The organism is Flavobacterium sp. AK-301, assembly GCF_058310215.1.
Genome location: NZ_JBZEES010000007.1, coordinates 57,672 through 115,342 on the forward strand (window position 1 = coordinate 57,672; position 57,671 = coordinate 115,342).

Genomic DNA, 57,671 nt, shown 5'->3' on the forward strand with positions numbered 1-57,671 from the left:
TGATAATTTTAAATCACAACTGGAAAACGGTATAGAATACTACAAACAACTAATCCCGAAAATAACTGCTGAAACGGAACTGTACAAACAAAAGATGCAGGAAGAATTAGAAGAACTGGAAATTAAATTAGGCTTATTGAAAATACCTGTCAAAATCTAATTATTTTGTAAAATGTTATTTGTGAGATGTGAAAAGAGATGGACGACTTTTTACATCTCACTATTCATAAAAAAGACTAAATTTATCTTTTTCGACTTAATTTAATTTTTGTTGCTTATGAATAAGATACATATTATAGATCTATATTTTCAGGAAGAAAGTCATTCTATTGCTTCTTTCCTGATAGAAACTTCTGAAGGACCTGTTATAATTGATACGGGACCTGAATCAACCTGGGAATATCTGGAGAAAGGAATCCATGATTTAGGATATAAAACGGAGGATATAAAAAATATTCTGTTAACTCATATTCATTTTGATCATGCGGGTGTCGCTTGGAAATTTGCAAAACACGGAGCCAAGATTCACGTGCATCCTATTGGCTTACCTCATCTCGCTAATCCTGAAAAACTCTGGAATTCTGCTGCCCAAATCTATGGGGAAGATATGGATCGCCTCTGGGGAAGTATGGAAGCTATCCCTGAAAATTTACTGGTTCCTGTCAATGATGGTGATAAAATTAGATTCGGCTCAACGGAATTTACTACTTGGTACACACCAGGACATGCTGTTCATCATAATGCTTATCAATTAGGTCAGGTGATGTTTACGGGTGATGTAGGCGGTGTGAAAATAGGAAATGGTCCGGTGGTTCCGCCCTGTCCTCCTCCTGATATTAATATCGAATTATGGAAGGAATCTATTGCCAAGATCAGAGCTTTACAACCTGAAGCACTATACCTCACTCATTTTGCAAAATCAGAAAATCCTGCCAAACATTTAAAAGATTTGGAAATCATACTGGATGACTGGTCCAACTTTATAAAACGGTATTATGATAAAGGAACGGACATAGAAAAAACGGTTCCGGTCTTTATGAAATATACTCAAGATCAATTGAGAGAAAACGGAGTCAGTGAAGAACATATACAAACTTATGAATATGCTAATCCTAGCTGGATGTCGGTTGCCGGCTTATATCGTTACTGGAAATTAAAGGAACAGGGAAGGATTTAAAAACCGTATATAAAATCGTATAATTGTATATAACTGTATCTGTAGAGAGGCACGGCTGTGCTTCTCTACAGATACAGTTACCGGTTACGGGGTTATATACAATCTGTCTGCACCATTATTCTTTTATCAGGATTTTATATTCCCATGGTTTAAAGGTTTGTTTTGCGTCTTTTAAAAAAGTCATTTTTTCTCCTGACATATAATCAGTATAAACACCTTCAATCGGGGTTGTAAAAGTCTGTTCTTTTTTAGTCAGATTTCCAACAAAAAGAACTTGCTTTCCTTCTTTTTCTCTTATAAAAGCGAGAATATCTGCATCTGCTGATGTCATTAATCTTGTATAGGAAGCAGCATTTTTACCTCCATTCAATGCTACATTATTATTTTTAAGGGCTCCCAGTTTTTCATAAACGGAGTACATTTTTCCTTTTGCTTTAGTAATGGTGTCTTTTTCAAAGAAACGTAAACGTTTTTTGAAATCGTATTCCTGTCCATTATAAATCAAAGGCATACCCGGAGTAACGAAAGTCAAAGCAGCAAATACTTCTACAGCATCTCCCATTCTTTCGTATTCTGTCCCGTTCCATGAGTTTTCATCATGATTTGAGGTAAAATACATCGTAAAATCATCTCTCTCAAAAATAGTATCTTTCTTTATGATATAATCATCCCACGCTTTTACTGTTTTTTTACCTTGAGCGATTTCATTCATAAGGTGGTGTGATTCCCATCCATAAGCCATGTCAAAAGCATTTTTCAGTAATCCCGGTTTTTCAGCTTCTGCTAACATAAAGATTGGTTTTACTTTATTCAGTTCAGGAGTGGCTTCATCCCAAAAATCCGTAGGAACCTCAGCAGCAACATCACAACGAAAACCATCAATATTGGTTTCAGTAATCCAGTATTTCATTTCATTAATCATTTCCTGACGCATGGCTTTATTGTCATAATTCAACTCTGCAACATCAGTCCAATCATAAGGAGCAATTACTTTCCCGTCTTTGTCTTTAGTATAATAATCCGGGTGTTGTTTCATCCATTTATGATCCCATGCGGTATGGTTAGCAACCCAGTCAAGAATCACATAAATACCGTTTTCATGTGCTGTATTTATCAAGTTTTTAAAGTCTTCCAGTGTACCAAATTCGGAATTAATTCCTCTATAATCCTGAATGGAATAATAACTCCCCAGTCCTTCTTTTCTATTCTCTACTCCAATTGGATAAACAGGCATCACCCAGATTATCTTTACTCCTAAGTTCTTCAAACTCGGAATGTCTTTTGTAAAAGCATTGAAAGTTCCTTCGGGGGAATACTGACGGATATTTGCTTCATAAATCACTGCATTTTCCATCACTGCATCGCTCATGGGAGCAATCACTTCTTCTGTCATAACAGCTGTTTTTTCTTTTTTCTGATCTTTACAACCTGCTAAGGCAGCAAGGCATAAAACAAATAAAATTGTTTTTCTCATTTTTATACTTCTTTATTATTTGGATAATTGTATTTGTACTCTTACTTCTTTTTCTTCTTTATTAAAAGCTACAGGAATTTTTAAAATGGATGTTTCTTTATCCCATTCAAAAGGGATTGTTTTATCTCCTGTAATCACCTTTTCAGGTTTGGCTTCTACTTGGTGCACAAGTAATGAAAAGGATTTATCTTCCAGAGAAAAGGATTTTCCTTTTTCTAAATGGATTGTAATAGTCAGTTCTTTCTTTTTAAATGTACTCTCAAATCGTAATAATTCATATTCTCCTTTTTGATAAGTATCAGGTGTTATTCCATTATCATTATAAAGTTGCCCTCTGCTTTTTTTCACTTTAGGATCATGATAATACTGTAAAAGCAGATTTTTAACGGAATAATCTTTTGTAGTCTGAACAGGTTCAATCATCGGAATAAATGAACCTCCTCTTACATATACCGGAATATAATCCGGAACAACGGCAACAATTGCTTTTGTTCCTCCTTTATATTTTTTTCCGGTATAGAAATCATACCAGTTATTCTTTTTTGGAAAAAAAACAGTTGTTTCGGTTATTCCGGGCTGTACTATCGGGGTAACTAAAAAAGCATTCCCCCATAAATAAGTACCATCAACGGTTAATAGCTCTTTATTTGTTGGTTCTTCGAAAAACAACGGACGCATTAATGGACTTCCATATTGGTTATTTTCAAAAGCCAGTGTATAATTATAGGGCAGTAAACTATATCGTAACTGAATTGCTTTTTTAACGAGTGCTTTTGTTCTCTCTTCTTTAAAAACAGGTTCGGAAGCTACTTCTTCTTGCGCATGAGGTCGGAAAATAGGCTGAAAAACACCATATTGTAACCAACGGGTATACAATTCATTATCTTCTAAATTACCGGCAAATCCACCCAGATCGGAATGCATATATCCTAATCCCTGCATCCCCATTTGTAATGAAATTTCCATTTGTGGTTGTAATCCGCCCCAGGTTCTGTTCACGTCACCGGACCAAGGGATTAATCCATAACGCTGTGAACCGGAATATCCGGAACGCATCAATATAAAAGGTCGCTGCTTCGGAAATTCTTTCTGATATCCTTCGAAAACCAACCTTGCCCAATTATGTCCATAAATATTATGAACCTGATCGGCTGTTCCTGTTACATGTTGTAAAGCAGCAGGATGAACTTCGGGTTCTCCCAAATCGCCCCACCATCCGCCTACTCCTTTATCAACTAAACCTTTATAAATATCCCAGAACCACTTTTCTCCTTCGGGTTTGAAAATATCTACCAGACCAGTATTTCCAAAAAAGAAATCATAGGTAAACGATTTTCCTAAACTATCTGTTGCCAGCACTTTATTCTCTACGGCTTCTTCCCATCGGTTAGAAGTGGTCAGGATAAAAGGTTCTGTTACTAAAATGGTCTTTATTCCCTTTTCTTCAAAATCAGCCATCATCTTTTCAGGTGTCGGAAAAGTATCTTCATCAAACTTCAGATTCCCCATTGTTCCCTGAACTTCTTTTCCAAACCAGTACAAATCAATAATAACTGCATCTAACGGAATTCCTTCTGCTATGAATTTATCTACTGTTTCTCTTGTTTCTTTTTCGGAATGGTATCCAAATCTGCTGGAAAAATTCCCTAAAGCCCATCTTGGCGGTAAAGGTTGTGTTCCTGTAAGGGAAACATAATTAGAAACCAAATCCATCCATGAATCTCCTGCAATTACCTGATACGTTTTTCTGCCACTAATCGTTTCATAGTTTAGTGTATTATTCTTTTTACTATCCAGATCCAGATAACCGATTGGTGCATTATCAAAATGTACTGCATAAATACCGGATGACATTACAAGAGGCATGGAGTAATTCATTAACTCTGAATGGGTTTCATAACCATAATGGGCACGATTGTATAATTGTAATCGATTTCCTCTTCGGTTCATACCCAGAACACGGGAACCACCACCATACAATACCTCTTTAGAATTTAAGTTAAACTCCAGAATCTCTGCTTTATCCGTTTTGTAATATCCTGTTTTCTCAGAGATCAAAGGTTTGTTTTTATAGGTGTAACTGATCTGAAAAGGTTCTTTCTGAATAATTGCTGCAATTCCGCGAGTGGCTTCTATTCCTCTAAATACAGCTGCTCCGTATCTGATCTTTGATGCTGTTTCTCTCACGCCATAACCATAAGTCTTACTTACTAATTTGGGAGACAAAACAACAGCATGTGAAACGGAATCAAAAGTTTCTCCTTTTGGAATAAAGGAAGTCTCGATAATCTTTTCTGAATATATTCTTATCCTGTACATACCATCACTGGTATATACTTCTAAATGGTTCTGCTTTTGTTTTATTCCTTCATATTTTCTATCTACATTTTGTGCTGCTACAAACGAAATACTAAAGAGAAAGAACAAAACCGTGATTTTTAGAATTTTAATCATATTTCTTTTTTTATTACGAACCTTAACTTAATTATTAAAAACTTACTCCTGCTCTGCAAAAGTCAGAGACTTGGCGAAACAGAGTTATACCTAACAGGTTAAAAAAACGGGTTAGGAAAGAAATATTTATGGTATTATCTCTCTAATTCCAATATTAAAGCTGATTTTGCTTCAACTGTAATTTCATTGGTAATATCAATCACTGTTCCGTTCAGAACCTCTTTACCTTTTACAAAAGATTTAATATTCTCCTGAAAACGATTTGTTTTTACTTTTTTAACTTCTGTACTGTTATTGATCACTACCATTACGGACTGATCGTCATTGTATCTGAAATAAATATATACGTTGTCTTCGGGAAGATAATGCGTCATTTTACCGAAATGAACAGCCTTATTTCCTTTTCTCCACTGGAATAACTTAGAGGTGAAATCAAAATATTTCTGTTGCTCTGCTGTTCTTCCTCCTTTTGTAAAAGCATTCTTTTTATCTCCTTTCCATCCTCCGGGGAAATCCTGTCTGATTGCGGCATCTCCTTCGTCTTTATTCCCTGCCATACCGATCTCACTACCATAATACACCTGTGGTATTCCCCTAACAGTAGCGATCAGCGTCATTGCCATTTTATATTTACTGAAATCATTTTTGTAGATATGGTTGATTCGGTGTGTATCGTGATTTTCTGCAAAAACCAACAGATTGTCTACATTAGGATATAAAAAATCATTTGTAAAATTCTCATATACTTTTATCATTCCGTCAGACCAGCCTGTTTTGTCTTCATTGAATATGGACGTAATAGCGTCATGCAATGTAAAATCCATCACACTAGGCAAATAGGAATTATAACTTTTTATTGCTCCAATCTTACTGTCTTTCTGCCAGAATGAAATTTGTGCCTGATCATGCATCCATACTTCTCCTACGATATTAAAATAAGGATATTCGTTTGTGATGGCTTTAGTCCATTTTGCAATAGCTTCTTTATCATTATAGGAATAAGTATCTACTCTGAAACCATCTAATCCTGAATATTCTATCCACCATACTGCATTTTGTATAAGATAATTCAAAACCAATGGATTGGACTGATTCAGATCCGGCATTGATGGTACAAACCATCCGTCTATACAATATTTGGCATCGATTGTAGCTGCATTAGTATCATATTGTGTAGTCATTCTATAATTAGATTGAGCATATCCGGGAAACTGGTGAATCCAGTCATACGTTGGCATATCCTTAATCATCCAGTGCTCTGCTCCCCAATGATTCGTCACATAATCCATTACCAGTTTCATATCTTTTTTATGTAATTCATCTGCCAGACGTTTATAATCTTCATTGGTTCCGTAACGAGGATCGATTCTGTAAACATCAGACTGAGCATAGGTATGATAAGAATATTCTGCTTCATTATCTTCTAAAAGAGGTGTATTCCAAATTGTGGTTACTCCTAATTCTTTTAGATAATCTAAATTCTGAATAATTCCTTCAATATCTCCTCCGTGCCTCCCTCCAGGTAAGGAACGGTTTACTTTTTCAGTTACAGATTTATCGGAATCATTATCAGGATTTCCATTTGCAAAACGATCCGGCATAATCAGATACATCATATCGGATGCATCATAGCTTTTTCTGTTTGCCGAATTTTCTTTTCTCTCTTTCAAATTATATTTATGTGTGAAAACAACTTTGTTTTTCTCTTTGAATGAAAAAATAAAATCTCCTGCTTTAGCATTCTTTATGTCAATAGTTACAAAAACATAATTTGGATTTTCTGTTTTAATAACACTGGTTATTATTACTTTATCTGATAATACAAATGGTTGATAATTAGCTATGTTTTTCCCATAAAACATAATTTGTACTTCTGGATTTTTCATGTCTGTCCACCAGAAAGGAGGCTCTACTCTGTCGATTTGTGCAAATGCAGAGGTAACTATAAAAAGAACTAATAGTAGTGTTTTATTCAATAACTTCATATTATTTTGACTTTAAAAAAATATCATAATCGATATATTAAACCTACAAGGTTTTAAAAACCTTGCAGGATTTGTATTACACAGTAACCAAGTTATCTGGTGTTACAGTAACTGCTTTTCCGTTTACATAAACAATCAGTTCTTTTGCTCCGTCTATTGTAAATTGTGTTTTATCTTTTTCAATCGCTACTTTTAAAACCTGATCTCTAAAGTTGATCTTAAAAGAATATGCTGTCCACTGATTGGGAATTCTTGGCGTAAAATGTAAAGTATCTTCTTTTACTCTCATTCCTCCAAATCCTTCCACAATACTCATCCAGGTTCCTGCCATACTTGTAATATGACATCCTTCTTCTACTTCTTTATTATAATCATCCAGATCTAAACGGGAGGTTCTTAAATAAAAAGTATAAGCCTGTTCCATTCTGCCCAGAGTGGCTGCTTGAATAGAGTGTACACAGGGAGATAATGATGATTCATGAACAGTATAAGGCTCATAAAAATCGAAATGACGTTCTAATTCTTCTGCTGAGAAATGATCTTCAAAGAAATAGAATCCCTGTAAAACGTCTGCCTGTTTAATATAAGGAGAGCGTAAAATTCTGTCCCATGACCATTTCTGATTGATCGGTCTTTGTGAACGATCCAGATCTTTCACTTTTACCAGTTCCTTATCCAAGAAACCGTCTTGTTGTAAATACACCTGATTGGTTTCTGAGAAAGGAAAATACATTTTATCTGCAACTTCTTTCCAGCTTTCGGTTTCTGCTTTATCCAGTTTCACTTTTGCCATAATACGGGCATAATCTGTCGGATATTCAGTTGCAATTTTCCGGATCTGTTCGTAGGTATAGTTAATACACCATTTTGCTATATAGTTGGTATAAAAATTATTATTTACGTTATTTTCATATTCATTAGGTCCGGTTACTCCGAGAATAACATACTTGTTTTTATCGGTTGAAAAATTAGCTCTCTGATGCCAAAAACGGGCAATACCTATTAATACTTCCAGTCCTTTTTCTACTATATAACTGTAATCTCCTGTAAAGCGGTAAAAATTGAAAATTGCGAATGCAATGGCTCCATTACGATGAATTTCTTCAAAAGTAATTTCCCATTCATTATGACATTCTTCCCCATTCATCGTCACCATCGGGTACAGAGCTGCTCCATTGGTAAAACCTAATTTAACGCCATTTTCAATTGCTTTATCTAATTGGTTATAACGATAGGTCAGTAAATTTCTGGCTACCTGCTGATCTTTGGTTGCCATATAAAAAGGGATACAATACGCTTCTGTATCCCAATAGGTACTTCCTCCGTATTTTTCTCCTGTAAAACCTTTTGGTCCAATATTTAATCTCGGATCTTTACCTAAATAGGTCTGATTCAGCTGAAAGATATTAAAACGAATTCCTTGTTGTGCTTTTACATCTCCTTCTATTGTAATATCTGCTTTTTCCCAAATATCTGCCCATGCCTGTTCCTGATCTTCCAGTAAAGCAGCATAACCTTTGGCAACTGCTTTATCAATTACAACAGAAGCTGCTTCAATCAACTGATCATTCTTGTGATTCAGTGAAACGGTGTAACCACCTATTTTATGAATAGATGATTTTTCTCCCTTAGCTACTTCAACGGTATAGGTAAATTGAACTTTATCGGAGGTAGCTTCAACCTGCTCTGCAGAAAGATTCAGATTTTTATCATTTAATAAAATGCTGTTTTGCATAAAAGTAGCCACATTGAAATGTGTTTTAAAAGTACGGGCTACTACAAAGGCTTTATTATTACCCTGTTTTACTTCCAACGGTTCCCAAAATTTTTCTTCCCAGTTTGCATCTTCGTTTTTTACTCCTGCATCTATATACGGTTTGTAAACGATCTTAACAGACTGATTTAATGGTGTAATCTCATAGTTAATTACTCCTGTCTCATCCAAATTAAGGGAAAGAAAACGACGTACATTCACTCCTATCTGCACACCATTTTGCAATGTTGCTTCAAAAGAACGATGATACCATCCTTCTTTCATATTCAGTTCTCTTCTAAAATTTTTTACTTCGGTGCAGGTATTCAAATCTAAAACTTCCCCGTTAATTTCGATAGCAATACCAATCCAGTTTGGGGCATTTAATACCTTAGCGAAATATTCCGGATATCCGTTCTTCCACCATCCCACTTTTGTCTTATCAGGATAATAAATTCCTGCAATATAACTTCCCTGAAAAGTAGTCCCTGAATACTGCTCTTCAAAATTGGCTCTTTGTCCCATTGCTCCGTTACCGATACTGAAAAGACTTTCTGATGATTTTACTCTTTCTCTGTCAAACCCTTCTTCGATGATAGACCAGTTGTCTGGGATTATATAATCTTGATTCATTTCTTTAACTATTTTTAATTTGTATTAGGTATTGAAATATTGAGAAGTTTCTTGGTTCTTGACTCTTGGTTCTTTTTTCTATTTCTAACATCTCAATACTGATTTATCTCATTAGTGTTTCAAGGAAACTGTTTTCTATTTTAGTAAAATCAGAAAAAACGTATTTTGCTTCATGGAGTACTTTCTTTTCTCCAATGCCTATACTTATCATATGAGCAATATTCGCTGCTTGTATTCCTGCAACGGAATCTTCAAATACAATTGCTTGTTCGGGTGTACTTCCTAAAAGCTGAACAGCTCTCAGAAAAACTTCAGGATCCGGTTTTGCATTAGTCACATCATTACCGTCAACGATAACATCAAAAAAGTCGATTATATTTACTTTCTCTAATATCGGTCTGGCATTTTTACTTGCGGAACCTAAGGCTATTAACTGACCCTTCTCTTTTAAAAACTGTAAAACAGGAACTACTCCGGGTAAAATTTCATCGGGTCCCATAGTAATAATATGGGTAAGATAATCTTCATTTTTTTGAAGAAGATATCGGTCTTTTTCTTCCTGACTGATTTCAATATTCCCTAAACTCAGAATAAGATCTAAGGAACGAATTCTGCTTACTCCTTTTAACTGTTCATTGTCTTCATGTGCAAATTCAATTCCCAACTGATGTGCAATTTTCTGCCATGCAAGAAAATGATATTTTGCGGTGTCAACAATAACTCCATCCAGATCGAAAACAAAGGCTTTTTTTATCATTTTTATAAAAATTATTTGAAATTCTGAAAACTGATTTAAAATTACAGCACCAGAAACGGTACTGTTTCTTAGGCTTTCTCTTTAATGGTAAATACAGCCAGACCAGCTATAATAAAGGAAATACCAGCAATAACAATAATTATTATCGGATTACCTCCAAATAAAGCGATTAGCATACCTCCGAGTAAACCGGCAACGATTTGAGGCAAGGTTATGGTAGCATTAAATAGTCCCATATAAACGCCCATCTTATCTGCTGGTAATGATCCGGACAACATGGCATAGGGAACTGCTAATATTGCTGCCCATGCAAATCCTACTCCGACCATAGAGAACAGTAAAAGATTCTTATCTTCTATTAAAAATATTGAAATAAGACTAAGACCTCCTATCAGAAGAGAAAAACTATAGGTTCTCTTTCTGCCGATTGCTTTGGCTATTACAGGAATTAATAAAGAGAAAATAGCCGCTACAAAACTATAAAAGGCAAATAACACACCTGTCCAGTCACCTGCTTCATTAAACCCAACCGATTTTGGATCTAATGCATCCGGTCCCCAGATATGATCTGCGATTGCTCTGGTGGTATACACCCACATTAAGAATAATGCAAACCAGGAAAAAAACTGTACAAAGCCTAGTTGCCAGAAAACTTTAGGAGCTTCTGTTATTAGTTGTATAAGACCCGGTTTTTTCTTTTTATCTGATTTTTCCAAATCTATATTATTGTACTGTGCATGTTCTTTTGGCGAGTATTCTTTTGTTCTGAAAACAGTCCAGAGAACGGTTAATAGTAAAATAGCACCACCAATATAGAAAGACCATATTACGGAAGCAGCTACTTTTTCACCTACTGCCGGAACATTTGAAACTCCAACTTTAGCAAGAATCCAAGGTAATAAGGAACCAAAAACGGCTCCAAAATTAATCAGTGCACTTTGTAGTGAAAAACCTAAATTACGCTGATCGTCATTTACCATATCTCCGACAAGTGCTCTGAATGGCTGCATGGTAACATTAAATGAAGTATCCATCAATAACAGCATAACTGCTCCAAAAATTAGGGGAGGTAATAAAAAAGTAAAATATTCTGCATTAGGCATAAAAAACATGGCTAAAGCGGAAATAATTGCTCCAAAAAATATAAAAGGAATACGGCGACCCATTTTAGTCCAGGTCTTATCGCTTGAAAGACCTATTATAGGTTGTACAATCAAACCGGCTAAGGGCGCTGCTAACCAAAAATAACCAATACTATGAACATCTGCACCAAGTGCTTCTAATATTCGGCTTGTATTTCCATTTTGCAGTGAATATCCAATCTGAACTCCCAGGAATCCAAAACTCAGATTCCAAATTTGCCAAAAACTTAATCTCGGTTTTTCCATTATCGTAATTATATTAATATACGATAAGCAACATGCTTATCAAAGACTTACAAGTTGAAGTGAAAGTATAAGCTTTGATAATATTTGATACACAAATATAGAACTTTTTTTAAATGAAAAAATTAAAAATGACAATTCATAGATCAGTAAAGGAAAACTAAAAAACATTACACACTAAAAATCAACACATTACAAACAACTACAACGTTGGCGTAGATTCTCTTTCTACCAGATGAGTTGATATGATTTCTGTTCTGTATTCTTCTTCTTCTTCTTCCTTTGATTCTATTCTACGAATCAGCATTGTGGCAGCTTTCTGCCCCATTTCGATTCCGCTCTGACTCACAGTTGTAATACCCGGAGAGGAATACTTTGAAATAATTCCATCCGTAAAACCAATAACAGCAATATCATCCGGTACCTTCAGTCCTAATTTAGGAGCTACTTTTATAGCTGTTACAGCAAACAGTTCGTTAACAGCAAACACAGCATCTATTGTATTTTCCCGAAGTAATTTTTCTATAACCTCAGCACATTTGCTTATATCTTCAATCTTAACAATTCGGTTTTCATCTACTATTAAACCATTATCTTTTAATGCTCTCATATAACCTTCTGTTCTTAATTTCCCGACACTCACATAATCTACAGTAGTAATCAGAGCAATATTTTTATATCCTTTCCTAATTAAAGATTGTACTGCTTTATAAGCTGCCAGTTCATCATCAATTATAACTTTATCACATGCAATAGCGTTCGAAACCCTATCAAACATAACTACTGGCATTCCCTGACCTATTATTTCTGTAATATGATGAAAGTCCCCTTTTAACTGGGTTTCTTTGGACAAAGACATAATAAAACCATCAATACTGCCATTCGCTAACATTTCCATATTAATCACCTCTTTATCAAAGGATTCATCGGATAAACATACGATTACATTATATCCATTCTCATTTGCTACCTGCTCGATACCACTTATTACGGTTGCAAAAAAATGATGTACAATTTCAGGAATAATAATCCCTATTGTTTTGGTCTTTTTATTCTTTAAACTTAAGGCAATATTATTGGGTTTATAGTTATAAAGCTTCGCAAAGGCTTGTACTTTCAGCCTTGTATCTTCACTTATTTCAGAACTGTCTCTGAGTGACTTAGAAACTGTGGATATTGAAACATCTAACTCTTTTGCTATTTGTTTAAGTGTGACTTTTCTTTTCATATGTAGATGTCTGTAATTTTTTAATAGTAATTTATAAAAATAATGCTTCTCTACGTTATACCTGTACTTTAGAATCATAACTATTTCATAACGTATCCCAGAGATGAAGAAATAATGTTTTCTAAATAAAGATAAATTTTATTTTGATTAATATCAATTTTTACACGTAAAACCTACATTATCAGGAAAGTTATCAACACGCAAACGTTTGCGTTACTCTTATTCTGCATTAACATTTTTTTATGCTAAAAATTTACATAGATTTAACATCGAAGTGAAATTATAAGCCTAAAGAATTCAATTTTAATTTAAATAAATTGTATGAAAACAATCTATAAACAGTTCTTGCTTTTATTACTCTTACTTCCTCTTAGTGTACTTGCACAAAGCACTTTGAGTGGTACTGTAAGAGAACAATCCTCCGGATTACCTTTACCCGGAGTGAATGTAATATTTCAGAGTACTAACAAAGGTACCTCAACAGGAATGGATGGTGAATTCACACTGCCAAATCTTAAAAAGGGTGATATTCTTATTTTTTCCTATATTGGTTTTAAAGACTATGTTTTTACTTATAATAATCAAACTACAATAGCAGTTACTCTTGAAGAAGACTCTGCTTTACTAGATGAAATTGTAGTAATAGGATATGGTACGGTTAAGAAAAAAGATGCTACTGGATCTGTCGAACTGATAACAGCTAAAGACTTGAATAAAGGAGCGATCGTTTCTGCAGATCAGATGCTCAACGGTAAATCCTCCGGAGTAAGAATTGTCAGTAGTGGTGGAGCTCCGGACTCAAAAGTAGACATCAGAATACGTGGTGGGGCTTCATTAAGTGCTTCAAACAGTCCGCTAATTGTAATTGACGGAGTACCGATCTCTAGTGCAAGTCCAGCAGGACAGACAAATCCGCTAGCTTTGGTAAATCCAAATGACATTGAGTCTTTCTCTATCTTAAAAGACGCATCTGCTACAGCAATTTATGGTTCAAGAGCTTCTAATGGAGTCATTATTATAACGACAAAAAAAGGAAGTAACGGAGCTACAAAATTTAATTTTTCCTCTAATACACAAGTTGGAAAAATGACTAAAAAATTAGATGTATTATCTTCTTCCGAGTTTGTTAACTTCATCAATACTAAATACCCGGATCAGAAACAGTATTTAGGGGTGAACGGGATTATTTATGATACAGACTGGCAGGATGAAATTTACAGAACTTCGATAACTTCTGACAATAATTTCAGTGCTCTGACTAACTTATTCGGAAATACTCCTTTACGTGCTTCTATAGGTCATTCTAACATAGAAGGTATACTAAAAGGTTCTCAATTAAAGAAATATACTGCTTCTGTTAATGTGAGCCCAAAATTCTTTGAAGATCATCTTAAGATAAATATTAATGCAAAAGGGGTTATGACCAGAAAAGATCAACCGGATGAAAAAGCAATTGGATCTGCCTTAAGTCTAAACCCTACTCTTCCGGTATATGATCCATCAGGAAACAATAGGTTTGGTGGTTATTATCAATCACTGGATCCTAAGGCTAATTTCCCAAGAACAGCCGGGGCTACTAATGCAGTTGCTCAATTAAGACAAAGAGAAAGAAATGAAAATGTAGACCGTTTCTTAGGAAATATAGAGTTTGATTATAAATTGCATTTCTTACCGGAATTAAGAGCTATCCTTAATCTGGGTCTTGATTATTCAAAATCAAAAATCAATGAAAGTCTGGCGAGTAATGCCATAGCTGCTTATAATAATTTTGAAAGTAATCCTCTGTTTAACTCAGGAAAAACAACAGGAGAAAATCAGACCAAAGAAGATAAAACCTTAGATGCTTATTTTGCTTATGCAAAATCTTTTGATGGTATTATACAAAAGATTGATGCTCAGGGAGGTTATTCCTATCAGAATTTCAACAATAAAGGATTTAAATACCCTACCCAGATCAATGACCAAGGGGTACGAGTTCCGAGTAAAGTATTCCAATACTATAATGATCTGAATCTACAGTCTTTCTTTGGAAGAATTAATATGGATATTACTGACAAATACTTACTAACCGTTTCTTACAGAGCTGACGCTTCTTCTCTTTTCGCTCCGGGTAAAAACAGATGGGGACATTTCCCGTCTGTAGCAGCAGCATGGAAAATGACTGAAGAATCCTGGTTAAAAGATTCAAAAGTAATCTCCTCTTTAAAATTCAGAATCGGAGCAGGTATTACCGGACAACAGGACATCACTGGAAGTGCTGGATATTATCCTTATCAGGCACTTTATTTAGCCGGAGACCCTACTGTTCAGTATCAGTTTGGAGACGAATATTATATTACTTATAGAGCAGATGCTTATAACCCAAAATTAACCTGGGAAAAAACAGTAACCTATAATGCCGGATTTGATTTCGATCTGTGGAACGGATTTTTAGATGGTACATTAGATTATTATCACAGAGATACAAAAGACCTGCTGGCAATTGTTCCTCAGTCTGAAGGAAGTTTATCTAACCGATTTGTGGACAATGTAGGTAAAACCAGAAGTGATGGTGTTGAGTTAGGATTAAACCTTACTCCTATTAAAACGGATAATCTTACCATCTCATTCAGTGGAAATATTTCATTTAATGAAACCTATGTAACGAATCTGAATAATGTATCGCAGGTTTCTGTACCGGAAACAGGTATAGGAAGAGGTACAGGTATTAACATCGGTTATTTTGCCGTAGGAGAAAGATCAAGAAACTTCTGGCTATTCGATCAGTTATATGATACAAACGGAAACCCAATACAAGGTGCTTTTGTTGACAAAAACGGAGACGGTATCATTAATGACCAAGACAGAATTTATGTACCTTATGATCCAAAATGGAATTACGGATTCGGAACAACAATCAATTATAAGAATTTTGATTTTACAGCCAATTTCAGAGGTCAGTTAGGCGGAAAAATATATGATGCTAACAGATTGAATAAAGGATATTCCGATTCAGCTATCCCAACTAACGGAACCGGTTTCGTTAATAACGTTCTGGACCTGTATAATGGTGATGCGTATACCGGATTTAAAACTAATCCGAATGATTATCAGGCTTTATCTAACTATTATGTATCTGATGCTACTTTCTTAAGACTGGATAACGTTACTTTAGGCTATAAATTCAATACCTTTTTAACGGATGCCATGAGCTTAAGAATCTATGGTTCTGTAAATAATGTTTTCGTTATCACCGGATATAAAGGTTTAGATCCGGAAAACTTTACAGGTATTGAGCAATCACCATATGCCAGACCAAGAGTATATACTTTTGGAATTAATTTGGATTTTTAATTTAAAAAAAACGATATATATACCTATGAAAAATATAAAAAGCATCTGGCTTCTTTTAATCCTACCTTTCTTTGTTTCCTGTCTCAATGACCTGGATACAGAACCAAGGGTACAACAAACACTAAAAGATTTATTAGCTGAAAATCCGGAAGCAGCAAAAGGTTTACTGGCTAAACTTTACGCCGGACTAGCTCTGCATGGGCAGGGAATTCCGGGATCAGGAGATCAGCTACAGGACATCGTTGGAGACGATCCGGGAGAAACCGTTTATTTACGTAGTTTATGGAATCTTCAGGAAGTAACAACGGATATTGTTAAAAACAGATGGGGAGACGGTGGATTAGATCCGCTAACAACTGCTACAGGCTGGGTACCTACTAATAAATATTTTGGGTATATGTATAACCGAATCTTCTTCCAGGTAGCACAGATCAATAACTTCATTCTTGAAGTAAATGAAATACCTGTTAATGAAAAAGAACTGATTATTGCTGAAGCCCGATTTTTAAGAGCTTTATCCTATTATCACGCTATGGACCTTTTTGGAGGAGTACCTATTGTTACAGAGGCTGATGGTATTGGTGGCGCAAACAAAGCGAAAGCATCCCGTACAGAAGTATTTCATTTTGTAGAAACCGAGTTAAAAGAAATTGAAGATATTATTCCGGCAAACAATCAATATGGGAGAGCAAATAAAGCAACCGTACAAATGGTTCTGGCTAAAATCTATCTGAACGCAGAGGTATATACAGGACAAGGCAGATATGCTGATTGTGTAACTTATACTGAAAAAATCATTTCAGGATCTGGTTTTACGATCGACTCCAATTATCAGTCTATCTTTCAGGGAGATAATTACAAAGCCAGAGAAATTATCTTCCCTCTGATCGGAGACAGAAACAATGTACAATCTTATGGGAATGCCACCTATCTAATCAATGGTAGTTTAAGCACTGAAACAATGGATATTTCTGAATTTGGTGCTTCTGAAGCATGGACAGGTCACCGTTGTACGAAAGCTTTATATAGTTTATTTGGAGACCTTGCCACCACTCATGATTCACGTGCTATTTTCTTCACGAAAGGTCATAGCTATGAAATGACGGATTACAGAAAATGGACAGACGGATATCCAACTACTAAATTCAGAAATACTTACGCCGACGGACAGAATACCATCATGAAATTCTCTGATGTGGATTTCCCTATGTTCCGATTAAGTGATGCTTACTTAATGTATGCAGAAGCGACACTAAGAGGAGGAGGAGGATCTACAGGACTGGCTCTCGATTATATCAATAAACTAAGGGAAAGAGCTTACGGAGATACTTCCGGAAATATTACCAATTCTCAGTTAACACTTGATTTTATTCTTGATGAACGTGCAAGAGAACTATATTATGAAGGACACAGACGCCAGGATCTGATCCGATTCGGAAAGTTCACCGGTGGTACCTACAGATGGCCATGGAAAGGTGGTACACTAGACGGGACTTCTATTCCTGCAAATTACCAGTTATTCCCTATTCCGCTGGAAGCATTACAGGCTAATCCTAATCTGGTACAAAATCCCGGTTATTAATAATACTATTTAACGGTTTAAGGCTAATAACTCTAAACCGTTAAACTCTTAATTCTAATTTAAATATGAAAAATATATATAAAATTTCGGCTGTACTTCTGCTGGTATTTTTAGGATTTTCCTGTAGTGATGATGACAAAACCACAGTAAATTCAGGCACTCCGGCTATACTTGATCTTCCTGAAGAAGGAACTACCTTCCTCTTAGAAGAAGATAAAGCAAAAGAGACTATTGTCATTTTAAACTGGCAAAAAAGCGACTATGGCACCCCTACTCAGATCACTTATAGTGTGGAAGCAGCTGTGTCCGGAACCGATTTTAAAGAGCCGACCAATGCAGCCACTTCTTCTGAAAACACAATTACATTAACCGTAGCAGAATTAAACGCCGCTGCAATAACAGCCGGTTTAGGAGCTCTTCAGGAAGGAAAACTGGACATTAGAATAAAATCTGCATTAGGAACCAATAAAGAACTAGCACTATATTCTAATGTAATTACATTAAACGTTACTCCTTATCCAACTATAATTCCTAAAAGAAACCTATTCTTAGTAGGTGATGCAACTGCTGCCGGATGGAGTGAAAACAATGACAACACGCCTTTATTCAGAGATCCTGATAATGATAATATTTACTATTACAGAGGCTACTTTAAAGCAGGGGCATTCAAAATGATCGAAACAAAAGGTTCATGGCACCCACAATATGGAAGCTCAGGAAATGGTCTTGGCGTAAGTAATGCTTCCGGTGAACCAGGCGTTATAACTGTACCTTTAGCTGGCTATTATGATCTGATGGTCGATCTTCAAAAAATGACCTATACTTTTGTTTCTTATACCGGCTCTACTACTACAACATATCCTGTAATAGGAATTATCGGAGATGCCACTCCTGGAGGATGGGGTGGAGATACTGATATGACCGTTTCTGCTTTTGACGCTCATTTATGGAAAATTACCGGAGTAACATTAATGAATGGTGAATTAAAGTTCAGAGCTAATGCCAGTTGGGATACGAACTGGGGTGGTTCTACTCCAATAAGCGGCGTAGGAATTCTTGGAGGAGGCAACATCCCTGTAACAGCCTCTAAATACGATGTCTGGTTAAATGATCTGGATGGAAGATATATTTTTATTCTGATTCAGTAACTCAATTATCAGATTATTGGATTAAAAAAAAATCAAAAAAAAACCCCTCATTTTTTAATAACGAAATGAGGGAGTTTTTATTTAAATTTTATAAAACTTACTGTTTTATAAATATATCATAGTTGTCTCTAGCTTTACCATAGTAATTTCTAACATCACCAAAAGAACTCTTCATTGTGCTCTCTTCATCTTTTTTAGTAATCTTTTCAAGGGTAAAATCAATTGATTTTAAACACTCATCTACATTATTATAGAAAATTTTATAAACCTCTTTATAGTAAATATCACTCCGTTTAGAAAAATCTTTCCCGGTCATATCTTTATTTTTCTCTATAACAGGTTTCAGTTCATTTACCTTCTGCTGAACGGCTACTACATTCATATCTTGACCGAACATATTCAGAATTTCGTTTAAAGAAATTAAATCTGTTTTCATTGGAATAATCAGATTCGCTATTGTGCTCTTCTTTAAGAATATTAATTCTGCTTTGTCCCCAATTTTTATTGCTAATTCAGCAACTTTTACCCAGTTTGTATAAGCGATTATAAGTGAATTATATAGATTCTTTCTAATAATTGGATAGTATTTGTATTCCTTATCTTCGTCATAGACTCTATTAGCAAAATAATCACTAACCTCTTTACAATTTTCCATCACTTCTTGAGTACCGGTTAGCGCTTTTTGAATTAGCTGATCCATTTCTTCTTTTCCATCAAACAATTCTGCCTTTGCCAGATGAATTCTATAAATACTCGAGTCTATTTCACCAAAAAAATCGCGCATATAATAATCCCATTTAACCGCACGCATCAGCATACCGGAATTCTTTTTTACCTTATCAAAATTGTCATCTGCAATATAAAATGATTCCTTGTAATAATAAAGATATTTTACATGCATATTATTGAGCTTAATCGCTGCATTAGAGTATTCAATATTATTTACTGCCTGTTGCTCTTCTTCTGTTAAGGTTTCCTTTTGTGCTATTATATCTGATGAAACCATACTTAAAACAACAACTGTAACAAATAGCAACTTTTTCATAAAAAAATTTAAATTATTAGTTTTTCAACTAAAAGCAGAATAAAAAAGATCTCATTTCTTTATTAGAAAATGAGATCTTTTTATTGTCACATCACTTTATAAAACTTATTGTTTTATAAATGTATTATAGTTTTCTATAACTTTACCATAGTAACCTCTTGCATAACCAAAAGAACTCTTCATTGCGTCCTCTCCATGCTTTTTAGTGATCTTTTCAAGGGTAAAATCAATTGATTTTAAACACTCATTTGCATTATTATAGAAGGTTTTATAAACATCTTTATAATAAACATCACTCAATTTAGAGAAATCTTTTCCGGTCATTTCTTTATTTTTCTCTATAACCGGTTTCAGTTCATTTACCTTCTGCTGAATAGCTACTACATCCATATCTTCACTAAACATATTCAGAATTTCATCTAAAGAAATCAAGTCTGTTTTCATTGGGATAACCAGATTTGCTATTTTACTTTTCTTTAATAATACCAACTCTGCTTTATCTCCCGCTTTTGCAGCTAACTCCGAAGCTTTTGTCCAGTCAGTATAAGCTGTCATAAGTGAAGTATATAAGTTTTCTTTGATAACCGGATACTGTTTATATCCTTTATCTTCTTTATAGGATTCATTAGCAAAATAATCACTCATCACTTTACAGTCTTCCGCCACTTTCTGACTACCGGATATGGCTTTTTCAATTAGCTGACTGATTTCTTCTTTTCCATCAAATGACTGAGCGTTTTTTAACTGAGTTTTATAGTTAGCCACAGTTGTTTTATTAAGAGAGCTGATATAATCCCATTTCACAGCATACATCGGCATAGTAGATTTCTTCTGCACCTTATTAAAATTATTATCTGCTGTAGTAAACGAATCTTTATAATAAGAAAGATATTCCGTATACATATTATTCAATCCAATTACCGCATTAGAGTATTGAATTACATTTGCAGCCTGCTGCTCTTCTTTTGTTAAGGCTTTTTTTTGTGCTGTTACATCTGATGAAATCATACCTAATACAACAGTTGTAAGAAATAGTAACTTTTTCATAAAAAGATTTTAAATTATTAATTTTTTCAACTAAAAGCAGATTGGGATATTTCTCTTTTATCATTCCGTTATCGGGGTAAAAACGGAAGCATAAATATACCCCTTTAACGGCTCAAAACAAAGAATAATCAGACTTTAACTACTATTCTTATACCAATACTGTTTTCTTCCTTCACTCTATTTCAACTTCTGATAAATTCTTTCTCCTATCGACTGAAATACAGAAAACAACACAAATATTCTTCTTCCTGAACCCTGTTCAGACATTCCATATAAACACATTATTTACTTCCGTAACTAAAGTTACTGTATATATCAAACAACTATCTTAATTTTACACCTTAAAATAAAACGTTGTTTAATTATTAAAAAAGATAAGATATGTTTTTTCAACACGTATACGATAAAAGTTTAGCACAGGCAAGCTACTTTATAGGCTGCCAGGCAAAAGGAGAAGCCATTGTAATTGATGCCAAAAGAGATATTGACACCTATCTGGAGATTGCAAAACAAAATAATATGAAAATAACTCATATTACGGAGACACATATTCATGCTGATTTTCTGAGCGGATCCAGAGAATTAGCTGCTGTCACCGGAGCGCAACTTTACCTTTCTGACGAAGGGGGAAAAGACTGGCAATATGAATTTCCTCATATTGGACTAAAGCATAACGATATTATCAAAATAGGAAATCTTTCTCTGAAAGTAATACACACTCCCGGACATACACCGGAAAGTATTAGTTTCCTTTTAACAGATCATCCTGCAACAGATCGTCCTATAATGATATTTACAGGAGACTTTGTCTTTGTAGGTGATATCGGGCGTCCAGATCTACTGGAAAAAGCAGCCGGTTTAACAGGAACTAAAGAAATCGGAGCTAAAGAAATGTATCAGTCGATACAACGATTTGCAGAATTACCGGAATATATTCAGGTATGGCCCGCTCATGGAGCCGGTTCTGCCTGTGGTAAAGCTTTAGGTGCTGTTCCAAGTTCCACCGTAGGTTATGAAAAAATCCGTAACTGGGCTTTTCAATATGATGAAAATGAAGAAGGTTTCATTGAGTATCTGTTAGACGGACAACCGGAACCTCCTAAATATTTCGCAATGATGAAAAAACTTAATAAAGTAGATCGACCTTTATTAATAGAAGTTCCAAAGCATAAAAAACTTTCTAAAGAACAGTTTCTAAGTGCTTATGAAAAAGGGATCAAAGTTATTGATGCAAGAAATAAAATTGATTTTGCTAATGGATTCATACCGGGCAGTATTAATATTCAGGGAAATAATGCATTCGCTACCTGGGCAGGCTGGATACTAAACTATCAAGAGCAGTTTATCTTAGTTGCTGATGATGACCAAATCGAAGATCTGACCAGAAAATTAATGCGTATTGGTCTGGATAATATATATGGCTATATCTCGTCTGTAGATATGGGAATAGAATTAAAAACAGCAGATGTAATTGATATTGAAGAGTTCAAAACCTATCTAAATAAAGATCATGTTCAGATCGTCGATGTAAGAGGCGTTTCTGAATATGAAACCGCTAAGATAAAAGGAGCAGTTAATGTGTTCATTGGAACACTGGAAGATAATCTGGATAAGATAAATAAAAAAGATCTCGTAATTATCCATTGCCAAAGCGGAGACAGAGCCTCAATAGCCTATTCTTTACTTCAGAAAAACGGATTTGAAAATATAAAAAACTATTCCGGAGGAATGAAAGAATGGATAAGTTCAGGTAATCCAACAGAATAGAAAAGAACTATAACCAATTTATTTTAGGATAATATCCTGGTTTATAAAGGTCGGATACTATTTTATCCGGCCTTTACTTATTCTAACAATTATTTATTTTGAATTAGTGGAAAAATACATATCCCATCATCTTCTTTTCCTAATTGTTCCAGAGCCCAATTATGTAAATATTCGATAAAGGGGAGTAATTCTTTTCCTGTTTGTGTCAGTTTATATTCGACTTTTGGGGGAATTTCTTTATATGCTTTACGATGAATTAACGCATCCTCTTCAAGCTCCCGTAAAGTTTGGGTCAACATTTTAGTACTTATATCAGGTATAATTTTGCGTAATTCTCCATAACGCATAATTTCTTTATTAGACAAACGGTACAAAATACGTCCCTTATATTTTCCACCTATCCGCTGAAAAGCGTAATCTATTGTACAAATATATTTATTTTCAACTTTATGAGTCATAATGTGTTTTTTATTGTGTTGATAATCACTAATAGACACCTAATAGTCTGTAAGTTACAATAAAGTACATACTTGACAGAATAGCAATATTATAATAGTTTTGTTCTATTAACTTAATTAAAATATAAATATAATGAAGAAATTAATTATTCTATTCACTTTTGCTCTATTTTTAGTTTCAGTGAATTTGACAGCCGGAAATAAAAACGGCAAAGGCTTTCAACAATTCAAAATCGGAGATATAGAAGCCATTATACTCACAGACGGATATGTTCCTTTCAAATCGGTGCAACCTTTTATTGCACCACTTGCACCTCCTCAACAGGTATCTGAGCTGTTGGATAGAAACTTTGCATCAAATTCGGGTCTGGAATTGGGTATAAATGTAATTCTTTTGAAAAAAGACGGTCATTTGATTCTAATCGATTCCGGTCAAGGTCCTTTATTAGGAGATAATGGCGGTTGGTTACCTGAAAACCTGAAACTGATAGGAGTCAATCCCGAACAAATAACTGATATTGTAATTACACATGCACATTTGGATCATATAGGTGGACTTGTTGGTGCAAATAACCAATCTATTTATCCCAATGCAACAGTGTATATATCCAGAGTTGAATACGAATCCTGGACAAAGGAAGTACCTGATTTTTCGAAATCTTTATTAAAAGATGATCCGAGGATTAAGATAATGTCCTCTTTCATCCTTAACATTTTGAGTGTTATGAAGCCTCAATTACAAATGGTTGAAGATGGAGAGACTATTCTTGATATAATAAAAATGGAGATTGTTCCCGGACATACTAAAGGACACGTAGTATCTACTATTTCTTCTCAAGGCGAACAGCTTGTAGCAATTGCAGATTTAGTACATTATGATGCCATTTTGTTTACTCGTCCTGAATGGGGAACAGCTGCAGATTGGGATTTCGAATTAGGAGTGTCATCACGAATCAAAACTTTGAAAAAATTGTCCGATGCTAAATCAATGATATATGGTTGTCATATATCTTATCCCGGAATAGGACACATTCGCGAAATAGCAAAAGATAGTTATGAATGGATTCCTCTCGGTTTTGTTTCTCCTCAAAGAAGTAAGTAACAAAACAATAAAAAGGATTAATCCTTTTTTAAAAATATTGGCAAGTCTATAAAAACAAAAAAGCAAAACACTTATAATAAGTGTTTTGCTTTTTTTAAGTGCGGATAATAGGACTCGAACCTACACGCCTTGCGGCACCAGATCCTAAGTCTGGCATGTCTACCAATTTCACCATATCCGCTAATACAGTAACAATAATTTTTGTTATTATTGTGGTGCAAATATAATAATATCTTCCAATATACAAACAATTTTATTAAATTTTTTTTACCCTCTTTTTTTGTATTTTTGAAAACTATATAAAAAACTCAATACTACTATATGAATACTATTGCAGCATACATTCAAGAACACAAGGACAGATTTATTGGAGAACTGGTCGAATTACTAAAAATTCCTTCTGTCAGTGCGGACTCTGCTCATGCACAAGATGTAATTGATACAGCCGAAGCTGTTAAAGAAAGCCTTTTAAAAGCAGGATGTGACCATGTCGAAATATGTGAAACACCGGGTTACCCAATCGTTTACGGTGAAAAAATAATTGATCCAAATTTACCTACTGTACTGGTATATGGTCATTATGACGTACAACCGGCTGATCCGTTAGAATTATGGACAAGCGGACCATTCGAACCGGTTATTAAAAAAACAGATATTCATCCGGAAGGAGCGATTTTTGCTCGTGGAGCATGTGACGATAAAGGACAAATGTATATGCATGTAAAAGCACTGGAGTATATGACTCAGAATAATGCTTTACCATGTAATGTCAAATTCATGATTGAAGGTGAAGAAGAAGTAGGTTCTGTAAGTTTAGGATGGTTCGTAGAACGCAATCAAGAAAAACTGAAGAATGACGTTATCCTTATTTCAGACACCGGAATGATCAGTAATTCCCAGCCATCTATCACTACCGGACTAAGAGGTTTAAGTTATGTGGAAGTAGAAGTAACCGGTCCTAATCGTGATCTACATTCCGGTCTTTATGGTGGAGCTGTTGCTAATCCAATCAATATTCTGGCAAAAATGATCGCTTCATTACACGATGAGAACAATCATATTACCATTCCCGGTTTCTATGATAAAGTACAAGAACTCTCGGATGCTGAAAGGGCAGAAATGGCAAAAGCTCCTTTCTCTCTTGAAAATTATAAAAAGGCACTGGATATTGATGAAGTTTACGGTGAAAAAGGATATGTTACAAACGAACGTAACTCAATCCGTCCCACTCTGGATGTAAACGGAATCTGGGGAGGTTATACCGGCGAAGGAGCAAAAACAGTTATCGCAGGTAAGGCATTTGCTAAAATCTCCATGCGTCTGGTACCTAATCAGGACTGGAAAGAAATTACAGAACTATTCAAAAAACATTTTGAAAGTATCGCTCCTAAAGGAGTTCATGTTGTAGTAAAACCACATCATGGAGGTCAGGGATATGTAACTCCAATAGACAGTATTGGTTATCAGGCTGCCAGCAAAGCCTATACAGATACTTTTGGAAAAACACCAATTCCGGTACGTTCCGGTGGTAGTATTCCAATTGTTGCTTTATTTGAAAAAGAATTAAAAAGCAAAACAGTTATGATGGGATTCGGACTGGACACAGATGCGATCCACTCTCCAAATGAACATTTTGGCGTATTCAATTACCTTAAAGGAATCGAAACCATTCCGTTATTCTATAAATATTTTACAGAATTAAGTAAATAATATCAGAGCCTGTTTAAAATTTAAACAGCCTTTTACTCCATAAACGTTTAAACAGTATTTAAAATCTGTTTAAACGTTTTTTTCTTCCTCATTCAAAAGGTTTATCTTCCTTTTTCATTCTTTACATTTCACATTTTACTAAAAACATTTTACATACTAAATCTTATAAAAAGTTAAATAACAGCCTTCTACATGCAAGAATATTGAAACTACAGTATCTTTGCTCTCATCAATCAAATCAAAAAATCATGTTCAAAAAATTCTTTATTATCTGCTCCGGAGCGGATAGAAACCTCATCGACACTTGTTCCAATGGAGAACAAAATAAATTTGCAGGAATAGGAGCCACTGTATTTTTTACAGCAGTAATGGCTTTTATAGCGGGCAGCTATGCTCTTTATACTGTATTTAACTCCGTTTATTACGCTGTATTTTTCGGATTGATCTGGGGATTACTTATTTTCAATCTCGATCGATTCATTGTTTCCACTATTAAAAAAAGAGATCGTTTCAGCAGTGAACTGGTCCAGGCAACTCCCCGAATTATTTTAGCAGTTATTATTGCTATTGTGATCTCAAAACCTTTAGAGATAAAAATTTTTCAGAAAGAAATTGATACCGTTCTGCTAACTGAGAAAAATAACCTTACACTAGCAAATAAAAATCAGATCAGCAACTATTTTTCTACTGATATAGAAAAGAATATTGCTGAAATCAAAGCCTTAAAAGACGAAATAATTGTTAAAGAGCAGGAAGTAAACACCCTTTACGAAACGTATATTGCGGAAGCAGAAGGTACTAAAGGAACCATGAAACTAGGAAAAGGACCTGTTTTTAAAGAAAAAATAGAAAAACACAACACTGCTTTAAAGGAACTGGACACACTTCGAAAAAACAACCTGACCAAAATTACAGAAAAAGAAAAAGCTATTGCTTCTCTACAAAATGATCTGTCTAAGAAAATAGAAGACTCACAACCGATCATTAGTAATTTTGACGGATTAATGGCGCGGATCAATGCTCTGGACAAATTACCCTGGCTGCCCTCCTTTTTTATTACCTTATTGTTTTTAGCCATAGAGACTTCTCCTATTATTGCAAAACTCTTATCCCCAAGAGGAGAATATGACCTGAAACTAGAAGACGAGGAAAACATTCTGAAATCAAATCTACAACAGAACAATCATCAGCGGGAATTAATGCGCACAACAGACGCTGCTATATCTAATAAAATATATGAGGATATTAGTAACGATCAGGAACTGTATAATTATAAAAAACAAAAAGCAATAGAACTGCTTACCTTACAATCTGATCGCTTTGTAGAAAGACACAATAAAGGGCTTTAACTAGTATTGAGAGGTTAGTATTGAGTATTGAGATATTACGCAAACGATATTTAGAAGAAAGAGCCAAGAAGAAAAAAGATCTCTTTTTTACTTCATTACACTTTGTAAAACAGTATTCTAAACAGAACTGAAAAGCTCTCAATACTAAAATCTCAATACTCAATACTATCCTTTACATATAAGCAATTATTTCATTTTTCTTAGCATCATATTCCGCTTGGAGAATCAATCCGTTATCCAGTAATTTCTTGAAATTTTTCAGTTTTTCAATTAATTCATCATGTGACATTTCACTTAATGCTTTTTCCTGTGAAGTTGTTTTATTTTCCGTTTTCTGGACAGGTTCCTGTGTTGTATTATACTTGTCAATATTGATAATCTCTGCAAAATAGTGCACTTCTTCCGTTTCAATCTCTTCAACAAAAGGTTCTTCAATAACCGCTATTTCTGTTTCTGCAACAATCGGTTGTTCTGTTATCTGTTCAACTGAAACAACTTCTTCTGTTGCTTCATCCTTTTCAATCGGCGATCCCTCATTAGTAACAATATTGTCTTTTACAGCTTCCAGCTGTTCTTTTGCATAGGTATAAATTTTTCGAGCCTGCGTTTTAGGCAGATAATCAATCGAAACCGACAAATCAGTATGTGTTGAAAAAGAAAACTCCGAACCTAAAATATTCTCTTTAACCAGTACAGCTGCAATATCTTTCCATCCATAATCTGTGAAATTCATCGATAATCCAAGATTTTTAGGCTTACAGATCAGAATTCTTTTATTGGTAAGAATAATACTGTCCGGAAAAACAGTAATCGCAGGTTTTTTCTGCACTCCGATATAACCTATTTCCTCATTCTTCATTAACAGATCGCTCATTTTTGAGGTAATCTTTTCAATGGCTTTAGGATCTTGCTCTTCGTTCAAGAATTTTTTAAATTGTTCTTTCATTACATCTATTATTATGCTCCAAAATTAAACAAAATACTACTTGTTTAAGAAGCAAAATCTGGAAATCCGAAAAATTAATCCGAAATAACTATTCCAGACTCTCTTTCACCTTTTTAGTAAGTCCTTTATAAACCAACTCATAAGAATGATCTATCAATTCTCTAAGCAATTGCAACGGAACGTCACTTTCATTAATCTCAACTGTATTCCAGTGTGTTTTATTCATATGATATGCCGAAACAATACCATTATAATTCGCTCTCAACTCCGCACTACGCTCCGGATCACATTTTAAATTTATAGCTCCTTTACCCGATTCCCATTTTTTTAAAGAAGTCAGAGCAAACATTTTTCCACCTATTTTAAACACTAAAGTTTCCTGATCGAAAGGAAAATCTTCCGTGACTCCTTTTTTACTAATGCAGTATTCCCTGCAGCTTTCTATATCCATTATATTCGATTTTCTAATTTTTAGACAATTCAACTGTCACAACTACAATAATAAAACTAATTCACTAAATTAAACTTCATTATTTTTATTTAAAATAGTATACAGTATCGGCTTACTTGGCGAAGCATCATTTTCAAATGAAGCAATCTGTAAATTCAGAAAATAACTTCCATCCGGAACAGTATCCGGAACAAAGATCATTTCTGTTATAGTAGTTTCTAATCGTGCGTCTTCATTTAACTGATGCGTGTCTTTTACATTCCAGAAGGCTTTATGCGCCACTAACCTCCCCTCATCTTTTTCTTTATCTACACTAGGCAAATCGATCAGTAAATGCTGTATTCCTTTTTCACTAATAAACTGTGCTGCCTGTGCTTCCAAATATGGAGGATTCGTATTAGAATATTTTCTATATTGTTTTTCTTTCCCATTAGGATGAGTTCTGATAATAATAGCTTCGGGAGTCTTACTGCCTAATGCTTTTTCGATCTGATCTTTTGTAATTACAAAATCCTCTCCCTGAGCTTCCGGTGTCACCGAAATCAGCTCTGCAGTAAAAAAGAACGTTTTCAAAGTCTGATTAATACTGTAAAAATTCTTTGTAATATGCCCTAAACACTCCGTATGCGTTCCATGTCCGTGCGGATTAAAATTAATCGTATTAAAATTCGTAGATGCGCCACTCTGAACACTTCCTATCCACTCCCCAAAACGAACGGGTTCTATTATTGGTTGTTCTATATACCAGGCAATCGGATTTTCTTTAGAAGCAGTAAGCGGAATAGAAATATCTATCGGAGCTGAAAAGTCAATCTCAAACTGCTGATTATTATGTTGTATAAGTGCTTTCATTTTAAACTAGTTGATAGTTTTTAATTGATAGTTGATAGTTCTCAGCTTTATCTTTAACCGCAAGGACGCAAAGCTCGCTAGTTTTTTATATTGAGATTATTATAAATTGTTTACTACTCTTCTTATTCCGTTTTTTAGTAAAGCAACATTAAAATTAATCAATAATCCCAATTTACAATCAGATAATTTCAAATAAGTAAGTAATTGTGCAAAGTGTACATCATTTAAAGTTTCAACAGATTTTAACTCCAGTATCACTTTGTTTTCAATGATCAGATCAATCCTGTAACCTGTATTTAATTTCACTGTTTCATACACTAAGGGTAAACCTTTTTGACGTTCAATCAGAAGTCCCGTTTTATTAAGTTCATAAAACAAACATTCTTCATAAGCATTCTCTAAAAGTCCGGGACCTAAATTCTGATGAACTTTTAAAGCGCAATTAAATACAATTCTGGACAATTCATTTTCAGACATAATTTACAAGGTTGAATTGCTAATATCGTATAATTTTAATGAATTAAGTAGTATAAAATCTTTTTTACACACATCAATATGTTTTTAACTCATCCTTAAGCAGTTAACATATTGAAAACTAGTGCCCTTTGCGTAAAACTTTGCGTCCTTGCGGTTAAATACCCCTAGCGGTTAAATCAAACATAAAACAGATCACTTGCAATTCCGTCACTTAAGAATTTTCCTTTTATGGTAACCCGAATGATGTTATCTTCTAAAAACAACAATTCATCTTTTAAAAATTTCTGTATTTGTCGCTGAAGATGTTCTGAATAAACAGAACCAAATTCCGTCCGGATTCTTTCAATAGAAACACCCCACATCGTTCGTAATCCTGTCATAATATATTCATTATAACGATCCGTTAACGTCAGGATCTCGGTCTCATTGGGAAGTTCCCCTTCTTCAATAGAGCGGATATATAAAGTATTGTTGGCAATATTCCAGCTTCTAGAAATACCATTATAGCTATGCGCAGAGGGACCGATCCCTAAATATTTTTTACCCAGCCAGTAAGCAGAGTTATTTTTAGAAAAATAATTTTCTTTTCCAAAATTAGACAACTCATAATGTATAAATCCATTTGCCAGCAAGGTATCTACCAATAACAAAAAATGTTCCTGTGCCACACCATCATCCGGCGACGCAATAGTTCCTTTCTGTATAAACTTATGCAAAGCTGTTTTAGGTTCAACCGTTAAAGCATAACTGGAAACATGCGGAATATTGAAAGATAAAATCGTTTTAATATTTTCTAACCAACGAGCGTTGGTCATTCCTGGAATACCATAAATAAGATCAACTGAAATATTATCAAAATAAGCAGTTGCTTCCGTTAAGCATCTTTTCGCTTCGACTGCATTATGCGCCCGATTCATCATTTTCAGATCTTCTTCAAAAAAAGACTGAATCCCGATACTGAGTCGGTTGATTTTAGTTGCTGCCAGTTCCTTTATTTTTTCAGAGGATAAATCATCCGGATTCGCTTCCAGTGTAATTTCTGGATTTTCGGAAACAGTATAATTCTGATATACCTCTTCAATCAGCTGATTTATTTCCTCTGTTGTTAAAATAGAAGGCGTTCCTCCTCCAAAATAAATGGTTTCAACTATTTCATTTTTAAATGCAACTTTACGCAACTGTAATTCTTTCCGTAATGCTGAAATCATTTCTTCTTTCTTTTTTACAGAAGTCGAAAAATGAAAATCACAGTAATAACACGCCTGTTTACAAAAAGGAATATGAATATAGATTCCGCTCATTTTATCTTATCCGGATTTTGTTTTACAAAAGCATCCCATCCGGTATAACTCTGTCCGGCAACTATTTTTCCGGAATTAAAGAAATGACAAACTGCTGCTGCTAAACCATCTGTTGAGTCCAGATTTTTAGGCAATTCTTTTAATCCCAGAAGACTCTGTAGCATTTTTGCTACCTGTTCCTTACTAGCATTTCCGTTTCCGGTAATTGCCATTTTGATCTTTTTAGGCTCATATTCCGTAATAGAAATACCTCTGGATAATCCTGCCGCCATAGCCACTCCCTGTGCCCTTCCAAGCTTTAACATCGACTGAACGTTTTTTCCAAAGAAAGGTGCTTCAATCGCAATCTCATCCGGATGATGGGTGTCTATTAACTCAATAGTACGTTCAAAAATAATTTTTAGTTTTATATAATGATTATCATATTTACTCAGTTGCAATTCATTAAGCTGCAAAAATTCCATTTTTTTCCCTACCACTTTTATAAGTCCAAAACCCATAATAGTCGTCCCGGGATCAATTCCCAATATAATACGCTCTGTAGTCAAATTATTTCCTTTATTTTGCACCAATGTTATCTATATCTTACAAAGCTAAACAATTCCTGATACTACTGGCAAAACTTTTAATTGTCAGCGGTGCTTTTTATTTTATCTACAAACAACTGACTACTAATGATCAGTTGGATTGGAATCAGTTTATAACTATTCTGCTTCATAAAAATTCTTTAGGAATTAGTATTCTTTTACTGATACTGACTTTTTTAAATCGTTTTCTAGAAATATTAAAGTGGCAGAATTTAGTTTCTTTCATTACCTCCATTTCTGTAATAAAAGCAACGCAACAAGTTCTGGGCGCACTGACCTTTTCTATATTTACACCCAACGGAATCGGCGAATATGCCGCCAAAGCATTATTTTATGACAAAAAAGAAACTAAAACGATTATTTTTTTAAACCTGATCGGTAATGGTGCTCAAGTCATTATATCAATACTTTTCGGGGTTATCTCACTTTTATTATTTTCCTTTTATTTTCCAAAAGAAAGCCGATTCATATTACTACTGTTAGGTGTTTTTTCCGTGCTTTGCTTAGTAGTCTTTACATTTAAAAAAATCACAATAAAAGGATATTCCATCAATATACTATTTCAGAAAATTAACGAAATACCAAAAGATATTCATCGAAAAAACCTGCTTCTGGCAATAGCCCGATACCTGATCTTAATGCATCAGTATTACTTTTTGTTCTTATTTTTTAACGTTGATCTGCCGTATCTGCTGATTATGGTAACCATAATCAGTGTTTATCTTTTAGCTTCCGCCCTTCCTACGTTTCAGTTTCTGGATTTTGCCGTTAAAGGAAGTGTAGCTGTTTATTTTTTTGGATTACTGGGTGTAAACGAATGGATCACCATTTTTGTAACCACCCTTATCTGGTTTCTAAATGTCGTTCTACCGGTAATAATAGGAAGCTATTATGTATTAAGCTTTAAAATGAAAAAATCCGGTTAATTCGATTACCTTATCTTTTCGCTCTTTCATAGCTCAGGTATTGAATTGTATTTTATGAGCCGGTGCTAATTATTTTTCCTATCACAAATTCAAACAATCTAATAATCCAATAATCGAACCATCTAAAAATCTACTCTATTTTTAAAACCACAGGCAGAACAAACTGAGTCTTCACAGGAATTCCACGTTTAATAGCCGGGTGAATCTTTGGAAAGTCTGATAATCGATTCAGGAGAACAGAATCTATTTTTAACATATCATTAGAAACAGAATCCTGAGGAAAAAGAGGCTCAAACTCAATTTTTGAATCTGGAAAAACAGTAACTCTTACTTCTATAGTATCCATATCCGGATAAAGAATTGCCAATGTATCTACATTCAATTTCTCCTGAATTACCTTGGTCAAATAAGAAAAAAAACATTGCTGACGCTCTGTTTTATTATCAATTGCATTACAGGAATCAATAGAAGGAAGTTCATCAACTTCATTCCAGTTAATATTTTTCAGTTCTTTTTGCAATAATTCCTGCTGAGAAGGAATCTTTTTCTCAAAATACTGGCAGGATGCAAGAAGAAACGAAACAGGAAACAGTATTAAAAGTATTTTCCTTATATTCATCAAATAAAATTTTATCACATTAAATTGAATTAAAGATACTATTTCTAATCTCTAACATCAAAAATACTAAATTTTAATTTCATGGAATACATATTGTTAATAGTTGGCTTTATATGTATCATTCTGGGAACGATCGGGAGTTTTATTCCGGTCTTACCGGGAACACCTTTAGCCTGGTTGGGATTACTTTTATTGTACCTTACAAAAGGCATACCAATGGACTGGTGGATACTTGGAATCACTCTTGCCATTACTCTTGTAGTCTGTATTCTGAATTATGTGATTCCGGCACAGGGAACAAAACGTTTTGGAGGAAGTAAATATGGAATTTGGGGTACTAATATCGGATTAATCGTAGGTCTCTTTGCCCCGATTCCTCTTGGTTTTATTATCGGTCCATTTGTTGGTGCTTTTGTAGGGGAACTGATCTATGATTCAAAAAATCACAAAAGAGCCTTAAAAGCAGCTACAGGATCATTTATAGGCTTCTTAGCCTCTACTTTTATGAGCTTTGTACTCTGTATCGCTTTCCTAGGCTTATTTATTATGAAAGTATGGGAATATAAAGGAATATGGTTTTAAAAAATATACGATTTACAATATTCTATATACAATATTTTAGAAGAAAGAGGAAAGAAATATTCGACTTGTACTCTTCTACTCTGCAAAGTCAGATACTTTGCAGAGTAGAGCCTGAAAGAACAAACAGACGAAGTAATCGAAAAATCAATCCTTTGACTTTCGACTAAATAAAAAATCTTTCTTCTGAAATGTAATAAATATTCCTAATAAGATAATCACTCCTCCGGACAATATCTGAATAGTAATATCTTCTCCCAAAATAAGATAAGCCAAAACAGCAGTAATTAAAGCCTGACTTAATAAACTCAGAGAAACTTTACTCGCATCCAGATTCTGAATTGCATAACTAATCAGAAACCATCCTGCTAACTGACAGACCAATCCCTGAACAAATAAAACACTCCAGACAGTTGTACTAAAACCAAATAAAGGCTGTCCCATTACAATACAAACTATAAAAAGGTAAATCGTAGACACCGACATACTGTAACTGAGAAAACTAATAGTATCTATTTTATTTAACACTGTTTTGCTCAGCATAATATATATTGCATATAAAAAACTGGATAATAAAGCAAACAGAAATCCAAGATTGAAATCTAAATTCAGGAACATTTCTTTTCCTACCAGAATCACCATTCCCGTTAATGCAACTGCTGCACCTATCCAGAAATTACGAGTTGGCTTTTGCGTAAAGAACAACAGAGATCCAAAACCAATCCATACAGGAGATAAATTAGCCAGAAATGTTGCTTGCGTAGCACTTGATTGCTGAATTGCAATATTCCACACAGCTATATCAGATCCGAATAACAGTCCACAGATAATTATTTTTACACTATCTGCTTTTGAGGGCAAATGTAATTTTTTCTTAAATACAGCATAAGGCAATAAAAAAACAGTTGCAATTGATAATCTGTAAAAAGCAGAAGATATCCCTGAAACAGGTGTCCATTTCACTAAAACGGGAAATATAGAGATACAAAAAATTCCGATTATCAGATACAAAAACGATTTTTTCATTACAAATTGAATTAACTGCAAAAGTAATTTTTAAAGTAATGATAACAAATTGAAAAGTATTTATTTTTAGAAAGAGAAATTGGATATTTAAGGCATAATCTACGATAGGAGCTCGAATAAAATAGAAAAAAGAGGCTGTTTCACAACTCGTGAAACAGCCTCCAAATAAAAATAATCAATATTCTTAACCCAAACAACTATTAGAACTAAAGAGGAATTACCGGACCTGCAAGTATTTCAACTTCTAACTTTTTTTTAACCGTAATAGTTCCTAATTCTTTATTTGCACTATGTCTAAATAACAAATTTGCGTTTGCATTCCAGAAATAGTGACCCTCTACTGTCGGATTAAAATCGAGACCAACACTCCCTGTAATATTTACCGGAAATTCATATTCAAAAGCTGTTTCAGTAACTTTTTGACAAAAAACAATCTGTCTTTTAGAACGAGCCGGTAAATTTCCTTCATAAGAGTCAGTATAGGTTCGTGTTATTGCTGTTTGCTTACCGCTAGTAGTACTACCTCCCACAGTTACTTCAACACTTCCCCCTCCTATTAATGGAACACCTATCGTTCCTGTTACTTTCATCTCTATACCTAGTTTTTTAGACCAAGAATCGGTTTCACTCTCAGTAAAGCTCATTTGCTTTACGAAGTGATCTGCTTGATTTGATTCATTAGTTACCCATGTAGTTGTCATAATGTTATCAGGCTTACCTACACTAGTCTCAGTAACTTTAGGTATTCCTGTTTCTACATAAGCGTACCATCCGTACTTATCTGTAATTAAAGGTCTAAAAGCTCCAGATGTACCATCACTATTTATAGCAACACCTTGCGGAGCTACACCAAAATACGGTGTATACAACTCTATTAAGTTAGCATCAGAGAAGCCTAAATCTCTTACTTGACCCATACTTAATTTTTCTTTTATAGGCGATCCGAGTACTGTTTCGAGATCAGGAAGTTGATCTTGTTGTGTTTTATGAATAATTTCCCATCCATTATTAAGTAAATCTTCATAAGAAATATAACCTAATGCCTCTAAAGTTGTGCTTTCCTCCTCTTCAATATGTTTTCCTACTGCAATTATATCCGAATCATTTCCCGAATCATCTTGATTACAAGAACTAATAATAAAAACTGTACAAACTAACATAAAGAACTTTATTAAAAATTTTTTCATGATAAATTAATTTAAATTAAACTATAAAACATGTGCGTTTATTTTAACAACTATCTGTTTATTGGTTTTTTAAAAAGCACTGAAATAATACTTATTTATATTCTAAGTACAAATCCTCATTTACTCAAAGATAACGCTCTTAAAATAAAAAAATTGTTAAAAAATTTAATTTTATTTAAATTAACATGCCTTATTATAAAAAAATGTTAATAAAAAGAAGGGAATAGAAGAAAATTTTACAGTATAATTACTTGATTATCTAATTCTTATAACTCTTTTAAACGCAAAAAGGTACAATTAAACCTAAATTATCTCAGATCAAAAAGCTCTTATACTGATTATATTTAGTTTCAATAATAAATCTGAAATTATTAACTTGTCGATATAAAAAAGTCTGATTAATTTTACTTTTAATCAGACTGAGTTACGTATTTGATATAGGTTATTATCCTCATTAAGCGAGGTGAGGTATTTGATTAAAATTATCTCAATGTTTAGGACTTATAAATAATCCTATTGAGAAAACTGTTCTTATTCCTAAAATCAAAAAAGCCATCCACTTAAGTGGAAAGCTTTTCATTGGTCTAACTACTAAACCTGCCCGATTTAACGGACTAAACAACACAACTAATTTTAATATTTTAGGGCAAAAAAAGCTCTCCGATCACTCGGAAAGCTTTCTCCCAATTTAAGCGGTCTGGACGGGACTCGAACCCGCGACCCCATGCGTGACAGGCATGTATTCTAACCAACTGAACTACCAAACCTTCGCCTTTATTGCGGTGCAAAGATACCATACTTTTCCATTTGTGCAAATGTTTTTCATATAAAAATTCAAAAAAAAACACCCTTTTCACACAAACGTTTGTTTTTCAACCAAGTAAGTTGTCATTATTTTTTCAAAATTATTACCTATTGAAACAGGAATATACTTAATTCTATACTGCCCGCTGATCAGGGCTAACTTTTTAAAATAAGCTTCAACTGATTTCTCATATGCTTCCTTAACATTATCAGCAAACAGATTCACCTCATCTCCTGTTTCTATATCAATAAACTTCTTTGGTGTATTGTCAAAATCGAAATGAAGCTCTTTCTTTTCATCTATTACATGAAACAGTACTACTTTGTGCTTATTGTGTTTTAAATGCTGTAAAGCATTGAATAAGGCTTCTTCTTCTCCTTCCTGAAACATATCTGTAAACAGAATAATCATGGAGCGTCTGTGCATTTTTTCAGCTATCTGATGTAAAAACTGAATCGTATCTGTTTTTTTAGATTCTTTTGGTTTCTCTAATAGATTTTCCAATGTATTCAAAAGCATTCTGTGATGACGTTCACTTCCTTTCTCCGGAGCATAAAACTCATACTGATCAGAATACACACTCAAACCTACTGCATCTCGTTGTTTTTTCAGCAGATTCATCAGCACAGCGGATGCTAAAACAGAAAACCCAATCTTACTTTCATAAAACGACTGCCCTTCTTTTAACTTCGGATAATGCATCGAAGAAGAATTATCAATGATCAGATGACATCTTAAATTAGTTTCTTCCTCATAACTTTTTGTATACAAACGATCCGTTTTTGCAAAAAGCTTCCAATCAATATGTTTGGTACTTTCTCCCTGATTATAAACTTTATGTTCTGCAAATTCTGCAGAGAATCCATGAAACGGACTTTTATGCATTCCTGAAATAAATCCTTCCACGACCTGATTTGCAATTAATGCAAGGTGCTGAAAGCTGGATATTTTTTCTATCTGTGTATCAATCTTCATAACATCAAATATAATTCAATTAATTGGATTTACTCGGTTGTTCTTTACGAAGCATTAGTCTTTTTATAAAACAAAACAGCCTTGCTAAGCAAGGCTGTTTTGAAAAATCGAATGATCAAATAATCAACTAAACTGATTATTATAGTAATGCGTCCAATGAATCTGCATAGGTTTGTTTTGGTGCTACGCCAACTTGTCTTCCTACTACCTCTCCATTTTGAAACACTAATACTGTAGGAATATTTCTTACTCCATATTTTGCTGCGAATTCCTGATTTGCATCAACATCCACTTTCCCTACAACTACTTTTCCATTGTATTCTTCGCTGATCTGATCTATGATCGGACCAACCATTCTACAAGGACCGCACCATGCTGCCCAAAAATCAACCATTACGGGTTTATCTGATTTTAATACCACTTCTTCAAAAGTAGCATCTGTGATTGCTAATGCCATTTTATTTCTTTTTTAAATTAATTTTTGTTATACAAAAGTACTCATTTATTTTTAATCTCTCACCCTAAACAAATCAGTTTTGATTATAGTATCATTATTAAAACTGATTAGTTCAATTTAAAGTTAACCTGCATCTTTTCAAGCTCTTGCAACAACTCATTAGAGATATTTACTTTCAGTTTTCGACTATTCATTGTTAGTTTTGTCACTACTTTCAACTCTTCCACTTCTGTTGCTATCGCTACCGGAATCTCCTCCGTACTTTCTAATTCCAGAGCGGGATCTTCCGATTCTGCAATATCATCTTCCACCTCAACTCGTTTTATTACTTTCTCCAGTTCCATTACTTCAAATATAACATTATTCTCTCCTCTGAAAGACTGAAAAAGACTTCCTAATCTTGTAATAAACTCATTCTGCAGATCAACAATATTAAGCTGAATGATTAGTTTTTTAGCAAAAGAAGTTAATACGTCCTGTAAATACTGTACCAACATAAACTGTAATCGGGGTTCTCCTTTTTTACCGGTCTCCGCATTTGTCCATCCTTCCCGAACCAATACTTTCATATACGTAAAATTATTCTGGATCAGAAAATGTCTGAACTTCAAATACTCTTCTCCAAAAATTCTGAATTCAAATGATTCATCATACCCTTCTAACATAAATGTCGCCCAACCTTTCCCATTCTTTGCCACCCGATGCTGCACATTGGTTATAATACCTCCAAAGGTCAGATTCTTATTAACATGTTGTTCTAAATTCTTAAGTGCTTCTAATTTAGAATTGCAGAAATATTTCATTTCAAATTTATAGTCATCCAGAGGATGTCCTGAAATATAAATCCCAACCACTTCTTTTTCTTTTGCCAGTTTTTCCATTGTACTCCATTCTTCACATGGCGGAACAATGGGTTCCGGAATTTGTATCTCACTGCTTTCTCCAAATAAACTTACCTGAGAAGAATTTTCGTTTTCCTGAAACTTCGAACCGTAACGAACTGCTTTCTCCAAAAAAGTAATTCCGTCTCCTTCATCATGGAAATATTGTGCTCTGTGCGTTCCGGTAAAGGAATCAAAACCTCCTGCCAGTGCTAAATTCTCGAAAGCCTTTTTATTCGCAGCGCGCAAATCAATTCGCTTAGACAAATCAAAAATAGATTTGTATTTTGCGTCTTTTCTGCTGGCAACTATCGTTTCTACTGCCCCCATTCCAACACCTTTTACAGCTCCCATTCCAAAACGAACAGCATATGCTTCATTTACAGTAAACTTATAATAGGATTCATTTACATCTGGCCCTAAAACCTGTAATCCCATTCGTTTACATTCTTCCATAAAGAAAGAAACCTGTTTAATATCATTCATATTATTGGAAAGTACTGCCGCCATATATTCTGCCGGATAATGTGCTTTCAAATAAGCAGTCTGATAAGCGATCCATGCATAACAGGTAGAATGCGATTTATTAAACGCATAACTTGCAAATGCCTCCCAGTCTTTCCATATTTTTTCCAGTTTGTCCTCTGCATGTCCGTTTGCAACTGCCTGATCGATAAAACGAGATTTCATTTTATCCAGTACATCTTTCTGTTTCTTACCCATCGCTTTACGCAAAACGTCAGCATCACCTTTAGAAAAATTTGCCAGTTTCTGAGACAGTAACATCACCTGCTCCTGATAAACGGTAATTCCATAAGTTTCTTTCAGATATTCTTCGCAGGCATCAAGGTCATATACAATTTCTTCTTCTCCATTTTTTCTTCGAACAAAACTTGGAATATATTCCAGTGGTCCCGGACGGTATAAAGCATTCATCGCAATTAAATCTCCAAAAACTGTTGGTTTCAGATCCTTCATATATTTCTGCATTCCGGGAGATTCGTATTGGAAAATACCCACTGTTTCTCCTCTTTGGAACAACTCATATGTTTTTACATCATCTATAGGAAACTCATCCGGATCAATATCAATTCCTAGTCGATATTTTACCAGTTTTACGGTGTCTTTTATTAGCGTAAGTGTTTTTAATCCTAAAAAGTCCATCTTTAACAGACCGGCACTTTCTACGACAGAGTTATCAAACTGTGTTACATACAGATCGGAATCTTTTGCAGTGGCTACAGGAACGAAATTGGTAATATCAGATGGAGTAATAATCACGCCACAGGCATGAATTCCTGTATTTCTGAGAGAACCTTCCAGAACCATTGCTTGTTGTATGGTTTCTCCTCCCAAATCATCCGCTTTTGCCAAAGCGATCAGCTCTACTACTTTTTCATATTCTTCTGCACGTAATGCCGCTTTCAGTTTATCTGTCTCCAGAGTAAAAATCTTGTTCAGCTTCATGTTCGGAATCAACTTTGCTATCTTATCTGCCTCAAACAAAGGCAAATCCAGTACACGAGCTGTATCTCTGACAGAAGATTTTGCCGCCATTGTACCGTATGTAATAATCTGTGCCACCTGATTTGATCCGTACTTCTTGATTACATAATCCATAACCCGACCACGACCCTCATCATCAAAGTCAATATCAATATCAGGCATAGACACACGATCGGGGTTCAGGAAACGCTCAAAAAGCAGGTCGTACTTTATAGGGTCAATATTAGTAATCCCCAGACAGTATGCTACAACAGATCCGGCAGCTGATCCCCGACCTGGACCAACGGAAACGTCTAAATTTCTTGCCTCTGCAATAAAATCCTGTACGATCAGGAAGTAACCGGGATAACCGGTTTTTTCAATAGTCTGCAATTCAAATTCCAAACGTTCCTGAATTTCAGGTGTGATTGCTTCTTTATATCTTCTTTTAGCACCTTCAAAAGTAAGGTAGCTCAAATATTTATTCTCTCCTCTTTTTCCTCCGTCTGCTTCATCCTCCGGAACTAAAAATTCTTCCGGAATATCAAACTTCGGAAGTAATACTTCTCGTGCCAGATTGTATATTTCTATTTTATCTACTACTTCCTGAATATTCACAATGGCAGCAGGTATATCCCGAAACAGTTTTTTCATTTCGTCCGGGGATTTAAAATAATATTCCTGATTGGGCATTCCATAACGATACCCTCTTCCACGTCCTACCGGAGTAGCCTGCTTTTCACCATCTTTTACACATAATAAAATATCATGTGCATTAGCATCTTCTTTATTTACATAATAGGTATTATTTGTCGCTAAAACTTTTACATCATGTTTTTCAGCTAAAGAAATTAAAACAGGATTAACACGATTCTCATCTTCCTGATTATGACGCATTAATTCAATATAGAAATCTTCTCCAAAAACACCTTTCCACCACAGTAAAGCTTCTTCTGCCTGATTTTCACCAATATTCAGAACTTTACTCGGAATCTCACCATACAGATTTCCGGACAAAACAATAATATCTTCTTTATATTTCTCAATAACATTTCTGTCTATCCTCGGAACATAGTAAAATCCTTGGGTATAAGCAATGGAAGACATTTTTGCCAGATTATGATAGCCCTTCTTATTCTTAGCCAGTAAAACCACCTGATAACCATTATCTTTTCTTGATTTGTCCTTATGATCTTCACAAACAAAGAACTCACAGCCCAAAATTGGTTTTATCTCTGTTTCAACAGGAATACCTCCTTTTTCTATTATTTCTACATTTCTTGCCGCTACTCCTTTATTATGATTCAGCGTATTGCTTACAAAATGAAAAGCACCCATCATATTTGCATGATCGGTCATTGCTACAGCAGCCATATTATATTTCGCTGCGGCTTTGACCAATTCATCTATATTAATCGTAGACTGCAATACAGAGAACTGGGTATGATTATGCAGATGTACAAAATCTGCCTGTTGAAGCTCCTGAATATTTTCTTCAATCTCCTGTTTAGAGATCGTACTTCCTTGTGCTTTTTTTAATCGTTCTCTTATTGCATCCGAAGCTGCTTTAAGATTAATATGTTTTAAACCGATCAGCTGAATCTCACCAGGATTATTTTCTCTGAAATCTTTATAGTAATTAACAGGAACATCTAACTGCTCTCTGGTAAAAATCTGACGTCTTACTAATTCTAAAAAACAACGTGTTGTTGCCTCCACATCGGCAGTAGCGTTATGTGCTTCCGCAAAAGGGGTATGAAATAAGAAGTGGTGTAACTCTGTCAGTGTAGGCAGTTTAAATTTACCAAAACGTCCTCCAGGCAACTGACACATTTCTGCGGTTACTTCTGTACAGGTATCGAGAACCGGCATTTCTGCCATAGGCGAATCTACTCCCATTCTATAAAATTCCGCCCCCATTATATTTACGTCAAATCCTACGTTCTGACCTACAATGAATTTGGCTTTGGAAAGAGCAATATTAAATTTCTCTAATACCTCCTGCAAAGTAATTCCTCCTTCATCTGCCAACTCGGTTGAAATACCGTGAATTCGCTCTGCATCATAGGGTATATTAAAACCTTCGGGCTTTACTAAATAATCCTGATGTTCTACCAAATTCCCCATTTCGTCATGCAACTGCCAGGCGATCTGAATACAACGAGGCCAGTTGTCTGTATCGGTAATAGGTGCATCCCAACGTTTTGGTAATCCGGTAGTTTCGGTATCAAAAATTAAATACATAGCTGAAAATAAGGGTTTTATTCTTTTAAAAGCAGTCTAAAAACAACACTGTTTTTATCTCTCCAAAATTACGTAATTTTTAGAGAATTACAGAACTAAGGTTTTGTTAATGGTTTAAAGGCAAATAAAAAAAGACAACTTAATAACTCAGTCAATTTATTTAACAAAACATTAAAATGACAGAAATAGAAAAAAACATGAGATCAGAGCAAATGATCGAAATTGATGAAATAATTCTTCGAATGAAAAAAACAGAAGAAGAAGGAACTAAATCTATTATAAAATATTTTGACAGAATCCACGATAAATTATTTTCATTTAATAATATTTTAATTGCTGGCTATTTTGTCCTTATTAAACTTATCGATTCAATTTCTCCTTACAATATAACAATCCCAATTCTAAATTTACTGTTTTTAATTTTTATAGAATACCGAATGATGGAAATGGGTAGATTTGAATCAGATATAACTAACAAAACAACTAAAGAGCTAAAAAAATACGGGAAAACACCACAAAAAATCACTTTTTATTCTCTAGCAACTATAATTTCTACTTTAATTGTTCTAATTATATTTATAATAAATTTCTCAAAACTTAAATTATAACAAAAAACACTATCTTTGATACTATCAAATGATACTATCATGAAGCCTCCATATGATATTACACCCAATATATTAAAGTTAATCAGCTCTATTTCAACAAAATTAGGAGAGGTCAATGCTACTTATCTTAGTAAAACATCGCCTCAGCTTAGAAAACAGAACCGAATAAAAACCATTCACTCTTCTTTACAAATCGAAGGAAATACTTTAACAGAAGAACAAATAACCGCTTTAATTGAGAATAAACGAATAATAGGACCTGAAAAAGATATTACAGAAGTTCTAAATGCTGTAAAAACGTATGAAAATCTACATCAGTATCGGTCTGTTTCTGAAAAACATTTTTTACAGTCTCATAAAGAACTAATGAACAGACTAATCCAAAATGCCGGAACATATAGAAAACAAGGCGTTGGAATTGTAAAAGGAACAAAAGTAGAACATATTGCTCCTTCGTATCAAAACGTTCCTTACTTAATGAAAGATTTATTTGATTACTTAAAAGACAAAGAAGAATTAACACTGTTGAAAAGTTGTGTTTTTCACTATGAAATGGAATTTATTCATCCTTTTCTTGACGGAAACGGAAGAATGGGAAGATTATGGCAAACTTTAATTTTAATGGAAGAATTTCCTGTTTTTGAATTTTTACCTTTTGAAACCTTAATTCATCAAACACAGGAAGAATACTACCGATCATTAGCTTTAAGCGATAATTCAGGAAAGTCAACCTATTTCATAGAATATATGTTAGGTGTTATCAACACTTCATTAGAAAGCTTACTACTCTATAATAACAGGATTTTAACTGATCTTGACCGATTAGATTACTTCACAAAAACCGGATCAAAAGAATTTTCAAGAAAAGACTATATGAATATTTTTAAGGATATATCTTCCGCAACTGCGAGCAGGGATTTAAAAAAGGGAGTTGAACTGAATCTATTTGAAAAAACCGGTAATCAGAATAAAACAAAATATATCATTAGGTAATACTTTTCTAAAATGATTTGTAATCTAAATTCAGGTAAAAAGAAAAGCCCACCTGAATCAGGCGGGCTTTTATAAAAGCGGATAAAATAAATATATTTTATGCTATATTTTTATTGGAATTTAACTTCAAAAAAGAATAATTAGTAACCACCACGATTGCTTCCGCCACCACGACTGTTTCCACCTTTATTATAATCATTACGTCCACCACCATTTCCGCCACGGCTGTTTCCACCACCAAAGCTTCTTCTTTCACCTTCCGGTTTCGGTTCTGATTTATTTACTACAATAGCACGTCCTTGTACTGTTGCTCCGTTCAACTCATCAATTGCTTTCTGAGCTTCACTATCATTTGGCATCTCAACGAAACCAAATCCTTTACTTCTACCAGTAAATTTATCTGTAATAATTTTTACAGAATCAACTGCTCCATAAGCCTCGAAAGACTCTCTTAAATCTGCTTCCTCAATACTGAAAGGAAGGCTTCCAACAAAAATATTCATATTTTATAATTTTATATATAACTCAACAAATGTAACCTAATTAAAATATAATATACCATAAATTAACTGTTTTCTATAAAAGAAAATGTTTTTTACAAAAGACGCTACTATTTTATAAAAAAAAATAAAATTCAATATTCTTCAAAAACCCTTATAACACAGTCTCTTTTAGAAAGTCAAAGACCAGAAACAAACCATTTTTAGATTTCAGTATTCAAAAATAATTATTAGTACAAATATTTTTTTTAACATTTAAAACTCCCACAAACTTCTTATGAATATGTTTTAAAGCCGAACAGTCGTCAAAAAGTCGACTGAAACACTCAGTTAATAAAAAATAATTGTATATTTGCGCCCTTAATTAACGGAGGTCGAGTACCTCAAAATTTAATCATACGATTATGCCTGTAAAAATTAGATTACAAAGACACGGTAAAAAAGGAAAACCTTTTTACTGGGTTGTAGCTGCTGATGCACGCTCAAAAAGAGATGGTAAATTCTTAGAAAAAATAGGAACTTACAATCCAAACACAAACCCTGCAACTATCGATTTAAACATCGACAAAGCTGTACAATGGTTACACAATGGTGCTCAACCAACTGATACAGCTAAAGCTATTCTTTCTTACAAAGGTGCTTTATTAAAACATCACTTAGACGGAGGTATCAGAAAAGGTGCTTTAACTCAAGAACAGGCTGATGCTAAATTAGCTGCTTGGTTAGAAGAAAAAGCAAACAAAGTTGAAGCTAAAAAATCAGGTTTATCGACTACTAAAGCTGATGCAAAAGCGAAAGCTCTTGCTGCTGAAAAAGAAGTAAATCAAAAACGTGCTGCTGCTGCTAAACAAGCGGAAGTTGAAGCTGCGAAAGCAGAAGAAGCTCCAGCTGCTGAAGAGGCTGCTCCAGAAGTAACAGAAGAAAACAACGAGGAAACTCAAGCTTAATTTATTTAGTGATTCATGCGTAAAGAAGATTGTTTCTACCTAGGCAAAATCGCTAAAAAATTTAGTTTCAAAGGAGAAGTTCTGGCTTATTTAGACACGGACGAACCGGAGTTGTACGAAAACTTGGAATCAGTGTTTGTTGAATTCAACAATAATCTGGTTCCTTTTTTTATTGAAAGTAGCTCTCTTCATAAAAATGACTTCCTACGAATTCGTTTTGAAGATACTCAAACAGAAGAAGAAGCTGACCGTCTGTTAAATTGCGCTATTTACCTACCTCTTAATATGTTACCAAAATTGGAAGGTAATAAATTTTACTTTCATGAAGTAATTGGTTTTGACGTTGAGGATACCCGCTTAGGCATCTTTGGCAAAATAGTTTCTATTAATGACAGTAGTGCGCAACCTCTTTTTGAAATTCTTAACGGAAGTACAGAAATCCTAATACCGATGATCGATCATTTTATCGTAAAAATAGATCGGGAAAACAAAAAAGTAGTATTGAATACCCCTGAAGGACTGGTTGATATGTATCTAAACAATTAATCTTTCTTCCTCCAACTCTTTTAAATCCAAAAATTAAAGAATGCCTTTTCAATTCAAAGAATTTACTGTTGAACAAGATCGATGTGCGATGAAAATCGGAACAGATGGTGTACTACTTGGCGCCTGGACGCCTCTGAACAACAACCCATTCTCTATTCTGGATATTGGTGCCGGAACCGGGATCATTGCTCTGATGATAGCGCAACGTAGTTCTGCTGAACAAATCGATGCTCTGGAAATTGATGAAAATGCCTATGAACAGGCGGTAGAAAATTTTGAAAATAGCCCATGGGCAGATCGTCTTTTCTGTTATCACGCTGCTCTGGATGAATTTACGGAAGAAATGGATGAAGAATATGATCTGATCGTTTCCAATCCTCCTTTTTATACGGAAGATTACTTATCTAATACAAAAGAAAGAGATCTGGCACGTTTTGCTATGGCAATGCCTTTTGATGAGTTGATTGAAGCGGTTTCTGTTCTACTTTCAGAAGAAGGTCTTTTCTCTGTCATCATACCTTTTAAAGAAGAAACCTATTTTATTGCTACTGCAGCGTCTTTTAAACTATATCCTTCTAAAATTACAAGAGTAAAGGGAACTCCGAATTCAGAGATTAAACGAAGTCTTATTGCTTTTACCAAAACACCTGATAAAAACTACCTTGTTAATGAACTAATCATTGAAACAGCCCGTCACCAATACACTCCTGAATATACTGAACTAACAAAGAATTTTTATTTGAAAATGTAAAAATATTACTTATCCGTTCGGTTACTCCTAGCAGAAATCCTGTTTCGTAAAGTCTTTGACCAGATTACAAACAATATAAAGAAAAGATAAAAAGATCTTTAATCACGACTACAAAGACTGTGACTTTGTAGAACTATGAAGAAGTGAAAGGTCTATAAAACCTACAAGATCAGAAAAAAACCTTACAGGATAATATCATCTGAAAGGTAAAATGTCCCTAAATTGAAAACTTACTTTTCACATTTCACATCTTATCTCCCACATTTTACATTTTACAAAAAACTTTTTACATCTCAGCATTTCACAAAAATCAAGATTTTTGTTAAAAATTGTTTTGTTAGATTTCATTATCTATATTTGTTTATACTAAAAAACTAAAAATGAGATCAGATCTTTTCCAGGCTCCGGATTATTACTTAGTCGATGAACTATTGTCCGATGAACATAAAATGATTCGGGATGCTGCCCGGGAATGGGTAAAACGTGATGTTTCTCCAATTATTGAGGAGTATGCTCAGAAAGCAGAATTCCCGAAACAGATCATTAAAGGTCTTGCTTCTATTGGTGCTTTTGGCCCCTATATTCCTGAAGAATACGGAGGTGCCGGTTTAGATCAAATCTCTTATGGACTAATTATGCAGGAAATTGAACGGGGAGACTCGGGCGTTCGCTCAACCGCTTCAGTTCAATCCTCTTTAGTAATGTATCCGATATGGAAATACGGAAATGAGGAACAAAGAAAAAAATATTTACCAAAACTGGCTTCGGGAGAATTTATCGGATGTTTTGGACTTACAGAACCGGATCATGGTTCTAATCCGGCAGGAATGATAACCAATTTTAAAGATAAAGGGGATCATTTTTTATTGAATGGTGCCAAAATGTGGATTTCAAACGCTCCTTTTGCGGATATTGCTGTAGTCTGGGCTAAGGATGAAACGGGAAGAATCCACGGACTGATAGTGGAACGAGGAATGGAAGGTTTTTCTACTCCTGAAACACATAATAAATGGTCTTTACGAGCTTCTGCAACTGGAGAACTAATCTTTGATAATGTAAAAATACCTAAGAAAAATCTGTTACCAAACAAATCCGGACTTGGTGCCCCACTTGGCTGTCTGGATTCTGCTCGTTATGGCATTGCTTGGGGTGCAATAGGTGCTGCAATGGATTGTTATGATACTGCTCTGCGCTATGCAAAGGAAAGAATACAGTTTGATAAACCAATTGCCGCAACCCAACTGCAACAAAAAAAACTGGCTGAAATGATTACAGAAATTACAAAGGCACAACTGTTAACATGGCGTTTAGGTGTACTACGAAACGAAAACAAAGCTACTTCTGCTCAGATTTCAATGGCGAAAAGAAATAATGTGGATATGGCACTATCTATTGCACGTGAAGCACGTCAGATCTTAGGAGGCATGGGAATTACAGGAGAATTTTCTATTATGCGCCATATGATGAACTTAGAATCTGTTATTACTTATGAAGGAACACATGATATTCATCTACTGATCACCGGTATGGATATTACCGGATATTCTGCTTTTAAGTAAAAATAGAACCCACTAATCTATAAAATTGATATAAAAGCTTCCTGTATACCATAAAGCTTTTCTACATTTGTAAAAAAATAAAATTATGACCATTGAAACTATTAACAACAGTATTCAACCTCAAAAAGACTTACTATTAGAGCATCCTTTATATAAAAAGGTACAGAATATAAATCATCTACATGAATTTCTGGAAAGTCATGTATATGCTGTATGGGATTTTATGTCTTTATTAAAGGCTTTACAATCTAAACTGACCTGCACCACTACACCTTGGTTTCCTGTCGGAAATCCGGAAATCCGCTATCTGATCAATGAAATTGTTTTGGCGGAAGAAACGGATATTAATTTATACGGAAAAAGACAGAGTCATTATGAAATGTATCTAGATGCAATGAAGGCTGCAGGTGCAAACACGACAGCAATAGATCATTTTATTTCTGAAGTTTTCTCTTTACAAAACATATTTGTTGCAATAAAACAAAGCCCATTACACAATAACATCAAAACTTTTTTGGATTTTACTTTCAGCGTGATCGATCAGGGGAAACCTCATGAAATTGCAGCAGCATTTACCTTTGGACGAGAGAACCTCATCCCTTCAATGTTTACGGAAATCCTAAAAAACTTTCAGGAGAACTTCCCTGAAACAGATCTATCACAACTGATTCATTATTTTGAAAGACATATTGAATTGGATGCGGATGAACATGGACCTATGGCGCTTCAAATGGTTTCTGAACTGTGTGGTGATGACGCTCATAAATGGAAAGAGGTGGAAGAGGTTTCTATTCAGGCACTGGAAGTACGAATCGGACTTTGGGATGCTATTGAGGAAAGAATCTTAAATAAGAATCTTTCTGTATACTAATTTGAAAATGTGGTAATTTAAAGATTTGAAAATGTCAGAATTGTAATAATTTATAATCTGTAGAGTTAAATATAACATATTATTGGTGTAGAAAATATCTTAAAATCAAGATTCTGTTATTGTAAAAGAATAATTTTTTAAATTTTATATTAATTCGTTAAGACTGTTTGATGCTTTTTATAACATTAAAATTTTACAGTTATTCATATAAAAAAATCCGTCTAAATATTGTTTAGACGGATTTTCTATTTGATACATTATATGTTGAAAATCTTCAAATAGTTTAATTCTCAAATCAATATACAGAAAGATCGTCGTAACTCTCTTTCTTCTTGATTCTTGTTTCTTTCTTCTAAAAAAATTTTCAAATTTTCAAATCACCTTATCTTCAAATCATTAATATTCCGGTGCTAATTCAAGCTCCAGTCCATCCATATCTTCTGTAATCTGAAGCTGACATCCCAGCCTGCTGTTTTCTTTTACATAAAAAGCTTCGGATAACATCGCTTCTTCATCGACTCCCTTTTCCGGCAAAACAATGTTTGTAGAAAGCACATAACATTGACAAGAAGCACACATTGCCATTCCACCGCAAGTTCCTTCTACAGGCAACTCATAGGCTTTACAAAGCTCCATTATATTCATTGCCATATCGGTAGGTGCTTGTAATTCATGAACAAGTCCTTCTCTGTCTTTAATCTTTATTGTAACATCTAATGCCATAATTACTCTATTGCTTTTACTACTTGTTTTTCAGCTTCTTTACGAGTACCGTCAAAACCGTCTACTCCGCTTACTGTGGTATATTTTAAAACATATTTACGCCCCGGATTAATTCTCTGATAAACACTTTGACACATAAGGGTTGCTTCATGGAAACCACACAGAATAAGTTTTAGTTTCCCCGGATAAGTATTAACATCTCCAATAGCATAAATTCCTGGTATATTAGTCTGATAATCTAATGCATTATTTACTTTGATTGCATTTTTTTCAATTTCCAGTCCCCAGTCTGCAATTGGTCCGAGTTTAGGAGATAATCCAAACAACGGAATAAAGAAATCCGTTTCTAACATTATTTTTTCTCCGTTCTGATCTATTGTAATCGCTTTAATATGATTTCCACCATGCAGTGATACTACTTCTGCGGGAGTGATCAGATTTATTTTGCCTAGTTTTTTTAATTCCTGTACTTTTTCAACGGAATCTAAAGCTCCTCTAAATTCATTTCTTCTATGAATTAAAGTCACATCTGCGGCAATATCTGAAAGAAAAATACTCCAGTCTAACGCTGAATCTCCTCCTCCCGCAATTACAACACGTTTATCTCTAAACTGTTCCGGATTCTTTACGAAGTATTCTACTCCTTTTTCCTCAAAAAAATCAATTTTATCGAGTAAAGGTTTACGGGGTTCAAAACTTCCTAATCCTCCTGCTATAGCAACTGAATTTGCATGGTGTTTTGTTCCTTTATTTGTAGTTACAATAAAAGTTCCGTCTTCTAGTTTATCTATTGTTTCAGCACGCTCATTTAATGTAAATCCCGGCTGAAACTGTTTGATCTGCTCCATTAAATTATTCACTAAATCTCCTGCTAATACTTCGGGATATCCGGGAATATCATAAATCGGTTTTTTAGGATAAAGTTCTGTTAACTGTCCTCCGGGTTGCGGAAGAGCATCAATAATGTGGCATTTTAATTTTAAAAGCCCTGCTTCAAAAACGGTAAAAAGCCCTGTAGGACCTGCACCAATAATAAGTATATCTGTTTTAATCATGATAATAATAAATGTAGGTATAGAGTTTGAGACAATTTAACCTTTAATGGACAAAGATCTTTAAAGCAAATTATCTTTAGTATGATAATTGTCAGTTTTGACACTAAAATATGTTTTTATAACAGAATTAACACAAAAACAACAAATCCTCGACTAATTAAGTTTTCTTTTCTTTTTAGCAGAGGATAAATTAATTTTAATACTATAAAACAAAATCTGATACTGTGAGACAGATCTTGCAATAAACACTTAAGATATATTCTCTACTATTTCAATTTGCGGTACAAATTTCTTAATCATAGTTTCAACACCAGCTTTTAGGGTCATCTGATTTACATGACATCCTACGCATGCGCCTTCTAAACGAACTCTGACATGTTTATCATCTACAATGTCTATTAATGTGATGTCGCCACCATCAGTATTTAAAAAGGGTCTGATTTCTTCTAGTGCTTTTTCAACGTTAACTCTAATTTCTTCTGTTGTCATATTATTTTTTCTTTACAGCTGAACAACCAGCCATTGTAGTAATTTTTACTGCTTCTGATGGCGGCAGACTTTCGTTTCTTGCCACTACTTCCTGAACAACAGATCTGGCTAACTCTTCAAAAGCAGCTTCAAGTGGTGTAGCAGTTTGTAAAGCAGCTGGACGACCATAGTCTCCCGCTTCTCTTATAGATTGTACAATCGGAACTTCTCCTAAAAATGGTACGCCTAAATCTTCTGCTAAATTTTTGGCTCCTTCTTGTCCAAAAATATAATATTTATTTTCCGGAAGTTCTTCTGGAGTGAAATAAGCCATATTTTCAATAATTCCCAAAACAGGAACACTAATACTTTCTTGCTGGAACATTGCTACTCCTTTTTTTGCATCGGCAAGCGCAATGTTTTGTGGTGTACTTACTACTACAGCACCTGTAATAGGTAAGGACTGCATAATAGATAAATGAATATCGCCTGTTCCCGGAGGTAAGTCAATCAGCATAAAATCCAGTTCTCCCCAGTCTGCATCAAAAATCATCTGGTTCAATGCTTTTGCAGCCATCGGACCTCTCCATACTACCGCCTGATTGGGTTGTGTAAAAAATCCTATAGACAATAGTTTTACACCATAGCTTTCTACGGGTTTCATTTTAGATTTTCCGTCAACAGTAACAGAGATTGGTTTTTCTCTTTCTACATCAAACATAATCGGCATGGAAGGACCATAAATATCAGCATCTAAAACGCCAACGCTAAATCCCATTTTAGCTAAAGTTACTGCTAAATTTGCAGTCATTGTAGATTTTCCAACTCCACCTTTTCCGGAAGCAATCGCAACTATATTTTTAATTCCCGGAACTGATTTTCCTTTTATTTCCGGTTTTTCGGGAGCTTCAACTTTTACATTTATTTTTACTTTTGCTTTTTCATAAACTAAATCATGAACTGCTTTCATAATATCTACTTCGGCACGTTTACGAATGTGTAAAGCAGGGGTTGTTAATAACAAATCCACTACTACTTCGTCTCCGAAAGTAATTACATTCTGAACTGCTCCACTCTCAACCATATTCTTTCCTTCACCTGCAATTGTTATCGTTTCAAGAGCCTTAAGTATTTCCTTTCTTTCTAATTTCATATGCTTATATCTTCTTTTTCAATGTCTTGACTAAGACTGATTCTAAATTACAAAGATAAGAGTAAAACTTGATAAACTAAAGTTAATAAATTGATTTTATTGATTTAAAAATAAAAGTTCTCTATTTTCTTCGGCTTTTTTTACGATAAAAAAAGAAGAAAGGCAATAGTTGAAAGTTTTTCAACTATTGCCTTTTAAAACCTTCTTATGAAAAAATATGTTCTAAAAAATATCTATTTCACAAAATTTAGACTCTTTTTCTTTAAACCGGAATCTATATTCATTATATATACTCCTTTATTTAAGCCGGAAAAATACTGCCCTACGGGACTTACTGTATTTTCCTGAACATTTAAAATAAACTGAGTTTCTATTCTTCCGTTCACATTATAAACAATAACTTTCACTTCTCCTTTTACATCTTTCCCAAAAATTAAACTGGATTTTTCATTTACCGGATTAGGAGACAACTGAACAAATGAAACCCATTCTTTCTTATTCTGAACAGTATCAAGCTCAGTAACTGATTTATGTGTTTTTTCGCCTATAACAAATCCTGACATAAGATTTCTTCTGTAAAAGTCTTCTATTTCAGCATTTATAAACAAAGAATATACTCCTTCTTCATAATCTGTTACATCTAAGATAAAACGATTATCTGTTTTATCAAAAAATAAAATTTCAGAATCTTTTACTGTGGCAATCGGTTTTTCTAATTCACTTTTTTTCTGAATCAAGCCGCTTACTTTTATTTTTTCCAATTCATCTTTTGCTAAGGCGGGAAATTTCACTTCTAAAATTGTCTTACCTAATTCTTTCTGAACTGTATAAACAAGAGGGCTTTCTTTTTCTTGTGTGACCATAGCAACAAAACGAGAATCTGCCTCTATTGTAAAATCTTTAGCTCCGGACTCAACAGCGACTTCTACACTTGTTAAATACCTATCTATACCTTCTTCTTCCTGCACAGCAACTCTCTTAATAGGTGAACCTATTCTTTTCTTTTGCTGATCTGCGACTATAAACTGAGGCTCTGGATTTTCATGTAACACATCTAGCCTCAACACTGAGGATCTGTCTTCTATAACTATCTTATCATATTCAAGATCTGAAAAAACAATCTGATAATTACTACTTGCTGTATACTTTTCCGGAAGAGCTATTACTCTTTTAGTATTTACTTTTTTTGTTGTTGCAGGAGCATGAAGCACTTGTCTTATATTCTTCCATACATATTGCCCATACGCTAAATCTATATGATTCATTCGCCCTTCTGGAGCATCGACAGTATATAATTGTGTTCCTCCTGGTCTGGTTGAACTGTAAAAAGGAGTAACTCCATCATTTATTCCTCCTCCATATTTCTTTAAGATAGCTCCGGTAGTTGTCATAGGTACATAAAATAATATACTTTTCCCTTTGTTATAACCCCAAGCTCCATAATTATAATATTTCTCAGGTTGATTCAATGCATGATTATCAAAATAAGGTCTGAAATAATCATCACAATAGTAAGTTGTACTAAGAGAAGATCCATCACTTAAACCGGATAATTTCCACGCCCAGTTTAACCATGGAAGCTCTGAAATATCAGCTAATTGTGTTCCTCTGAAAGGAGTTCCCAAGGTAATTACCTTATCGACAAGATCTCGCTTCTCATAATGAAACAACGCAACTTCAGAAGCTCTTCCTCCATTACTATGGACAACTAAAGAAACTTTTGAAATGTTATAATACTGAACAGTCTGACTTATCGCTCGCCCCAGAAGTTCTCCATTTACCCAATCACCCTTCCCTCTCGTTGTTGCAACAAAAGCGGTTTTAAACCCTTCATCATAGGCTTTCTTATACATCGAATTTCCTATCAGCATTAATTCTGTAGATGATATATACCCATGATTAAAAACAATCACTTTTCCATTATAGTTAGGAGGAACAGCTCCCCATAATATATTTTTTTGTCCTAATGATTTCAAATAAGACAATGAAAGCTGCCCTGGTTTGGGCAACTGATGGTTTGAAAGATTCTGTCCGGAAACTACCCAAAAACTTAAAAAAATTAATAATTGTAAACTTTTTACCATACGTTTTATAATTTAAAATATTAAACAATTTAAGACCATGCTATTACATGGAATAACAATTACTTCAAATAATAAGCAAAATACATAATAATTTATAAAAATCATGTTTTTAATCAAAAAATATTTTGTTTTAACTCAAAACATATCGTAAAAATCGATAAAATAACCATAAATAGTTATTTATCACAAAACAAGCTATTTAAAACATCATGTGAAATAATTACAAATAAGGGATGGAAATGTATTTAGCAATTCAAAAAACACTGAATCAGTAATAAAAGCCAAATAATCACTAAGCAGAAATCAAATTATAAATATGAATATATTTATAATACCTATTTTAAAAGAAAATTTTATATGAAAAATATATAAGAAATTAAATCTATAAATAAAACATCTATTACTTTTATAAAACACAGCATACCAACGAATAATTGTCATTAATAGACAAGGTATACAACAAAATCAAACTTCAATATCAGGCTTCCAAAAGTATTTTTTAAAGTCTACAATCTGATTATTTTTAACCACAATACCTTCGTTTTCAAGCAACTGCTGCATTAAATTAGTTCCCTGGAAATGATGTTTCCCTGTCAACAGTCCTAGTCGGTTCACTACTCTGTGCGCAGGAATATCTTCTCGTCCGTGACAGGCATTCATTGCCCAACCTACCATTCGTGCGGAACGGGGAGTTCCTAATACTTTTGCTATTGCTCCATAACTGGTTACGTGCCCGTAGGGTATTTTTCGGACCACCTGATACACACGCTCAAAAAAAGAAACTTCTTCGATACTCACGAATAATACGTATTAATAATTTTAAATAACGTAATAATGGTTACTATTCCGGTAATTGTTCCGATAATATAATTTGAATTTTTCATTAAAAGCTGTGCCCCGGATTCTAGTCTTTTAAAAAACATCATATACATATAGAACATAAAAAAGGTACCTATAACAGCTCCTAATACAAATAATATAATTTCTTCTTGTTCAAAATTAAACAGCTCTCTTTTGGAAAGGGTCATAATAATTAGTACGTAAAAAGGAATTGGAAACAAATTAATTGAGGATAAAAATGCACCTAATAAAAAACGACTTTTCTTGGTATGTTTTTTTGTCAGGTCTTGTTTTGCTTCTTTCTTTTTGGCTAAAAACAGAAAATAAATCGTTAACAGTAAAAAAATAAAGAAACCGGCTTCTTGCAACAGTTCCATCACATAGGGATGTCTGTCAATATATCTGGAAAACAAAATTGCAATATACGACTGAAACAGAACTACCAAGGTTGCACCGGAAGCAAACAAAACACCTCTCACTCTTCCTTCTTTAAGACTTATTTTAGCCGCAGAAATATTTAACAATCCGGGAGGAAGTATCCCAATAACTGCGGTCAAAAAACCAAAGAGGAAATCTAAAAAGATAAACATTTATTTTATTTTGAATTTAATATAGGTAATAGCTTTATCATGTTCTAAATATTGTTTCTCATAAAAAGTCTGAATACCAGTAACTTCTTCAGGACTACCTTCATTATGATAGATATTATGATTTGCATAAAGCACCTCATGTCCTTCTCCATGAAGCAAACCTAAAGTATAACCATGCATAAACTCACTGTCTGTTTTCAGATTGACAACTCCATTCTTATTTAATATTTTTTTATACAACTGAAGAAATTCAGAATTAGTCAGACGATGTTTTGTTCGTTTATATTTAATCTGAGGATCCGGAAAAGTGATCCAGATCTCATCTACTTCACCTGTATCAAAAAGATTATCAATCAGCTCAATCTGTGTACGGATAAAAGCAACGTTATTTAAATCATCTTCCTGCGAAGTTTTAGCACCTCTCCAGAAACGTGCTCCTTTAATATCAATTCCAATAAAGTTCTTATTTGGATATTTAGCTGCTAATCCAACGGTATATTCTCCTTTTCCGCAACCCAACTCAAGCACTAACGGATTATCGTTTTTGAAGAAATCCTTATTCCACTTTCCTCTTAAAGGAAAAGATAAACTTACTACTTCTTCTCTTGTCGGCTGAAAAACATTAGAAAATGTTTCGTTCTCTTTAAATCTCTTAAGTTTATTTTTACTTCCCACAATTAAAATTAAATTTCGGTAAAAATAAGGAAATATCTAATATATAGATTGTTTTCAGAGACAAGACTACTGTAAAGAATCCTATTTTAGAATATTTGGAAAATAAATCAGTCTTCTTTTACT

Annotated in this window: 50 protein-coding genes and 2 tRNA genes (2 of these 52 cut by a window edge); 18 read left to right on the forward strand and 34 right to left on the reverse strand. The window is 34.2% G+C overall.

The window, feature by feature from the left end:
- Together AC4FQX_RS10770 and AC4FQX_RS10775 are read left to right on the forward strand one after the other, a co-directional pair.
- Positions 1-160: the 3' end of a hypothetical protein gene (locus AC4FQX_RS10770; RefSeq protein WP_491167703.1), read on the forward strand. It extends 1,637 nt beyond the left edge of the window; 160 of the gene's 1,797 nt are visible here — the last part of the coding sequence; the start codon falls outside the window, past its left edge; the stop codon is at positions 158-160.
- 117 nt (positions 161-277) lie between these two features.
- A complete protein-coding gene (locus AC4FQX_RS10775; protein ID WP_491167704.1) occupies positions 278-1,177 on the forward strand; it encodes an MBL fold metallo-hydrolase in 900 nt (299 codons plus the stop codon).
- 115 nt (positions 1,178-1,292) lie between these two features.
- Here the strand turns inward: AC4FQX_RS10775 and AC4FQX_RS10780 are convergent, their stop codons facing one another.
- From AC4FQX_RS10780 to AC4FQX_RS10810, 7 genes are all read right to left on the reverse strand, one after another.
- Positions 1,293-2,651, reverse strand: coding sequence for an alpha-amylase family glycosyl hydrolase (locus tag AC4FQX_RS10780; RefSeq protein ID WP_491167705.1), 1,359 nt, complete (start codon positions 2,649-2,651; stop codon positions 1,293-1,295).
- A gap of 15 nt (positions 2,652-2,666) precedes the next feature.
- Positions 2,667-5,105 carry a glycoside hydrolase family 31 protein gene (locus tag AC4FQX_RS10785; RefSeq protein WP_491167706.1) on the reverse strand — a complete coding sequence of 813 codons (2,439 nt, stop codon included), beginning with the start codon at positions 5,103-5,105 and terminating at the stop codon, positions 2,667-2,669.
- Between the two features lie 134 nt (positions 5,106-5,239).
- The gene (locus tag AC4FQX_RS10790; protein WP_491167707.1) at positions 5,240-7,090 is read right to left on the reverse strand and encodes a glycoside hydrolase family 13 protein; all 1,851 of its coding nucleotides are present in this window, start codon (positions 7,088-7,090) and stop codon (positions 5,240-5,242) included.
- Positions 7,091-7,166: 76 nt separating this feature from the next.
- Complete coding sequence (locus AC4FQX_RS10795) at positions 7,167-9,476, reverse strand: glycoside hydrolase family 65 protein (RefSeq protein WP_491167708.1); 2,310 nt, start codon at positions 9,474-9,476, stop codon at positions 7,167-7,169.
- 103 nt (positions 9,477-9,579) lie between these two features.
- Positions 9,580-10,233 carry a beta-phosphoglucomutase gene (gene pgmB / locus AC4FQX_RS10800; protein WP_491167709.1) on the reverse strand — a complete coding sequence of 218 codons (654 nt, stop codon included), beginning with the start codon at positions 10,231-10,233 and terminating at the stop codon, positions 9,580-9,582.
- Positions 10,234-10,301: 68 nt separating this feature from the next.
- On the reverse strand, positions 10,302-11,621 hold the full coding sequence (locus AC4FQX_RS10805; RefSeq protein WP_491167710.1) for an MFS transporter: 1,320 nt from the start codon (positions 11,619-11,621) through the stop codon (positions 10,302-10,304).
- 199 nt (positions 11,622-11,820) lie between these two features.
- The gene (locus AC4FQX_RS10810; protein WP_491167711.1) at positions 11,821-12,846 is read right to left on the reverse strand and encodes a LacI family DNA-binding transcriptional regulator; all 1,026 of its coding nucleotides are present in this window, start codon (positions 12,844-12,846) and stop codon (positions 11,821-11,823) included.
- Positions 12,847-13,167: 321 nt separating this feature from the next.
- Between AC4FQX_RS10810 and AC4FQX_RS10815 the strand changes: the two genes are divergently transcribed.
- The 3 genes from AC4FQX_RS10815 (at position 13,168) to AC4FQX_RS10825 (ending at position 18,909) form a co-directional block, all read left to right on the forward strand.
- Complete coding sequence (locus AC4FQX_RS10815) at positions 13,168-16,179, forward strand: SusC/RagA family TonB-linked outer membrane protein (protein ID WP_491167712.1); 3,012 nt, start codon at positions 13,168-13,170, stop codon at positions 16,177-16,179.
- A gap of 25 nt (positions 16,180-16,204) precedes the next feature.
- Positions 16,205-17,761, forward strand: coding sequence for a RagB/SusD family nutrient uptake outer membrane protein (locus AC4FQX_RS10820; RefSeq protein ID WP_491167713.1), 1,557 nt, complete (start codon positions 16,205-16,207; stop codon positions 17,759-17,761).
- Positions 17,762-17,826: 65 nt separating this feature from the next.
- Positions 17,827-18,909 carry a SusE domain-containing protein gene (locus AC4FQX_RS10825; protein WP_491167714.1) on the forward strand — a complete coding sequence of 361 codons (1,083 nt, stop codon included), beginning with the start codon at positions 17,827-17,829 and terminating at the stop codon, positions 18,907-18,909.
- A 97-nt stretch (positions 18,910-19,006) separates the two neighbouring features.
- On the opposite strand, the gene AC4FQX_RS10830 is transcribed toward AC4FQX_RS10825, so the two are convergent.
- Positions 19,007-19,954 carry a hypothetical protein gene (locus tag AC4FQX_RS10830; protein WP_491167715.1) on the reverse strand — a complete coding sequence of 316 codons (948 nt, stop codon included), beginning with the start codon at positions 19,952-19,954 and terminating at the stop codon, positions 19,007-19,009.
- Between the two features lie 105 nt (positions 19,955-20,059).
- Positions 20,060-21,001, reverse strand: coding sequence for a hypothetical protein (locus tag AC4FQX_RS10835; protein ID WP_491167716.1), 942 nt, complete (start codon positions 20,999-21,001; stop codon positions 20,060-20,062).
- Between the two features lie 381 nt (positions 21,002-21,382).
- Between AC4FQX_RS10835 and AC4FQX_RS10840 the strand changes: the two genes are divergently transcribed.
- Positions 21,383-22,768, forward strand: a complete 1,386-nt coding sequence (locus AC4FQX_RS10840) for an MBL fold metallo-hydrolase (RefSeq protein ID WP_491167717.1) — start codon at positions 21,383-21,385, stop codon at positions 22,766-22,768.
- Positions 22,769-22,857: 89 nt separating this feature from the next.
- Here AC4FQX_RS10840 and AC4FQX_RS10845 read toward each other — a convergent pair whose 3' ends face one another.
- Positions 22,858-23,226: a winged helix-turn-helix transcriptional regulator gene (locus AC4FQX_RS10845; RefSeq protein WP_491167718.1), complete on the reverse strand. Its 369-nt coding sequence runs from the start codon at positions 23,224-23,226 to the stop codon at positions 22,858-22,860.
- 133 nt (positions 23,227-23,359) lie between these two features.
- Here AC4FQX_RS10845 and AC4FQX_RS10850 point away from each other — a divergent pair, with 133 nt between their 5' ends.
- Positions 23,360-24,328, forward strand: coding sequence for an MBL fold metallo-hydrolase (locus AC4FQX_RS10850; protein WP_491167719.1), 969 nt, complete (start codon positions 23,360-23,362; stop codon positions 24,326-24,328).
- A gap of 99 nt (positions 24,329-24,427) precedes the next feature.
- Here AC4FQX_RS10850 and AC4FQX_RS10855 read toward each other — a convergent pair.
- Positions 24,428-24,509 (reverse strand) — tRNA-Leu (locus AC4FQX_RS10855).
- 140 nt (positions 24,510-24,649) lie between these two features.
- On the opposite strand from AC4FQX_RS10855, the gene AC4FQX_RS10860 reads away from it, so the two are divergent.
- Both AC4FQX_RS10860 and AC4FQX_RS10865 read left to right on the forward strand, forming a co-directional pair.
- Positions 24,650-26,038: a dipeptidase gene (locus tag AC4FQX_RS10860; protein ID WP_491167720.1), complete on the forward strand. Its 1,389-nt coding sequence runs from the start codon at positions 24,650-24,652 to the stop codon at positions 26,036-26,038.
- 248 nt (positions 26,039-26,286) lie between these two features.
- Positions 26,287-27,387 carry a DUF4407 domain-containing protein gene (locus AC4FQX_RS10865; RefSeq protein ID WP_491167721.1) on the forward strand — a complete coding sequence of 367 codons (1,101 nt, stop codon included), beginning with the start codon at positions 26,287-26,289 and terminating at the stop codon, positions 27,385-27,387.
- 172 nt (positions 27,388-27,559) lie between these two features.
- Here the strand turns inward: AC4FQX_RS10865 and AC4FQX_RS10870 are convergent, their stop codons facing one another.
- From AC4FQX_RS10870 to ruvC, 6 genes are all read right to left on the reverse strand, one after another.
- On the reverse strand, positions 27,560-28,333 hold the full coding sequence (locus AC4FQX_RS10870) for a PH domain-containing protein (RefSeq protein ID WP_491167722.1): 774 nt from the start codon (positions 28,331-28,333) through the stop codon (positions 27,560-27,562).
- 88 nt (positions 28,334-28,421) lie between these two features.
- Positions 28,422-28,784: an MmcQ/YjbR family DNA-binding protein gene (locus AC4FQX_RS10875; RefSeq protein ID WP_491167723.1), complete on the reverse strand. Its 363-nt coding sequence runs from the start codon at positions 28,782-28,784 to the stop codon at positions 28,422-28,424.
- Positions 28,785-28,853: 69 nt separating this feature from the next.
- On the reverse strand, positions 28,854-29,636 hold the full coding sequence (locus AC4FQX_RS10880) for a cyclase family protein (protein ID WP_491167724.1): 783 nt from the start codon (positions 29,634-29,636) through the stop codon (positions 28,854-28,856).
- Between the two features lie 99 nt (positions 29,637-29,735).
- A complete protein-coding gene (locus AC4FQX_RS10885; protein WP_491167725.1) occupies positions 29,736-30,113 on the reverse strand; it encodes a GxxExxY protein in 378 nt (125 codons plus the stop codon).
- 176 nt (positions 30,114-30,289) lie between these two features.
- Positions 30,290-31,414, reverse strand: coding sequence for a radical SAM family heme chaperone HemW (hemW, locus tag AC4FQX_RS10890; protein ID WP_491167726.1), 1,125 nt, complete (start codon positions 31,412-31,414; stop codon positions 30,290-30,292).
- Positions 31,411-31,962 carry a crossover junction endodeoxyribonuclease RuvC gene (gene ruvC, locus AC4FQX_RS10895; RefSeq protein ID WP_491167775.1) on the reverse strand — a complete coding sequence of 184 codons (552 nt, stop codon included), beginning with the start codon at positions 31,960-31,962 and terminating at the stop codon, positions 31,411-31,413. The genes hemW and ruvC overlap by 4 nt, the downstream gene beginning before the upstream one ends.
- Before the next feature lie 23 nt (positions 31,963-31,985).
- On the opposite strand from ruvC, the gene AC4FQX_RS10900 reads away from it, so the two are divergent.
- A complete protein-coding gene (locus AC4FQX_RS10900; RefSeq protein ID WP_491167727.1) occupies positions 31,986-32,927 on the forward strand; it encodes a hypothetical protein in 942 nt (313 codons plus the stop codon).
- A 130-nt stretch (positions 32,928-33,057) separates the two neighbouring features.
- Here the strand turns inward: AC4FQX_RS10900 and AC4FQX_RS10905 are convergent, their stop codons facing one another.
- Entirely contained in the window at positions 33,058-33,546 is a 489-nt protein-coding gene (locus tag AC4FQX_RS10905) for a hypothetical protein (protein ID WP_491167728.1), read from the reverse strand.
- 81 nt (positions 33,547-33,627) lie between these two features.
- Between AC4FQX_RS10905 and AC4FQX_RS10910 the strand changes: the two genes are divergently transcribed.
- Positions 33,628-34,128: a DUF456 domain-containing protein gene (locus AC4FQX_RS10910; RefSeq protein ID WP_491167729.1), complete on the forward strand. Its 501-nt coding sequence runs from the start codon at positions 33,628-33,630 to the stop codon at positions 34,126-34,128.
- Positions 34,129-34,272: 144 nt separating this feature from the next.
- Here AC4FQX_RS10910 and AC4FQX_RS10915 read toward each other — a convergent pair whose 3' ends face one another.
- The 6 genes from AC4FQX_RS10915 to dnaE all read right to left on the reverse strand — a co-directional run bounded on the left by AC4FQX_RS10915 (position 34,273) and on the right by dnaE (position 43,185).
- Positions 34,273-35,151, reverse strand: a complete 879-nt coding sequence (locus AC4FQX_RS10915; RefSeq protein WP_491167730.1) for a DMT family transporter — start codon at positions 35,149-35,151, stop codon at positions 34,273-34,275.
- 206 nt (positions 35,152-35,357) lie between these two features.
- Positions 35,358-36,338, reverse strand: coding sequence for an ETX/MTX2 family pore-forming toxin (locus tag AC4FQX_RS10920; RefSeq protein WP_491167731.1), 981 nt, complete (start codon positions 36,336-36,338; stop codon positions 35,358-35,360).
- Positions 36,339-37,031: 693 nt separating this feature from the next.
- A tRNA-Asp gene (locus tag AC4FQX_RS10925) sits at positions 37,032-37,105 on the reverse strand.
- 86 nt (positions 37,106-37,191) lie between these two features.
- Positions 37,192-38,118 carry a DUF58 domain-containing protein gene (locus tag AC4FQX_RS10930; protein WP_491167732.1) on the reverse strand — a complete coding sequence of 309 codons (927 nt, stop codon included), beginning with the start codon at positions 38,116-38,118 and terminating at the stop codon, positions 37,192-37,194.
- Between the two features lie 139 nt (positions 38,119-38,257).
- Positions 38,258-38,575, reverse strand: a complete 318-nt coding sequence (gene trxA / locus AC4FQX_RS10935; protein WP_491167733.1) for a thioredoxin — start codon at positions 38,573-38,575, stop codon at positions 38,258-38,260.
- A gap of 107 nt (positions 38,576-38,682) precedes the next feature.
- Positions 38,683-43,185, reverse strand: a complete 4,503-nt coding sequence (dnaE, locus tag AC4FQX_RS10940) for a DNA polymerase III subunit alpha (protein ID WP_491167734.1) — start codon at positions 43,183-43,185, stop codon at positions 38,683-38,685.
- A gap of 176 nt (positions 43,186-43,361) precedes the next feature.
- Between dnaE and AC4FQX_RS10945 the strand changes: the two genes are divergently transcribed.
- Together AC4FQX_RS10945 and AC4FQX_RS10950 are read left to right on the forward strand one after the other, a co-directional pair.
- Positions 43,362-43,793 (forward strand): hypothetical protein, encoded by a 432-nt coding sequence (locus tag AC4FQX_RS10945; protein ID WP_491167735.1) that lies wholly within the window; start codon positions 43,362-43,364, stop codon positions 43,791-43,793.
- 39 nt (positions 43,794-43,832) lie between these two features.
- Positions 43,833-44,786: a Fic family protein gene (locus tag AC4FQX_RS10950; RefSeq protein ID WP_491167736.1), complete on the forward strand. Its 954-nt coding sequence runs from the start codon at positions 43,833-43,835 to the stop codon at positions 44,784-44,786.
- A gap of 140 nt (positions 44,787-44,926) precedes the next feature.
- On the opposite strand, the gene rbp is transcribed toward AC4FQX_RS10950, so the two are convergent.
- On the reverse strand, positions 44,927-45,289 hold the full coding sequence (gene rbp / locus AC4FQX_RS10955; RefSeq protein WP_491167737.1) for an RNA-binding regulator: 363 nt from the start codon (positions 45,287-45,289) through the stop codon (positions 44,927-44,929).
- A gap of 401 nt (positions 45,290-45,690) precedes the next feature.
- Between rbp and AC4FQX_RS10960 the strand changes: the two genes are divergently transcribed.
- The 5 genes from AC4FQX_RS10960 (at position 45,691) to AC4FQX_RS10980 (ending at position 49,960) form a co-directional block, all read left to right on the forward strand.
- Positions 45,691-46,233: a 30S ribosomal protein S16 gene (locus tag AC4FQX_RS10960; protein ID WP_491167738.1), complete on the forward strand. Its 543-nt coding sequence runs from the start codon at positions 45,691-45,693 to the stop codon at positions 46,231-46,233.
- A 15-nt stretch (positions 46,234-46,248) separates the two neighbouring features.
- Positions 46,249-46,779 carry a ribosome maturation factor RimM gene (gene rimM / locus AC4FQX_RS10965; RefSeq protein ID WP_491167739.1) on the forward strand — a complete coding sequence of 177 codons (531 nt, stop codon included), beginning with the start codon at positions 46,249-46,251 and terminating at the stop codon, positions 46,777-46,779.
- Positions 46,780-46,819: 40 nt separating this feature from the next.
- The gene (locus AC4FQX_RS10970; RefSeq protein WP_491167740.1) at positions 46,820-47,530 is read left to right on the forward strand and encodes a tRNA1(Val) (adenine(37)-N6)-methyltransferase; all 711 of its coding nucleotides are present in this window, start codon (positions 46,820-46,822) and stop codon (positions 47,528-47,530) included.
- A gap of 380 nt (positions 47,531-47,910) precedes the next feature.
- Positions 47,911-49,089, forward strand: a complete 1,179-nt coding sequence (locus AC4FQX_RS10975; protein WP_491167741.1) for an acyl-CoA dehydrogenase family protein — start codon at positions 47,911-47,913, stop codon at positions 49,087-49,089.
- 85 nt (positions 49,090-49,174) lie between these two features.
- On the forward strand, positions 49,175-49,960 hold the full coding sequence (locus AC4FQX_RS10980; RefSeq protein WP_491167742.1) for a DUF3050 domain-containing protein: 786 nt from the start codon (positions 49,175-49,177) through the stop codon (positions 49,958-49,960).
- Positions 49,961-50,356: 396 nt separating this feature from the next.
- Here the strand turns inward: AC4FQX_RS10980 and AC4FQX_RS10985 are convergent, their stop codons facing one another.
- From AC4FQX_RS10985 to AC4FQX_RS11025, 9 genes are all read right to left on the reverse strand, one after another.
- A complete protein-coding gene (locus tag AC4FQX_RS10985) occupies positions 50,357-50,683 on the reverse strand; it encodes a 2Fe-2S iron-sulfur cluster-binding family protein (RefSeq protein WP_491167743.1) in 327 nt (108 codons plus the stop codon).
- A 2-nt stretch (positions 50,684-50,685) separates the two neighbouring features.
- Positions 50,686-51,738, reverse strand: a complete 1,053-nt coding sequence (locus AC4FQX_RS10990) for an NAD(P)/FAD-dependent oxidoreductase (protein WP_491167744.1) — start codon at positions 51,736-51,738, stop codon at positions 50,686-50,688.
- 249 nt (positions 51,739-51,987) lie between these two features.
- Positions 51,988-52,227 carry a NifU family protein gene (locus AC4FQX_RS10995; RefSeq protein WP_491167745.1) on the reverse strand — a complete coding sequence of 80 codons (240 nt, stop codon included), beginning with the start codon at positions 52,225-52,227 and terminating at the stop codon, positions 51,988-51,990.
- A 1-nt stretch (position 52,228) separates the two neighbouring features.
- Positions 52,229-53,359, reverse strand: a complete 1,131-nt coding sequence (locus AC4FQX_RS11000; protein WP_491167746.1) for an Mrp/NBP35 family ATP-binding protein — start codon at positions 53,357-53,359, stop codon at positions 52,229-52,231.
- Positions 53,360-53,592: 233 nt separating this feature from the next.
- A complete protein-coding gene (locus tag AC4FQX_RS11005) occupies positions 53,593-55,443 on the reverse strand; it encodes a T9SS type A sorting domain-containing protein (RefSeq protein WP_491167747.1) in 1,851 nt (616 codons plus the stop codon).
- A gap of 465 nt (positions 55,444-55,908) precedes the next feature.
- Positions 55,909-56,235: an MGMT family protein gene (locus AC4FQX_RS11010; protein ID WP_491167776.1), complete on the reverse strand. Its 327-nt coding sequence runs from the start codon at positions 56,233-56,235 to the stop codon at positions 55,909-55,911.
- A gap of 2 nt (positions 56,236-56,237) precedes the next feature.
- Positions 56,238-56,873: a LysE family transporter gene (locus AC4FQX_RS11015; RefSeq protein ID WP_491167748.1), complete on the reverse strand. Its 636-nt coding sequence runs from the start codon at positions 56,871-56,873 to the stop codon at positions 56,238-56,240.
- Complete coding sequence (gene trmB / locus AC4FQX_RS11020; RefSeq protein ID WP_491167749.1) at positions 56,874-57,548, reverse strand: tRNA (guanosine(46)-N7)-methyltransferase TrmB; 675 nt, start codon at positions 57,546-57,548, stop codon at positions 56,874-56,876. It abuts the gene before it with no gap.
- 107 nt (positions 57,549-57,655) lie between these two features.
- Positions 57,656-57,671, reverse strand: partial view of a sensor histidine kinase gene (locus AC4FQX_RS11025; protein ID WP_491167750.1) — the end only. The gene runs 1,037 nt beyond the window's last position; the window shows 16 of its 1,053 coding nt (coding positions 1,038-1,053); its start codon lies off the right edge, out of view; the stop codon is at positions 57,656-57,658.

Coding starts and splice junctions, on each gene's coding strand:
- AC4FQX_RS10815 (WP_491167712.1), top strand. CDS start 13,168: ATGAAAACAATCTATAAACAGTTCTTGCTTTTATTACTCTTACTTCCT.
- AC4FQX_RS10960 (WP_491167738.1), top strand. CDS start 45,691: ATGCCTGTAAAAATTAGATTACAAAGACACGGTAAAAAAGGAAAACCT.
- AC4FQX_RS10810 (WP_491167711.1), bottom strand. CDS start 12,846: ATGAAAAGAAAAGTCACACTTAAACAAATAGCAAAAGAGTTAGATGTT.
- AC4FQX_RS10885 (WP_491167725.1), bottom strand. CDS start 30,113: ATGTCTGAAAATGAATTGTCCAGAATTGTATTTAATTGCGCTTTAAAA.
- AC4FQX_RS10845 (WP_491167718.1), bottom strand. CDS start 23,226: ATGACTCATAAAGTTGAAAATAAATATATTTGTACAATAGATTACGCT.
- AC4FQX_RS10850 (WP_491167719.1), top strand. CDS start 23,360: ATGAAGAAATTAATTATTCTATTCACTTTTGCTCTATTTTTAGTTTCA.
- AC4FQX_RS10820 (WP_491167713.1), top strand. CDS start 16,205: ATGAAAAATATAAAAAGCATCTGGCTTCTTTTAATCCTACCTTTCTTT.
- AC4FQX_RS10980 (WP_491167742.1), top strand. CDS start 49,175: ATGACCATTGAAACTATTAACAACAGTATTCAACCTCAAAAAGACTTA.
- AC4FQX_RS10835 (WP_491167716.1), bottom strand. CDS start 21,001: ATGAAAAAGTTACTATTTCTTACAACTGTTGTATTAGGTATGATTTCA.
- AC4FQX_RS11015 (WP_491167748.1), bottom strand. CDS start 56,873: ATGTTTATCTTTTTAGATTTCCTCTTTGGTTTTTTGACCGCAGTTATT.
- AC4FQX_RS10870 (WP_491167722.1), bottom strand. CDS start 28,333: ATGAAAGAACAATTTAAAAAATTCTTGAACGAAGAGCAAGATCCTAAA.
- AC4FQX_RS10920 (WP_491167731.1), bottom strand. CDS start 36,338: ATGAAAAAATTTTTAATAAAGTTCTTTATGTTAGTTTGTACAGTTTTT.
- AC4FQX_RS10975 (WP_491167741.1), top strand. CDS start 47,911: ATGAGATCAGATCTTTTCCAGGCTCCGGATTATTACTTAGTCGATGAA.
- rbp (WP_491167737.1), bottom strand. CDS start 45,289: ATGAATATTTTTGTTGGAAGCCTTCCTTTCAGTATTGAGGAAGCAGAT.
- AC4FQX_RS10830 (WP_491167715.1), bottom strand. CDS start 19,954: ATGAAAAAGTTGCTATTTGTTACAGTTGTTGTTTTAAGTATGGTTTCA.
- AC4FQX_RS10785 (WP_491167706.1), bottom strand. CDS start 5,105: ATGATTAAAATTCTAAAAATCACGGTTTTGTTCTTTCTCTTTAGTATT.
- AC4FQX_RS10915 (WP_491167730.1), bottom strand. CDS start 35,151: ATGAAAAAATCGTTTTTGTATCTGATAATCGGAATTTTTTGTATCTCT.
- AC4FQX_RS10970 (WP_491167740.1), top strand. CDS start 46,820: ATGCCTTTTCAATTCAAAGAATTTACTGTTGAACAAGATCGATGTGCG.
- AC4FQX_RS10875 (WP_491167723.1), bottom strand. CDS start 28,784: ATGGATATAGAAAGCTGCAGGGAATACTGCATTAGTAAAAAAGGAGTC.
- trxA (WP_491167733.1), bottom strand. CDS start 38,575: ATGGCATTAGCAATCACAGATGCTACTTTTGAAGAAGTGGTATTAAAA.
- AC4FQX_RS10860 (WP_491167720.1), top strand. CDS start 24,650: ATGAATACTATTGCAGCATACATTCAAGAACACAAGGACAGATTTATT.
- AC4FQX_RS10900 (WP_491167727.1), top strand. CDS start 31,986: ATGTTATCTATATCTTACAAAGCTAAACAATTCCTGATACTACTGGCA.
- AC4FQX_RS11005 (WP_491167747.1), bottom strand. CDS start 55,443: ATGGTAAAAAGTTTACAATTATTAATTTTTTTAAGTTTTTGGGTAGTT.
- AC4FQX_RS11000 (WP_491167746.1), bottom strand. CDS start 53,359: ATGAAATTAGAAAGAAAGGAAATACTTAAGGCTCTTGAAACGATAACA.
- AC4FQX_RS10995 (WP_491167745.1), bottom strand. CDS start 52,227: ATGACAACAGAAGAAATTAGAGTTAACGTTGAAAAAGCACTAGAAGAA.
- AC4FQX_RS10840 (WP_491167717.1), top strand. CDS start 21,383: ATGTTTTTTCAACACGTATACGATAAAAGTTTAGCACAGGCAAGCTAC.
- AC4FQX_RS10985 (WP_491167743.1), bottom strand. CDS start 50,683: ATGGCATTAGATGTTACAATAAAGATTAAAGACAGAGAAGGACTTGTT.
- AC4FQX_RS10825 (WP_491167714.1), top strand. CDS start 17,827: ATGAAAAATATATATAAAATTTCGGCTGTACTTCTGCTGGTATTTTTA.
- AC4FQX_RS10945 (WP_491167735.1), top strand. CDS start 43,362: ATGACAGAAATAGAAAAAAACATGAGATCAGAGCAAATGATCGAAATT.
- AC4FQX_RS10780 (WP_491167705.1), bottom strand. CDS start 2,651: ATGAGAAAAACAATTTTATTTGTTTTATGCCTTGCTGCCTTAGCAGGT.
- AC4FQX_RS10930 (WP_491167732.1), bottom strand. CDS start 38,118: ATGAAGATTGATACACAGATAGAAAAAATATCCAGCTTTCAGCACCTT.
- hemW (WP_491167726.1), bottom strand. CDS start 31,414: ATGAGCGGAATCTATATTCATATTCCTTTTTGTAAACAGGCGTGTTAT.
- dnaE (WP_491167734.1), bottom strand. CDS start 43,185: ATGTATTTAATTTTTGATACCGAAACTACCGGATTACCAAAACGTTGG.
- AC4FQX_RS10950 (WP_491167736.1), top strand. CDS start 43,833: ATGAAGCCTCCATATGATATTACACCCAATATATTAAAGTTAATCAGC.
- AC4FQX_RS10990 (WP_491167744.1), bottom strand. CDS start 51,738: ATGATTAAAACAGATATACTTATTATTGGTGCAGGTCCTACAGGGCTT.
- AC4FQX_RS10775 (WP_491167704.1), top strand. CDS start 278: ATGAATAAGATACATATTATAGATCTATATTTTCAGGAAGAAAGTCAT.
- rimM (WP_491167739.1), top strand. CDS start 46,249: ATGCGTAAAGAAGATTGTTTCTACCTAGGCAAAATCGCTAAAAAATTT.
- AC4FQX_RS10905 (WP_491167728.1), bottom strand. CDS start 33,546: ATGAATATAAGGAAAATACTTTTAATACTGTTTCCTGTTTCGTTTCTT.
- AC4FQX_RS10910 (WP_491167729.1), top strand. CDS start 33,628: ATGGAATACATATTGTTAATAGTTGGCTTTATATGTATCATTCTGGGA.
- AC4FQX_RS10805 (WP_491167710.1), bottom strand. CDS start 11,621: ATGGAAAAACCGAGATTAAGTTTTTGGCAAATTTGGAATCTGAGTTTT.
- AC4FQX_RS10865 (WP_491167721.1), top strand. CDS start 26,287: ATGTTCAAAAAATTCTTTATTATCTGCTCCGGAGCGGATAGAAACCTC.
- AC4FQX_RS10880 (WP_491167724.1), bottom strand. CDS start 29,636: ATGAAAGCACTTATACAACATAATAATCAGCAGTTTGAGATTGACTTT.
- pgmB (WP_491167709.1), bottom strand. CDS start 10,233: ATGATAAAAAAAGCCTTTGTTTTCGATCTGGATGGAGTTATTGTTGAC.
- AC4FQX_RS10790 (WP_491167707.1), bottom strand. CDS start 7,090: ATGAAGTTATTGAATAAAACACTACTATTAGTTCTTTTTATAGTTACC.
- AC4FQX_RS10795 (WP_491167708.1), bottom strand. CDS start 9,476: ATGAATCAAGATTATATAATCCCAGACAACTGGTCTATCATCGAAGAA.